A 57,671-nucleotide genomic window follows, 5' to 3' on the forward strand; every position below is an offset into this window, starting at 1 on the left:
CGCGCTCGGTGATTTGTTTAACCGCTTCGATTTTGAATGTTTCTGGATAACGCTGACGGGTCATAACACCTCCAATAGTTGCCTCATTTTAAGGCTGCGAGGTGTCTAGGGAACTGGGGGCGATTCATTAAGCTATCGCCCTGAGTGACAACCCGTGGGGTCGAATAGCGAAACCTGTTCGGACGATGGGGGGTTAGTATTCCACAGCCACAGCCACAGCCACAGCCATAGCCAGAATTGAATAGCTCAAGATTGTCACGCTGCTGCAACTAAGGTGTCCAATACTGTTGCGCTGGTGGATCAATCCTGCCGCCGCTTGGGAAAGCTAGCTAACCACGCTGGTTGCCAATGCCCCTCCGATTTGGATTAAAGGGCCAAGCCGAAGCGGGTGAACTTCCGGCCATTGGCCCTTGCGCAGCTTTCCTCCCTATCAGCTCTGGCTATCACTCCCCGAAGTCAAAATGCCGACCCAAAGGTCGGCATTTTGCTTTTACAAGGTACCGGGCTGGCGGCATATGCGCTTAGCTCGCCGCTGACGAAATGCTCACACTCGCCATATCGCCTGAGCCCTATTGGCTAAAGACCGTCTGCCCGCGAAAGACGGTGCGGGTGACGTTGGTGTCAGCGATCTGCTCCGGCTTACCAGTGTCAACCAGCTGGTAGAGATCCTGGTCGAGCACGATAAAGTCGGCCGATTTGCCCGCTTCGATGGAGCCGCTGATAGCCTGCTGGCGCACCGCGCGGGCGCCGTTGATGGTATAGGCATCCAGCATCTGGTCGAGGGTGATGCGCTGGCTCGCCCGAAAGTCATCGCCGCTCTGGGGGGCATGGTTGACCCCGGCGGCCATATTGGCGAAGGGGCGTGGATCGCGGCTGTCGACCGGCGCATCGCTGCCGGCCACCAGAATGGCGCCCGCCTTGCGCGAGCTGGCCACCGGATAGAGCGCCTGCTTGAGATACCCCTTGGGATCGTACATCGCCTCGTGCAGGGATTGCCCCTTGCGGGTCGGCTGGATAAAGGGGGTGACCAGCATGTCATATTCGGGCTGGGGGTTGGTCCAGGCGTAGGTGAAGGTGAGGTAGAGGCCAAGCTGGCCGAGCCGCTGCTGATCGTCCGGATGCACCACCTGCAGATGGGCGAGGGTATGAGGAGTGCCGTGATCGCCGTTGCTGGCGCGGGCCGCCTCCAGCGCATCGAGGGCCATGCGGGTGGTGCGATCGCCGATGCTGTGCATATGGATGCTAAAGCCCGCCTTGTCGAGCGCCCGCACGTAGCGGTTCAGATCGGCGGCGCGGTAGTTGACCAGCCCCTTGCTGCCGGCATCCTCGCTGTTGGCGGTGATGGTGACCTGCTCGCCATCCTGATCCGCAGCGAGGTGGGGGGTCTGGTAGTTGGTCAGCATGCCAGCGTTGGGCAGGAAGGGGGGCGTGCTGAAGGGATCCCCTTCCAGTACCCCGTCGAGGAAGATCTTGACCGCATCGGCCTTGATCAGCGGATCGCTGGCGAACTGGTCGCGCACCCGGTTCGCCTTGGCCAGATGGCCGCCGATATCGAGCTTGCCGCTGTAGTCATCCTCGTGAAAACAGGTGGCGGCGGTGACCCGCATATTGAGCAGCCCCTTATCTTCCATCTCCCGCAGGCGATCGCGGATAGAGTCGGTGGCGCAGGCATCCTGAATGCTGGTGATGCCGCGCGAGGCCATCAGGGTCGAGACGGCGGGCAGGATCTGGCGATACTGGTTCGCTGCCTGTTCGTCGTGGGCGCTGAGCAGGCCGCTATCGGGGGAGGGGATGGCGCTGCGAGCCCCCTCGCGAATAACGCCGCTATCGAGATCCACATAGGGTTTGAAGGGGGCAAAGAGGCCGCCCGGCGCCAGGGTGGCGGCGGTGAAGCCAACCTGTTTGCCGCTCTGGTCGGTGGCCTGTGCCAGTGCCCGCGAGTTGTAGGCGCTGGCGTGGCCATCGACCCCGGCCAGCACCACCGGGTTGTCGGGGGCGGCGGCATCGAGGGCCGCCAGCACGGTTTTATAAGCGGCGGTGGGGGCGTTGCCCTCGTAGGGAGACCACTGGTTGATCACCAGCCAGTCGCCAGCCTTGGGGGCGTAGCGGGGCAGGCAGCGCTTCACCTTGGCTGCCAGCTCGCCGAGATCGACCGGCTTGCCGTCGAGATCGCACATATCGAGCGCCACCGTGCCCAGCAGGTGGATATGGTTGTCGTGCAGCCCCGGCAGCACCATCTTGCCCTGCAAGTCGACCACCTGGGTGTCGGGGGTGCTGAGCGCCTCGGCCCCCTGCCGGTTGCCGACATAGAGGAACTGGTCGCCGCTCACCACCATGGCCTCTGCCACCTGCCGCTGACCATCCTGGGTGTGGATCTTGCCGTTGAGATAAAGAGTGCGTGCAGCGGTGGGCGGCTGCCCCTGTTGGCAACCCGCCAGCGTGGCGGCCAGCAGCGGGACGAGCAGCAAACATGTGCGGGAACGGGCGTGATGTGGTGCCTTGCAATCCATGCGGTGATCTCCTTGAGAGTCGTATTTAGTGCAGTGTTTACTGCACATTGCGCGATCTCTTTATGGTTGCTTGGTCAAAAAATGCCAGCAATCGCTGCAAATATTTAACGTTTTGTTTACCATGTCACATCAGTCGGTGGCGAGCGGGGCGCAGTGCCCGCTTTGCTGATGCACAAGGATGCACAACCAGACCGCCTGCCGATGGGCCAACAACAGGGAGGAGTGATGTCAGAGGAGTCAGTGACCGAGGGGCCGTTACCTCAAGGGGTTGCCATGCGCCGCCAACCCAAACAGCAGCGCAGTCAGGCGGTGGCCAGCCGCATCGAGGAGGCGACCCTGAGCCTGTTGCAGGAGCAGGGTTTTGCCGCCCTCAATACCAATGCCATCGCCGATCGGGCGGGGGTGGGGATCAAGTCGCTCTATCACCTCTATCCCAACAAGGAGGCGATCATCGGCCGCCTCGCCATGGGGTGGCTGGCGGCAGTCTGCGAGGCGCAGCAGGCGATCCGGCTGCAGGCGACCAGCTGGCCGCAGGCGCTGGTGCTGCTCGACGAGGCGCTGGAGGAGCTGGAGCGCCGCTTTGTCGGCTATGGAGCCCTCTGGCATGCGATGGATTTGATCCCCGAGCTGCATGCGCTGGAGCAGCAGCACGAGCGGGGTCAGATTGACTTCTGGTCATCCCTGCTGCGCGATTTTGGTTGCCGCTGGCCGGAGCCCGAGCTCACGACTCTGGTGCGCTACTTCTATCGCACCGCCGATGTCACCAAGCAGTGCACCCGGGCCGACGGGGATCTCGGCCAGCAGATGTGGCTGCTGCACCGCCACTGGAGCGAGCAGCTGATCGCCGCCGCCATTGTCGAGCCCGACCCCGAGCGGGTGTGGCAGGCAAGGCCAGCCCTGCTGCTAGGCACAGCGGCGCAGGCCAAGGGGGCGCCATAACAGGCACCGCAAGGTGTGCGGGCAGGCGCTCTTTGCCCTGATCGGCTGGCATCTATCTGGCAAGATATCTCTGCGAGGTGGGAAATCTGGGACACCCATCTTTTTGACAGCAACCCCATCGCGGTGGATGTGCGGCTGGTTGGTTGCCACCAACTGCGATCTGCTCTCCATGATCAAGAACAAGCGCTTTAGAAGCGACCTCTACTACTAAAAGATCGCTGTCCACATTCTTCCGCTATCTGTGCCGTAGCGGCCGGCGGGACTGTGCCATTCTGGTGACCAGCCGCGCCAGCTTCGAGATGGTGCAAAAGTGCGCCAGCGCCAGGGTCGAGATCCTGCTTGCCATCTCTGCTGCCACCGAGCTCGCGGTCGAGCGGGCCGAGCAGACCGGCCTCACCCTGGTGGTTTTTTGCCGCCCCAGGCGTGCCGAGATCTACAGCGGTTGTCAGCGCATTTTGCTTAAGTGACGGCTAGAGAGAGGGCAAGGCCACGGGCCTACTCCACGGGCAAAGAGGGCAGGCAAAATGAAATAAAGAAAAAGGGCGGGGAGTGTGACTCCCCGCCCTTTTTGTATCTGCTTCTGTGGCGGATTAGCGCGCCAGCAGGATACGCAGCATGCGGCGCAGCGGCTCGGCTGCGCCCCACAGCAGCTGGTCACCCACGGTAAAGGCGGCCAGATACTCAGGGCCCATATTGAGCTTGCGCAGACGGCCGACCGGAATGCTGAGGGTGCCGGTAACGGCAGCCGGAGTCAGCTCGCGGGCGGTGATGTCGCGATCGTTGGGGATCACTTTCACCCAGTCGTTGTGGGCAGCCAGCAGCGCTTCGATCTCCGCCAGCGGCACATCCTTTTTCAGCTTGATGGTGAAGGCCTGGCTGTGGCAGCGCAGGGCGCCGATCCGCACACACAGACCATCCACCGGAATGACGGCGTTTTCGATACCCAAAATCTTGTTGGTCTCGGCCTGACCCTTCCACTCCTCGCGGCTCTGGCCGTTGTCGAGCTTGGTGTCGATCCAGGGAATGAGGCCACCGGCCAGCGGTACGCCGAAGTTGTCCACCGGCAGGGTGCCGGAGCGGGTCTTCTCGGTGATCTTGCGCTCGATATCGAGGATGGCGGAGGCTGGGTCTGCCAGCTCGACCGCCACTTCGTCACGCAGCATGCCCATCTGGGTGACCAGCTCGCGCATATGGCGGGCACCGCCACCGGAAGCGGCCTGATAGGTGGCCACGCTGACCCACTCCACCAGATCGGCCTTGAACAGGCCGCCGAGGGCCAGCAGCATCAGGCTGACGGTGCAGTTGCCGCCAACGAAGGTCTTGATGCCATCGTTCAGGGCCTGCTCAATCACGTCGCCGTTGACCGGATCCAGAATGATGACGGCGTCTTTCTCCATCCGCAGGGAGGAGGCGGCGTCAATCCAGTAGCCCTGCCAGCCAGCGGCTTTCAGGCGCGGATAGACATCCTTGGTGTAGTCGCCGCCTTGCGCGGTGATGATGATATCCTGCTTGGCCAGCGCCTCGATATCGAAGGCGTCCTGCAGAGTACCGGCATCGACGCCGAAGTTGGGAGCGGCCTCACCGGCCTGGGAGGTGGTGAAGAATGTGGGTTGAATATGGGCGAAATCCTGCTCTTCCTGCATCCGGCTCATCAGAACCGATCCCACCATGCCACGCCAACCGACCAAACCTACTTTTTTCATATTGTCCTACCCTGGATTGCTGCTAAAGAAACTCGCGATGACACCCGTAACCCCTTGTCTGGCGACGCCTGTTTACAAGCGGTTTACAGGCCATTTAAAAAATATGCGCTGCGAAAAATGCGTCTATCCACATTACGGATTGTGACGGCTTGCGCAAGTCGAATTGCACAATATTCTGTGTCGTTTGCTGCATTAACCGGCAGGGACAGCGTAGCTGCGACAGGCGGGTGGGGGAGAGGTCAACATCAGATGAAAAGGCCACCGGTTATGGCGGTGGCCTGTCAATAAAGCGGCTGGCGTCACTCGTCTCGCGTTTATCCGTAACGGGCGAGGGTCAGCCCCTCATCGCTAATGGCGGGCTCGCTGCCGCTGATGAGATCGCACAACAGCTGACCCGAACCGGCCGCCATGGTCCAGCCCAATGTGCCATGGCCGGTATTGAGCCAGAGGCCGGGAATGGGGCTCGGCCCCACCAGCGGGGTGCCGTCCGGCGTCATGGGGCGCAGCCCGGTCCAGAACTCGGCCTGACTGATATCGCCCCCCTCGGGGAAGAGATCGCTGACCACCATCGCCAGGGTGTCGTGGCGCCTTGGGTTAAGGGCGAGGTTGTAGCCCGACAGTTCCGCCATGCCGCCGACCCGGATCCTCTCGTCAAAACGGGTGATAGCCACCTTGTAGGTTTCATCGAGAACTGTGCTGCGCGGGGCTGCGTCTGCGTTGATCATCGGCAGGGTGAGGGAGTAGCCCTTGACCGGATAGACCGGCAGCTCGAGCCCGAGCGGGCGCAGCAGCGGCCGTAGAAAACCGGTGGCATAGCTGCCGAGCGCACAGACGATGGCATCGGCGCGATAGCGCTGCTCGCCCGCCCGCACCGCCACGGCGCGGCCGCGGACTTGCTCAATCTCGTCGATGTCGCAGTTGAAGACGAACTTGACCCCGAGCTTCTCTGCTTCAAGGGCAAGGGCCTTGGTGAAGCGGAAGCAGTCGCCGGTCTCGTCGCCAGGCAGACGCAAGCCGCCGACGATTTTGCCGCGCACCCGCGCCAGCGCAGGCTCTGCCGCTTCGCAGCCGCTGGCATCGAGGGATTGGTAGGGGACGCCATACGCCTCCAGCACCTCGATATCGCGTTGGCTGGCATCGAGCTGGGATTGGCTGCGAAACAGCTGCAGGGTGCCGAGCTGGCGCCCTTCGTAATCGATGCTCAGCTCGTCGCGCAGCACCTTCATGCAGTCGCGGCTGTATTCGGCGAGGCGCACCATGCGGCCCTTGTTGGTGGCATAGGCGGTCGGGGTGCAGTTGGCGAGCATCCTCAGCATCCAGCGCAGCTGGAAGGGGTCGGCGGTGGGGCGCACCGTGAAGGGGGCATGCTTTTGCAGCATCCACTTGGCGGCCTTGAGGGGGATGCCGGGGGCCGCCCAGGGTGCCGCATAACCCGGGGATATCTGCCCGGCGTTGGCATGGCTGGTTTCAAGGGCGACGCCACCTTGTCGCTCCAGCAGGGTTACTTTGTGACCCGCTTTGGCCAGATACCAGGCGCTGGTTACCCCAATTACGCCGCCACCGAGAACCACTATCTCCATATCGTCTTTCCTTGACTGATGTTCTGATGTGGCCACCACCTTAATCAGACGCCACAGGATATTCAACCGCTCTGCACAGGATTGGGATCTTCATCTGCCGCTATCGAACTGGATGGTGTTTGTGGTGCTAAAAGGGCGATGCCCCAGTTACATGTTGTGTGTGACTTAATCTGGCCAAGGGGCCTGTGGTATGTCATTTGCTGGAGCGTGGGGAAATCACTGCCAGCAGGGCGGGGAGGCAAGTCTGGCAACGGCAGCATAGCGAAGCAAGGTATTGGCAGGCGGGTGTATTTTGATGGTGGTCCCCAAGTCGATTGCAGACTGGTCTTCCAACACGTTGTGGTGACAGTGCCTGCTTTATCGGGGCTATGAGGTAAAAGCGGCTTTTGTTGACTAACTTAATATTTAAGAGCGTGTAAATCGACTCATTCTATTCAGCATAACGTAGAAAATAGCACCGCATGGGATGTGGAACATGAACAATGAGCATGCAGGGACGAGCACAATTTCGTTGCAGGTAGATCTTCGGCAGGTGGTGTATGCCCTGTCGGCGTCACTCGATTTGGTGGGGATCGGTGATGTGGCTCATGGTAAGCGGGTCGGGATCATGGCTGCAGAATGTAGCCGTAACTTGGGAATGGATGATGTTGAACGCTGCTTGTTGTTCGAGCTAGGGGTGCTGCACGACATCGGTGTCTCCTCGACTATTACTCACCATCACCTTGTTAGCGAGTTCGATTGGGAGTCGTCCCAGCGCCACTGTGAGGTGGGATATCAACTACTCAAGGACTTTCGACCGCTGGCACCTCTGGCTCTGCCCATCCGTTATCATCACACCCACTGGCATCAGCTGTGCAAGCTGCGTGAAGTCGATGCCAAGGTCGCTCTTCAGGCGAATCTTATCTTTCTGGTGGATCGCTGTGATGCGCTGGCAGCACCCTATTATGGTGATGGCACACTGTTGCTGCATACCAGTGACATTCGCGCAAAATTGCAGTCATGTAGCGGCGAGTTTTTTGCCCCTGAGCTGGTGGATGCCTTTTTGGACACCTCCCGTGCGGAAGCGTTCTGGCTGCAACTGGAAGCGAGAGCCATCAATGATTACATGTTGGAAATGTTGCGGGAGCGGGAACCTTGCTTGACCTCCAATGGAGAACTGAAAGCGCTGGCGCGGATCTTTTCCGGCATTGTTGATGCCAAGAGCCCCTTTACCATGGCTCACTCCCTAGGGGTTGCCCGTGTGTCACGTTTGCTAGCCGAGGATATGGGGGTCAGTACGACTCATTGCGACATGCTCGAAATCGCGGGGTTATTGCACGATCTGGGCAAGCTCAGGGTGCCGGACGAAATTTTGGATAAACCCGGTCGTCTGACGGGGGCCGAGCGTGCCGTTATCAATACCCACAGCTTCGAAACTTACCAGATCTTGCGCCATATCGAGGGATTTGAAGAGATCGCCTGTTGGGCTGCCTATCACCACGAAGAGCCTGATGGAGAGGGCTACCCATTCCATCTGCCCGCCTCTGCTATGGCATTGGAGGCGCGCATTTTACGGGTAGCGGATATTTTTCAGGCGATGGTGCAGGACCGGCCTTATCGGCGCGGTCTGCCCACCGGTGAGGTGCTTGCCTTTATGATGCAACTGGCAGGTCAGGGGCGAGTCGATCCTGCAGTGGTTGCGGTCCTCGCTGATAATCTGCCAGCCATGATGCAGGCGGCCATTCCGGTTGCCAAAGCGGTTGATTTATATGACCACTAACGTGCAGGTGGCGCACACCTGACCGCGAGCCAACTATGCTTGCAATAAGCTGTGCATAGCGCTTGCCGGAATAAGCGCATGAGGCCAGCGTTACTGACCACAATAGGGGAGTCGATATGGAATCGCTAAAAGCCCAAGATTATATGCAAAGCAGGCCCATTACCTTCACTGCCGACATGATGGTGCAGTCTGCGGTCGAAAAATTTTTGAACAGTCATCAATTGGGCGGCCCGGTGGTGGATGAGAAAGGGCATTTGATCGGCTGGATCTCGGAGCAGGATTGTATTGCTGTGATGCTCAAGGAGGCCTATCACTGCGAGCAAATAGCGCAGGTCAAGGATGTGATGCGCAACGAGGTGCTGACGGTCGGACCTGATACCAGCATTCTGGCGCTGGCAGAGATGATGATGGGGCAAAAGCCGAAGATCTATCCGGTGGTGCAGGATGGACGGCTGATCGGGGTGATCAATCGTCACAACGTGATGCAGGCCATTCACGCCCAGCTTACCAGTTGTTTTGTCCACCATTCCCACGGCTGATCCCCAGATATTCTCTTCCCCAAAGCAGGCTTCGGCCTGCTTTGACTATGTTGGGGCATCAATTAGCGATGATGTATCATCACGCAAAATGTTCCAATTCGTGCGCTGATCATCAGTGGCGCCTCCCGGCTGCTTGGCTTGCATGATGTTAGGGCTTGCACCTGTGTCACTCGCTCTTTAGGATCTGCCGCAGCTCATCGATATGGCCCCTTGTCGGGCTCTCATTTAAGGAATTTGTACCTTGTCTCTCTCTATCGAGGCGCTGCGCCGCCGTCTTTCCGCCTGCATGAACCTCGACGCCCGTCGTCTCTCCAGCCGTCTGCACGGGGTCAAGAAACTGCCGGAGGCTAAGCAGACTGCTGTGCTTGAGACCATTGCCGCTGATCTGGATGCCGCGCAAGCGCGCTATCAGTCGCGTCTGGCCGGTGTACCCAAGGTCACCTATCCAGCCAACCTGCCGGTTAGCCAGAAGCAGGGGGAGATCGCCAAAGCGATCAGTGAACATCAGGTGGTGATCATCGCCGGGGAAACCGGTTCGGGCAAAACCACCCAGATCCCCAAGATTTGTCTGGCCCTCGGGCGCGGGGTGAAGGGCTTTATCGGCCACACTCAGCCGCGACGCCTGGCGGCCCGAACCGTGGCTGCGCGTATTGCCGAGGAGATGGAGTCCGAGCTGGGTCAATATGTGGGTTACAAGGTGCGCTTTACCGATCAGGTGAGCGAGCAGACCCACATCAAGCTGATGACAGACGGTATTTTGCTGGCAGAGATCCAGAATGACCGGATGCTCACCCAGTACGACACCATCATCATCGATGAAGCGCACGAGCGCAGCCTCAACATCGACTTCATTCTGGGTTACCTCAAGCAACTGTTGCCACGGCGCCCCGATCTCAAGGTGATCATCACTTCGGCCACTATCGATCCGCAGCGTTTCTCTCGCCATTTCAACAAGGCGCCGGTGATCGAGGTCTCCGGCAGGACTTATCCCGTTGATGTACGTTATCGCCCCCTTGCCAGTGATAAAAGTGAAGGGTTGGAGGAGCGCGACGAGCTGCAGGGGATCTTCGACGCGGTAGAAGAGCTGGCCCGTGAAGGGCTGGGGGACATCCTGATCTTCATGAACGGCGAGCGGGAGATCCGTGATACCGCCGATGCCTTGCGCAAGCTCAATCTGCGCGATACCGAGGTGTTGCCGCTCTACGCCCGTCTCTCCAACGCCGAGCAGAACAAGGTGTTCCAGCAGCATGCAGGACGGCGTATCGTGCTCGCCACCAACGTGGCAGAGACCTCACTGACAGTGCCGGGCATCCGCTATGTCATCGATCCGGGTACTGCCCGGATCAGCCGCTACTCCTGGCGCACCAAGGTGCAGCGTCTGCCTATCGAGGCGGTCTCTCAGGCCAGTGCCAACCAGCGTAAAGGGCGTTGTGGCCGGGTGGCGGACGGTATCTGTATCCGGCTTTACTCGGAGGAGGATTTCAACGGCCGTCCGGCCTTTACCGATCCCGAGATCCTGCGTACCAACCTGGCGTCGGTCATCTTGCAGATGCTGGCGCTGGGGCTTGGCAATATGGAAGCCTTTCCCTTCGTTGAGCCACCGGAGTCGCGGCACATCAAAGATGGCCTGACGCTGCTCAAAGAGCTGGGGGCGGTACGTGAACTGCCGGCCCGTGAATCACAAGGGCAGGAGCTGGAAGCCAAACTGCAACTGACCGATACCGGTCGTCAGCTGTCGCGCATTCCCCTGGATCCCCGTCTGGCGAAGATGGTGATCACCGCAGCGCAAACCGGTTGTTTGAGTGAGGTGATGGTGATCACCGCCGGTCTCAGTATCCAGGACCCTCGCGAGCGGCCGATGGAGAAAAAGCAGGCCGCCGACGAGCAGCACCGACGCTTTGAAGACAAAGACTCGGATTTTCTCGCCTTCGTCAATCTGTGGAACTACCTCAAAGAGCAGCAGGATCTACTGGGCAGCAACCCGTTCCGCCGGATGTGTCAGAAGGAGTTTCTCTCCTCCCTGCGGGTACGCGAATGGCAGGATATCCACTTCCAGTTGCGCCAGACGGTAAAAGAGCTCGGTTTTAAAGCCAACCATGAACCGGCAGACTTCAAGACGGTGCACTGCGCGCTGTTGACCGGGTTGCTCAGCCATATCGGTAACAAGGATCTGGAAAAACCAGAGTTTCTCGGCGCGCGCAACGGCCGTTTCCACCTCTTCCCGGCGTCGGGTCTGTTCAAGAAGCCGCCCAAGTGGGTGATGGCCGCAGAATTGGTGGAGACCTCACGGCTCTACGCCCGGGTCAACGCCAAGATCGAACCCGAATGGGTGGAGCCGCTGGCAGCGCATCTGATTAAATTGCACCACAGTGACCCCCATTGGTCGAAGAAAAATGGTGCCGTGATGGCCAAAGAGAAGGTCACCCTCTACGGTCTGACCCTGGTCAATGAGCGGACCATCAACTTCAGCACCCTGGATCCTGCCCTGTGCCGTGAGCTGTTTATCCGCCGCGCGCTGGTGGAGGGAGATTTCGAGACCCGTCACCGCTTCTTTGGCGAAAACCGCAAGTTGCTGGCCGAGGTGGAAGCGCTGGAGCACAAATCCCGTCGCCGCGACATTCTGGTGGATGATGAGGACCTGTTCCGCTTCTATGATGCCCGTTTGCCCGAGGAGGTGATATCAAGTCGCCACTTCGACAAATGGTGGAAGGAGGCCCACAAGCAGGATCCCGAACTGCTCAACTTTGAAAAAGAGATGTTGATGAAGGGGGATGCGGCCCACATCAGTGATCTTGATTATCCCAACTTCTGGCAGCAGGGGCGGCTCAAGCTCAAGTTGAGCTATCAGTTTGAACCGGGGGAGGCGGCCGATGGCGTCACCCTGCATATTCCGTTGCCGCTACTGAATCAGGTAGACGTGCAGGGGTTCGAGTGGCTTATTCCGGGCTTGCGTCATGAGCTGTTGGTCGCGCTGATCAAGTCGATGCCAAAGCCGATGCGCAAAAACTTCGTACCGGCGCCCAACTATGCCGATGCGCTGCTGGCCAGCCTTAATCCCGAGCAGGGGCCGCTGTTGGACGAGATGGAGCGCCAGCTGCGGCGGATGACAGGTGTCACAGTGCCTCGCGAATCCTGGGACTGGGCTGCGGTGCCCGATCACCTGAAGCTCACCTTCCGGGTAGTGGATGACAAGCACAAGCAGGTGGCGGAAGGGAAAGATCTGGACGCGCTGAAAGAATCCCTGCGTGGCAAGGTGCAGGAGACCTTGTCGCAAGTGGCGGATGACGATATCGAACAATCCGGCCTGACCCTTTGGAGCTTTGGCGAGTTGCCGCAGGAGTACAGCCAGAAGCGGGGCGGTTTCGAAGTGAAGGCTTATCCGGCGCTGGTGGATGAGAAAGACTCGGTCTCCATTCAGCTGGTGGAAAGTCCGGTGGCCCAGCAGCAGCTGATGTGGGCGGGTCAGCGCCGGCTGGTGCTGCTCAACGTGCCTTCTCCCATCAAGTACCTGCAAGAGAAGCTGCCCAACAAGGCCAAGCTGGGGCTCTACTTCAATCCGTTTGGCAAGGTGGCCGAACTGATCGATGACTGTATTGCCTGTGGTTGCGACAAGCTGATCGCCCAGCATGGTGGATTGGCATGGGATGAGGCCGGTTTTGAGGGGCTCAAAGAGTTTGTCCGGGCCGAGCTCAACGATGCGGTGGTGGAGGTGGCCAAGCAGGTAGAGGCGGTGCTGACACTCTCCCATGAGATCAAGAAGCGGCTCAAGGGCAAGATGCAGCTCGATACCGCGTTCGCCATGTCAGATATTCAGCTCCAGCTCGACAAACTGATCCATAAAGGCTTTGTGACCGAGACCGGCTGGCAGCGGCTGCCGGACTTGTTGCGTTACTTGCGTGCCATTGAGCGGCGCATGGAGAAGTTGGCTATCGACCCCAACCGGGATCGGGTCTACATGCTCAAGGTGCAGAGCGTGGAAAGCGATTACAAGGGGCTGTTGGCCAAGATCCCCAAATCCCAGCTGGTACCGACCGAGGTGGCCAATATCCGCTGGATGATCGAGGAGCTGCGGGTGTCATTTTTTGCCCAGAATCTGGGGACCCCCTATCCGGTGTCAGATAAACGGGTGCTTAACGCCATCGCCCAGTGCTAAGCTGCTATCTGTCTGTTTTAACAGCGTGATATAGAGAATGAGAAGGGGCTGCTGTGTAGCGGTTCCCTTCCTCTGGGGGTCAGGAGGCAAGGATGCTGGGGATCTGGTTAGGGGTCGCACAGGTGATGATCAGCGGCTATCAACCCATTGCGGAACATACATGGGTGCAATTAAACCCGGAATACTACCCATTGGCGCGTACCCCGCCTGCGATGTTTGTTGCCTGGCGGGGCAATCAGTTTCCGCCTTTGGCTCAAAAGCAGAAACAGGGTCGCTGGCAGATCCTGTTTCCTGCCAGACTAGTGCCCCCCTTTGATCTGTTCGAAGGGGAGGCACAGCTTTCTAAAACCTATCTGGCAAGGCTGCGGCGTATCGATGAGATGGCCTATGGGGTCGCGTCTGGCCAGGCCGTTGCCGTGATGCCGCAGGGGAGTCGTTCACCGGTTGATGTTGATACTGCGCAGTCTGTGACCCCTTTTATCGCCGAGTTTCATATCCCCCAAGGGGCGTTTGGCGGCACTGATATGCCCATTCCCGCGGACAACAACGAACCCCTGCTGGCAAAGCTTGGGCTGACGCCGCGTGCAGCGGGAATGCTGTCCAGTAGCGTGGCTGAGTCATCAGTGAGCCGCGATACCATGCTCACCCTCTCTGCTCCGGCAGCGGGTACGCAGCATACGGTGTGCCATCAGGTCGCCGCGGGTGAGACCCTATGGCGCATTGCCAACCAGTTATCCAGTGCCCGGGGGGCGGATACCTATAGCTATTTGCTGGCGCTGGTAGCCGAAAATCAAGGGCGGCTCGGTAACAGCATCAACGTCAGGACGGGGGATGGACTTTATTGCCCTCGCGCCGAGACACTGGCGCAGTTTGATGCTTTGAGTGCGGCCCAGCGCCAGCAGCAATTTGCCCGCCTGGAGCAGGGGCAGCGGAGGTAAGGGGCATCTGCCTTGTATCCCTATTTAGCCCGTGGTAGTATTCGCGCTCGTTTTGCGAGGTGTTGACCGGTCGCAGTCAACACCATAAATTCATCTTAAAAGAGATACACACTATGTCTTTCGTATTCCAAGCTGAAGTCCGTACTGACCTGGGGAAAGGTGCGAGCCGCCGCCTGCGTCACGCTGACCAAGTTCCTGCCATCATCTACGGTGCTGGTAAAGAAGCACTGTCAATTGCTGTTGACCACAAGAAAATTGTTCTGGCTCAAGAGAAGCCGGAATTTTATGAGTCTGTACTGACCATGGTTATCAATGGCGAAGAAGTTAACGTAAAAGTGAAAGCTATCCAGCGTCACCCTGTACGTTACAAGCTGGTTCACCTGGACTTCGTTCGCGTTTAATCGCGAGCTATTCAGTTGAAGAAAAAGCCACTCTCAGGAGTGGCTTTTTGCTATCTGGTATTTCATAAAGCCAGCTAACAGCGACCCGAAGCATGAGGTGCCGGGTGGTGCTAGTTGATCCAGGCTATCTCAATTGACCGAGTGCTTGCTGGCAACGCTGTTCGGCTGCATCCAGTTCCAGCAGTACCATCCTGATATCTTCCATCTGCTGTTGCAGTGTCTCCCGCTTCTCTGCGACCAGCCCCAGCATGGTCTGCAGCTGGCTGCGGCTGCTCTTGTCGGCATCGTAGAGATCAAACAATTCGCGGATCTCCGCCAGACTGAAACCAAGCCGTTTGCCACGCAAGGTGAGCTTGAGACGTACCCGATCCTGCTTGCTGTAGATCCGGGTCTGACCCTCTCTGCCTGGATCCAGCAGACCCTGATCTTCATAGAAGCGAATGCTGCGCGTTGTAATATCAAATTCCCGGGCCAGCTCACTGATGCTGTAGCGCCGTTTATCATCCTTGCTTTTGTTCATACAGGCTTCTTGGCGAACGTTCCTGATGGGCACCTTACCTAAACGTAAACGGCACTGCAACTCTTGTTCCATCGCGCCAGACCGCCTATGTTATTGCCATGTAACAAGGAGGGATTCGCAGATGGATATTGTGATTGTGGCGGCAAAGCGTACCCCCATGGGGGCATTTCAGGGGGCATTGGCAGCGATGACGGCCCCTGAGTTGGGCGCTTGCGCCATTGCGGCGGCACTGACTCAAAGCGGGCTTGATCCTGCACAGATCGATGAAGGGTTCATGGGTAACGTGCTGGCTGCAGGGATGGGCCAAGCACCTGCCAGACAGGCGCTGTTGAAGGCGGGGCTGCCTGATAGTGTACCCGCCACCACGGTCAACAAGGTGTGCGGTTCAGGCATGAAGGCGGTGATGCTGGCGGCAGACTCCATTCGTCTGGGAGATAACCGGGTGGTGGTGGCGGGCGGAATGGAGAGCATGAGCCGAGCCCCCTATCTGCTGGAGAATGCCCGCAGCGGCTTTCGGATGGGTCATCAACAGGTGCTGGACCACCTGTTTCTTGATGGCCTCCAGGATGCCTATGATGGCCAGCTGATGGGCGTACATGCCCAGCACAGTGCGGATCATGCCGGGCTGACCCGCAGTGCCATGGATGCGTTTGCTCTGGCATCGTTGCAACGGGCTCGTCAGGCGCAGCAAGCTGGCTCTTTTGCCATGGAGCTGGCGCCGTGTTATCGCGATGGCCGGCTGTTGCTGGCCGAAGATGAGCAGCCGGGCAAGGGGCGACCGGATAAAATACCTACCCTGAAACCTGCGTTTGGCCAGGGCGGAACCATCACCGCTGCCAATTCAAGCTCGATCTCGGATGGCGCTGCGGCACTGATCTTGATGGATGGCGCCACCGCGCGCGCGTGGCAGATACCGGTGCTGGCACGGATTGTCGGTTATCAGAGCCATGCAGCGTTGCCCGCCGAGTTTACCTCTGCACCTATCGGCGCAATATCACGCTTGCTTGAACGGCTGGCCTGGTCGGTGGACGAGGTGGATCTGTTCGAGATCAACGAGGCCTTTGCCATGGTCACCATGCTGGCCATGAGCGGGTGTGGCATTCCTCATCACAAGGTCAATGTGCATGGCGGGGCTTGTGCGCTGGGTCATCCGCTGGGGGCGAGCGGCGCGCGGATTCTGGTGACGCTGATCACTGCGTTGAGACAAGAGGGCTTGCGCCGGGGGGTGGCTACGCTCTGTATCGGTGGCGGGGAGGCGACCGCCATCGCGGTCGAAGTCATTTAACCGGGGCAGTTATCGCGTGCCACTGTTCATTGACCCAGGCGGTTGCCGTCAGGTAGAGGTGACTCACCTTGTCCTCATTGAGCCCTAACTGTGCTGTCTTGGCGGTGACCCGCGACCAGTTGGCATTTTCATAATCTTCACAAAATGCGAGATAAAAACCGAGGTTGCCTTGGCGTTTCAGCAATGCCAGCCGGATATCTTCGACTAAGGGGATAGTCCCCAGTAGCTTGTCCATGGGTTGTTCCATCAACACATCCAGCAAAGAGAAAAGGCCGGTAATAAAGGCTTGTTGTGACTGCTGGGCCGGGGCATGGGCATGGGCGAGCAGCTCGCAGAAACGAGCTCTGATCAGCGACATCTGGTAGAGCTCGGCGCTCTTGCCCTTACCTGCACTGGTGGTAGCGATCAGCGAAACAAAACGTTTTAGTTGGGTATTGCCGAGGTAGATGGCTGCTTGGCGAAACGAGGAGATAGGGTTGCTCTGTCCTTTGAGGTGGTTGACGTAGCGTAGCAGCTTGAGGGAGAGCGACACATCCTGGCTCAATAACTGCTCAATCCGGTTAAAGTCCAGCTCGGTTTCGTTGACCACATTGAGCAACTGCATTACCACGACCTGGGCTGGTGCCATGGTGGCTTGCTTGACCATTTCTGGGCGGCTAAAGAAAAAGCCCTGGAACAGCTGGATCCCCATATTTTTGACCCGTTCGAACTCGGCCTTATCCTCTACTTTTTCTGCCAGATAGGTCAATCCAAGTGACGTATGACGCTGGATAAACACCTTGATCATCATCAACGACGTGGCACGCAAATCAAACTTGATGATATGGATAAAGGGGAGAAAACGCTCCCAATCTGGCGACATGGTGAAGTCATCGAGCGCCAGCTGATAACCCAGTTTGTGCAGCTGTTTCACCTTTTCCAGCAACGCATCATCCGGCGGCGAGTCTTCCAGAATTTCGATCACTACTTTTTCGGGCGGCAGGCACTCTGCCAAGCCCTCTAACAGCAGTGAGTGAGGGAAGTTGATAAAGCAGGGCAGGCCACCCAGCAGTTGATCGATGTTCTGTTGCAGGAATTGTTCGACCACCAGACGCGAAGTAGCCTGCTGGGAGGAGATACCAGGGAAGACGTTATTCAGGCTATCGCGAAAGAGCAGTTCATAGGCATAGGTATTGAGGTCTCTATCGAGGATTGGCTGTCTTGCTACGTAGGAATACATGCCTTGCTCCAGTATGGGTACTGGGTTGAGTTTATGGTGTAGCAGAACACTATGCCAGTGCTCACCATATGGAGTAAGGCAATAATTGGCATAGTGTTTTTCTGCAGGGAAGGAATTTAGAAGAGATAGCTCAATTGTGCACCAGCCAGCCAGGCATCCCCTTCGGAAGTGCCCTGGAAGGTGGAGGTCGTCAGCGGATTACCCGGTTGCAGCTCCATTTTTTCAGTGACATCCACCTTTTTGCCATCGATCAGGGTCAGCCCCAGATCCACGGTCAGGTTGGGTGTGAACTGATATCCCATCCCCAGGCTGTACCAGAGCCGATCGGCATCAGGTATGGAGATGGTACGACGATCGGCTGGCACCGGACTTGCGTCATAGGCCACACCGGATCGTAGTTGCCACTTGGGCGTGACCTGATAGGTCATACCGACGGCATAGCGCCAGCTATCTTCCCAGTGCTCATCCTTGATGTGCATGCTCTGCAAATTGTTAAGATCAGCTTCTAACTGAACGAATTTGCTCCAGTTGGTCCAGTTCAGACTGCCGTGGAGAGCCAGCTTGTCAGTCAGCTGATGGAAAGCCGCCAATTCTGCCGTCGCGGGCAATGGTAGATCCAGACTGCCGGTATCTCTGAGCTCGGTAACGGAGCCGTCAGCATTGGGCCGGCCTACAATAGCGTTCCCCGAGAGCGTCAAAGTGATATCGTGACGGTAGGAGAGGCCGATCCGGGTCTGCTCGGACAACTCCAGCAAAGTGCTAACATTCCAGCCCCATGCCCAGCCATCCCCTTGCAGATGTTTTGCGATCAGGTTGCGAGAGGGGAAGGTGCCGCCGACTTCGCCTTCGCCCTGAATGGCCGAAATTCCGGCCCCCACCGACCACATCTCATTAATGCGATAGGCGAGTGAGGTACCCAGATCCATGGTCTTGATATCAGAGACATTGCCAAAGTGGCCGGCGCTGTAGTTATCCGGCATCTTGACGCCAAGACCGTAGTAGGACGTGGCAGAGAAGCCTAGGCGCCACTGCTCATTGAGTGGAATGATGAGATAGGCGTTGGGAACCCAGGCCGCGGCGGCGATATCGTGTGCACTTGCATCGGAAGTGACGATGCCGGTTTTTGTCGGCAAGCGGGTGTTGCCTTCAATATTGACGTCAGGACTGACATAGATGGCACCGCCAGACAGCGCCATCTGATCGAAGCGGGTCATGGCAGCCGCATTACGGGAGAGCACGCTGGCGTTATCCGCGATGGCGGCTTCACCGGCAAAGGCGCGTCCCAGACCTGTAGCGGACTGTTCAGCCAGCTGGAACCCGGCGGCATGGGTCTGACCCGCGATCACCAGCAGGGCGATTGCGGACGGTTTGATGATGGGATGCATGGCAAAATCCTTGCTGTTACCCGAAGGTTCAATAGGTCATATGAATGGAGGCAGGATTTTATATGGTATGACCAGTAAGGCAACGGTAATGGCCGGTATCTGGATAAAACAAGATTTAATGCTGGGATGAGGCACTCTAATAGCTTGATTGAAAAAGAAAAATAAACACGTGTGTGCTACATATGTGCGCTGAAATGGGTTTTGCGGATAAAAAAAGAGCGCCTGGCGGCGCTCTTTCCATTCTATCAATAATCAGAACTTCATGTTGAGACCAATGGATGCCAGGTAAGCATCGCCATGGGAAGTTCCCTGCCAGCGTGGATTGTTGACAGTGCCATCATGTGATACCAAGCCTTCGTTGACATCAACGGTTTTTCCATCGATATAGGTCATGCCAAAGTCAACGCTCATGTCCGGGTTGATATGGTAGGTAGCGCCAGCGCTGTACCAGATACGATCCGAGTCCGGAATACTCAAGCTACGATATTCTGCTTCAATCGGAGTCTTGTCATAAGCGAAGCCCAGACGTGCTTCCCAAGAAGGGTTAATAAACCAGGTTCCACCCAGAGAATAACGAGTAGAGTCTTTGAATTTTTCTGGTTTATAGAGGCATACACCTGGCTTACCTGGAGAGTTACAGCCGGCACTTGTTGCATTTAGCTCTTGGAACGCGCTCCAGTCTGTCCAGTTGACAGAGTAGTGAACTGCAAATTGCTGGTTCAAACGGTGATAACCGGCAAATTCAGCTTGTGCAGGAAGGTCGAGCTTCAAGTTGCCATCAACAACTTTGTTATTTGATGTTGTTCCTTGGAAGTCACCATCAAAGCTCATATCAACTTGTGAACGGTAAGTGAGCGCCAAACGGTTGTTTTCGTTTATTTCGTAGAGTGTGCCAACGTTCCAGCCAAAGCCCCAAGTATCGCCTTTAAGATGCGCTATGGATGTGTCCGCTGGAGTACCTGTTGGTTTGCCAAGCACGCCCGCAAAACGATTAAGTTCAGCTGCACCATAAACCGCGTTAATACCTGCACCGATGCTGAATTGCTCATTTACCCGGTAGGCGATATTGGGGTTGATATTGAAGGTAGTGAGAGAGGTATCGCCTGCACCTGAGCCTGCGGCAAAGTTTTTGTCATATTCGGTCGACAAGCCGTAGTTGGAGAAGAGACCTATGCCCCAGGCCCACTGGTCATTTAACGGTTGAATAAAGTAAGAGGCTGGAACAAACGCTGCTGGTGCGATGCCAGAAGCAGAAGCATCACTATTAAAAACGTTTGGAATAGTAGCCCCATTGGGTCGTGTGAGGTTACCGCTGGTTTTGCCTTCAACATCCACATCCGGCTTGATATAGGTGCCGGAGACGGAGACCGCCATCTTGTCGAAGGTGGTCATGGCTGCCGGGTTACGGGCCAGCACGGAGGCGTTATCGGCGATGGCTGCTTCGCCTGCATAGGCGCGACCCAGACCGGAGGCTGAGTGCTCGTTCAACTGGAATGCCGCAGCATGGACTTGACCAGTGGCCAGTGCGATGGTGGCGGCAATCAGGCTCTTCTTGAAAATAGTTGTCGTCATGGAGTTCTCTCTTGTAGGCAGATTTTTTTGCCAATGAAGGCTGCACGTCCGGTGCAGATCACGGCAAAATCCGTTTTTATTTCAGCTTCTTCTTGTCAATTCTGGTTCGATTCTATGGATCTGGTAGGAGGTAAGAAATCAGACCAGTGACAGCAGAATACATAAAAGTGACTACTGTGTTAATCATTTGTTTTAACTTGCTGTTTAATTCATCACTTTCAAGGGGTAACGGGGGATTATTGACCGAGATAACCGATCCGGGTCACAAAAATAATTTTACTGATTTTTCGAAATTTTGAGGCAAATCAGCGGTAAAGGGGCGTAAGGGGAGATAACAGGCAGCGGCTTACCACCGCCACCTGTCATTCATGGGCTGTCAAGCTTTGTTAAATGGCCCAGTGCAGGCGTGACTGCAGTGCCGTGGCAACAGGTTCGAGGGACTCTTTCATCTCGCCAATCAGCACCATGTTGGCCCCTTTGAGTTGGACGATTTCCCCTTTGAGGGTGCCATCTTCAAAGCTGGCCTGTTGCAGGGTGAGGGGCACATGTTTGGGCACCAAAAACAGGGTAATGGGCCCCATCTTCCCCTGGATCACCATGTGTAAGGCTGGTCCTTGATAAAACGAGCAGTGATTGGCATAGGTGACGTTAAGTCCATTCATCTCGCTCAGGGTTGCCCCGTATTTTTCCATCTTGCTGTTGATGCTGTGCAAGTTGACCCTCTCATCCGTTCCCTGGATAAAGGGCGCTTCCTCATAGACATGGGCCATGGCCACTTGTGCGAGGGATTGGGCGGTGGGGGGCGCTTCTGGCAGGCTGATCCAGCGAGTGCTCATCCCCAACAAGAAGGCCACCGATGCAGCCATGGCGATCTGGCGCCAGGGGGACGGCGTCCGATCGCTGGCGAATGTTTTGGCGCTGTTCAGGGGATGAATATTGTCATCGGGCGTATCTTGCAGCATGGCTTGCCTGAGCAGGATCCGCTCGGCCAGTCCAGCGGGCACATCTACCTGCATGGCACCCTTGAGGGTTCTGTCAAACTGCTTCATCTCGTCAAGGTAGTGGCGATTGGCTTGGCTGGCATCGGCAGTCTCGAGAAAGTCTGGTTGCTGATCATTGGGCTGGATCATGGCGTTGCGGCGAAATTCGAGTTCATCCATGTCCGTGTCCTCTTGCTTGTTTTTTCTGTTCCATCGCCTCCTTGATCTGGTTGCGGGCGCGAAACAGTCTGGTCATGACAGTGTTTTTGTTCAGGCCGAGCATCCTGGCGATCTCCTCACCACTGAATCCCCCTACGACTTGCAGCAGGAGTGGTTCTTGATACTCCTCTGGCAGGCGGGTGATGTGACGGCGCAGCCATTCGTTTTCCATCTCCTGTTCGCAGTGTAAGGCGTCAGGATCACTTTGCGGGAAATCATCGAGATCGACCAAATCGAACTGCTTGCGTTCAAAGCGGCGGGCGTTCTCCCGTCTGAGAATGGTGATCAACCACCCCTTGGCCGCCTTGTCATCCTGCAGGGTGTCGATCGCCTTCCAGGCGCGCAGGAAGGTCTCTTGCACCAGATCTTCCGCCACGCTGGGATCCCGGGTCAGCCAGTAGCCATACCGGTAGAGATCCCCGTGCAGCGCATGGACCAGTGCTTCAAATTTGGTTTGTTTGTCAGCCATAGGAGTAGAGACCGGCGCAGTGGCCGGATCATTTCCACCCATATGCTGTTGAGCGCGTTTTTTGCTAAAAAACAGCAGAGCCATGGGGCAATCCTTGTCAAGGGGCGTGGCGGCGGGAGCGGGAACCCCTGTACGCCAGCAGGGAAATCAGGTGCGCAATACCAGCGGTTTCATGAGCCCTGAGGGTATGCGCCAGAGCGCACCACTCGATGGGCTCGCCAGAAGAGGGCGGTGAAAAACAGGCTCGCTCGAGTTCGCCGAGCGCGTTGCTGCTCCGATTATGCCCAGCGCCGGGCAACTGGCCTAATTGATAATAGGGAACCTGCCAGCGCAAGGTAGCCCAGTGGATCAGCGCCTTGCGGCTTGCCTCTGGTTGACGCCGGGCCAGTGCCCGTTGTAGTTGATAGAAGGCGCACCAGCGTGGTCCGTGGCGCTGCACGGCACGAAGGGCTAGCGCTAGCAGCACCCACCAGAGGCTCTCTGGTCTAGGGATCTGTGGCGGCTGACTGTCTGGCTGTGGGCGAGCCGTCGCGAGGACAGTCAGGTCGATAGCGGGCAGACTGGCCTGCTCAATCCGGCCACTTTGGGTGCTGAACCAGGGCACCGCAATGGGGGGGAGCTGATACTTGCCGCTGTTCTCTGCGACCAGAGTTTGACGCCACTCCCGTTCAAACAGCAGTGTTCCCTCGCGATAGCGTTCCTGTTGCTGCTCGCCATCGGGATGGGCCTGCACCCCGGTTGGCAGCTGATGAGCCATCAGCTGGGCAAGCTGGAGTTGGCTGCCATCGCCATTTTCCATGGTCAGGGTCAGGATCCGGATCAGCGGTTCCCCCACCTCTGCGGTGGTGCCGGGTTCCAGTCGTTGTGTCAGGGTGAGGCGGGATGCCACCGCAGTGGCGGGGGCCTTGTCTACCCGTATCGCAAGAGGGGCTGCCCTGGCTGAGAGTCGCTGTGGGTTGCTCCCTTGCTGTATCAGCTGGCCTTGCAAGCGGGGGGAGTCGATATGCCAGAGCCCCGGTGCTTTTGCCTGAACGAGCCAGCTGCGGGTGAGCCTGCCGGGCAAGCCAGCCTGAGCGGGGGCGATCCACTCATCACTGCCGAGGCGACGGATGGTGAAGTGGGTTGAGCTAAGCTCGCTCAGTCCCGGGTTTTGCATGCTGATGGGCAGCCAGAGGGTCAGGCGGTAGATCACCGGCTGGCCGGGATAGAGCGGGCCCTGATGGTCAAGGCTGGCTTGCATCTCGAGGGGCGAGGGGGGGGCGGGCTGCGGCAGTGCCGCTGCACTCGCCTGACGTATGGGCAGGGTGAGCGAAGGGGTGAACTCATTTCCCAGTTTGAGCGGGGCAATCACCACCCCTGTATTCGCAGGTGAACCGCTCTGGTGCAGCGGGATCTGCCAGCGAGTCAGTTGTTGTACCGGGGTGGTGACCCGGCTCATGGTCACTCTGCCCACCGCAAACTGGCGCAGTAGGGGGGTGATCTCCAGCTCGCTGCTCTGGCGCTCGCCATCCGCTTCGATGATCAGCAGCCAATCGCTGGGGTCGGCCCCCGGCAGCAGCTCTGCCCGGGGGGGCAGGGCCCAGCCAAGCGGACTCGCCAGTGCGAGCAACAGTCCCCATCCTGCCCGCGTCACCAGGGCTCCTCCACCTTGATAAGGTCCCGGCGCAGCGCCTCTTTGCGCAGTCGCTGCTCCAGCAGCAATACGGGTGGGGAGGGTGGCAGGGGCATTGCCGTTGCCTGCTGATCAGCTGCTGGCTCGGGTTGCTTGCTGCTGTTGGTATCGGGAGCGGCGGCCGCTACGCCTTGTAACAGCGAGAGGTTATAGAGCGCATCTTCATGGCCGGGCTCCAGCCCCAGGGCTGCCAGATAGGCCTCCTTGGCTGCGGCAAACTCCCCCAGTTGCAGCAGGGCATTGCCGCGGTTGTAGTGGGCGGTGGCGCTCGTCGCTTGCTGATAGGCTGCGATTGCTTGCAGGTAGGCGCCAGCCCGATACCAGGCGTTGCCGCGCCAGATCGGATCATTGAAGGTGCGAGCGGCCTGTTGAAAATTTCCCTGTTGATAATCCTGCATCGCTTGCAGCTCGCTCCTCTCAACTGCTTGCAGATCTTGCGGCGCAAGTAGTTGCCATCCCAGCATCAGCGCCACCATCAGCCGGGCGCCGATTCTGGCCAGCAATGCTAGCGGTAACAAAGGGATTAGCAGCCAGGGGCCAAGATCCAGAGGTGCTGGGGTGATGGCTGAGGTGGTGGTGGGCAGCGGCGCAAAGCGGGGCACTTCGCTGCCAAGCCACTGCAGCTCACCGCCGAGACGATTGGCCAGTGCGGCAATGGCCTGACTATCGGGGGCAGGCAGTTGTGCGGGCACGCGGGTAGCAAAACCCAGCTCATTGGCTGGAACGGCGGGCATGCTGGCCGGTTGCCCGCTGCTGGCGAGCAGGATATCGAGGCGAGCCGGTTGGGTGCCACGGCAAAGCAGGCGCTGTTGGCAGGGCCACAAGGCGCTAATTTGTTCCATCTGGTTCGTGGTGAGGTCATCGGTGATCAGCAGCAGACGCGCCTGCTCACCGGGGGCCAGCTGTTGCATGGCAAGGTCAACGGCCCGTGCCGGGTTGCTGCCCTGCAGCGGCATGATATCGGGGCGCAAGTCGGGCAGCAGCAGCGACAGGGCCTGATGATCCCGGGTTGGCGGCATGGCGAGGTAGGCATCGCCTGCGTAGAGGATCAGCGCGATGCGCTCGCCCTCGGCGCGGCTGAGCAGTTGCTGCAACTGCCATCTGACCCGGGTCGCCCGATCTGGTTTGAGATCGGTGGCGGTCATCGATCGTGACAAGTCCAGCAGCCAGATATCGAGCGGCGCTGCAGGCTGCTGTTGCAGCTCACTGTGCAGTGCCGGTCCGCTCAGAGCCAAAATGACGGGCAGGGTTGCCAGCCAGAGCCAGGGGCGTTGAGGGCGGGATGCTGGCAGCAGATAAGCGTGCATGGCTGGGGCGAGCAGCGGGGGCTGGCGACGACGGCGCCACCCTTGCCAGAGCCAGGGGATGAGAGCGATAAGCCACAGGGGCCGCAATAAGATCAGCTCCATCTGCGCGCGCCTTTAGCCAGCCAGCTACGTACCTTGCGCAACTCCAGCCTGCCACGCCCTGCCGGCAGAAGCAGCAAGCCACCAAGCAGTGCCAGCGGCCAGGGGTAGAGCTCGATCACCGGCTGGTAGTGGGCAACGGGCATGGGGGCAGGTTCAAGGGTATTGAGGGTCGCGTTGATGGCCTCGAGATCGCTCTGGGTGCGTGCCCGAAAGTAATGCCCCTTGCCGATCTGCGCCAGCTCTTTAAGCAGCGGCTCGTCCAGTTCACTGCTGGGATCGGCTTGGCCACTGCCCGCTTCATCGTAGGGCTGGATAAAGGTATCGGGATCAGCACCGACCCCCAGCGTATAGATCCGTATTCCCTGCGCTGCGGCGAGTTTGGCCTCCTGCAACGGGTCAGCGTTGCCTGCAGTGTTGCGGCCATCGGTCACCAGTAGCAGAGCGGTCGGGCGACCAGGGTCCCCATGCTGGCGTGCCAGCAAAATGGCCTCACCAAGGGCGGTGGTGCGGCCGACCAGATCAAAATCGAGCTCGTCGCTCAAGGTCAATAGCGCCGGGATCTCTTGAGTAAGGGGGGAGAGCAGGTAGGCGTGATCGGCAAAAACGATAAGGCCAACCCTGTCTCCGGCCCGCTTGGCGATCAGCGCCTTGATCTGCTGGCGCACCGCCGTCAGCCGCGCTTGCTGCTCGCCGTTGTCGAGCATATCCGGGGTGCGCATGCTGTCGGAGAGATCCACCGCGATCAGCAGATCCCGGCTCCCTTCATATCGGATAACCGGTTCTCCCCACCACTGGGGGCGGCAGAGGGCGAGGATGAGGGCACACCAGAGCAGCATGGCGCGCCAGAGCGGCAATCCGGCGTGAGGGCGCAGCAGGGCAAACCCGGGGTGAGTCAGATAACCACGGCGCAGGGGCGGCAAGCCGAAGCGCACCAGCAAGGGCAGCACCAGTGCCAGTGCGAACCAGGGCCAGGCCAGGATCATGGATGTCTCCGCGCGGCTTTACGCCCTGATCGGGGAGAGCGCTGCAAAAAGAGGGTTTGACCCCAGCGGCGATAATCTTGCAGCAGCTGTTCGCACTGCTCGCGAGTTGGGTTCTGGCTGCCATAGAGCCAACTGCTCCAGTGATGGGAGAATTGGCTGAAATCGCTGCCGCCGTGACGATCGACGAAGGCGAGCCACGCCTCTCCCTGTAGCTGGCGTGCCTCGGGCCAGCGTTGCAGCGCTTCATGGCGCAGGGCCTCCTGTATGTGTGCCACCAGTAGCGCCGGATCTCCCTCCAGCTGGCGGCACCAGCGGCGGTAACGTATTACCCTCTGGGCAATCAGGACGATCAGAAACAGAATAAAACCGGTGATCAGGAGCCACAATAACGCCTGTATTCTGGGGTCCAGACTTTGCTCAATCAGATCCGGCCCCGGGTGAATGTCCCGCATCAGGGCGGCCAACTGCGCGGTCATGGCCTCGGAGGCGGGACTGGCCGTGCCGAGATCCGTTGGCGCTATTACCCCTGATGACATAACCCCTCCTGCCACTGTTGTTGCAGCGTCTGGCTGTTATCGAGCAGATAGAGGCGCTGTACCAGCGGCAATAACTGCTGCTTGCCGTGGGCCAGCTGCTGCTCGGCGGCGTGCTGGTAGCGGCGGGAGAAACCGGCATGGCCCCCATCCAGCCAGCCCTGATAGTGCTGGGCTGGCCGATCGATGGCCACTGGCAGCTGGCCGTCAGGGGGAAGGGCTGCCTCGAGGGGATCGCGGATCTGCCAATAGTGGATATCGTGGCGCCGCGAGAGCAGCTGCAACTGCTGACAGAGCGCCGACTCGCAGGGTCTGTGGTCGGTGATCAGCGTCAGTTTGGCACCATGGGGCAGCTTCACACTGGCCAAGGTATCGGCCAGCGAGTGAGAGAGTATCCGACGTGTCAGCCCTTGCTGGTAGTGATGGCAGAGAGATTCGAGCAGGGGCAGCACGCTGCCGCGTTGGCTCTGGCGATGTGAAACAAGTCCGTTGCAGATCAGGGTGTTGTGCTGTTTCTCCCCTTGCCAGATCAGGGCTGCCGCCAGCTCGCAGGCGAGGCGCGCCTTGAGCTGCAATGTGGAGCCGAAATACATGGCGGGAGAGAGATCGAGCAGCAGCCAGTGCGCCTGATCCAGCTCCTCGCTGTAGAGGCGGGTGTAGGGGCGCCCGAGGCGCGCTGTCACCCGCCAGTCGATATGGCGGACCTCGTCACCCGCCTGATAGGCGCGCAGTTCTCGAAACGTGAGCCCGGGGGAGCGGCCCGGTTTGCCGCGTTCGCTGCTGCTTCGGCCTGTTCTCGGCCTGGCTCTGGCATTGGCCCAGAGCCGGATATTGAGCAGCCGTGGCAGTGACAGACTGATGTCGGGATGCAGACCGAGATCTAGGGGCATGGCACCTGATCCAGCAGTTGGGCGATCAGGATGTCGTTATCCAGATTGTCGGCCAGTGCCTGATAGCTGGGGATAAGGCGGTGGCGCAGCACCGGATAGGCCTGCAGCTGGATATCTTCCGGCAGCACATAGTCACGCCCGGCAAGCCAGGCACGGGCGCGGGCTGAGCGGGCCAGCCCCAGCGTTGCCCGGGGGCTGGCGCCCACGGCAATCAGCGGCTCAAGGGCAGGGCACAGACCACTGCCCGGGCGAGTGGCGCAGACCAGCTCCACCAGATAGTGCTCCAGTCTGCTCTGCATGGTCACCGCCAGCACTTCGCTGCGGGCACCTTGCAAGGTGGCCTGGCTCAGGGTCACCGGCGCAGCGCCAAGCTGTTCACCGCTGGCGTTGAGTTGCAAGATGGCGAGCTCCATGGCGGGGCTGGGGTAATCCACCATCAGTTTGAGCAGAAAACGGTCGAGCTGCGCTTCCGGCAGGGGATAGGTCCCCTCCTGCTCGATGGGGTTCTGGGTGGCGGCCACCATAAAGAGGGGCGGTAGCCGCCAGCTCTTTTTGCCTACGGTGATCTGGTGCTCGGCCATGGCTTCCAGCAGCGCTGATTGTACCTTGGCCGGTGCCCGGTTGATCTCGTCTGCCAGCACCAGATGGTTGAACAGGGGGCCGGGCTGGAATACAAAACTGGCATCTTGCGGGTGAAACACTTCGCTGCCGGTGAGATCGGCGGGGAGTAGGTCGGGGGTAAACTGGATACGGGCAAAGCGCCCCTCGACGGCGCTAGCGAGTGCCTTGACGGCGCGGGTTTTGGCAAGCCCGGGGGCCCCTTCGATTAACACATGTCCTTCACATAACAGGGCGATCAGGAGCCCTTCGATGAGCTCCTCCTGCCCCAGAATCTGACTGCCAAGATAGTCCCTAAGCGCGCTGAATTCTGCCGCTGCCATGCGATAAACCCGTTGTTTTTATGGAAGTTGATCTTTTTATACTCCAGATGTACCCCAAGGGCGAGCAAAGGGGCCTTGCCGCGCTTAATTTAGTTTCAATCAGTCGTATGAAACTTGTGATTGGATTGTTAAGATATGGCGCAATGAGGTCAGACCTCTGCCTTTTAATCTTTGCGTTTAACCAAGGAGCCAGGATGAAACAGCCATTGAAACTGACGACTCGCCAGGGCGAACGGATTGCCGTCGTGGCGGGGCTGCGCACCCCCTTTGCCAAGCAGGCCACCGCCTTTCATGGCGTGCCTGCAGTCGATCTCGGCAAACTGGTGGTGAGCGAGCTGCTCGCCCGCACCGATCTCGATCCCAAGCTTATCGACCAGCTGGTGTTTGGCCAAGTGGTGCAGATGCCGGAAGCCCCCAACATTGCCCGCGAGATCGTGCTCGGCACTGGCATGAGCATTGCAACTGATGCCTATAGCGTCTCCCGTGCCTGTGCCACCAGTTTTCAGGCGGTGGCTAATGTCACCGAATCCATCATGGCAGGCACTGTAGATATCGCCATCGCTGGCGGTGCCGACTCATCTTCTGTGCTCCCGATTGGTGTGAGTAAAAAGCTGGCTCGCGCCCTGGTGGATCTTAACAAGGCGCGCAATCTGCAACAGCGCTTCAATATTCTGCGGACATTGAGGATCAAGGATCTGTTGCCGGTGCCACCGGCGGTGGCGGAATACTCCACCGGCCTCTCCATGGGGCAGACGGCCGAGCAGATGGCCAAGAGCCACCATATCAGCCGTGAGGCGCAAGATGCGCTAGCTCATCGCTCCCATACCCTAGCTGCAGAAGCGTGGGCGCAAGGCAAGCTCAGCGGCGAGGTGTTTACCGCCCATGTACCGCCTTACAAGTCACCGCTGGAGCGGGACAACAATATCCGTGAAAGCTCCGATCTGGCGAGCTACGCCAAGCTCAAGCCGGTGTTTGACCGGGTCCATGGCACCGTCACTGCGGCCAACGCTACGCCGCTGACCGATGGCGCTGCCGCCGTGCTGCTGATGCGGGAAGGGCGGGCGAAAGAGCTTGGCCTCGAACCGCTTGGGTTTATCCGTAGTTTCGCCTTCTCGGCCATCGATGTGTGGCAAGACATGCTGATGGGGCCCTCCTATGCCACGCCGCTGGCGCTGGATAGAGCCGGTATCACGCTCAGCGATCTGACCCTGATCGACATGCACGAAGCTTTTGCCGCCCAGACCCTGGCCAACCTCAAGATGTTTGCCAGCGCCGAGTTTGCCCGCGACAAGTTGGGCCGTGATCAGGCTATCGGTGAAGTGGACATGGACAAGTTCAACGTCCTCGGTGGTTCGCTGGCCTATGGCCACCCCTTTGCCGCGACCGGTGCGCGGATGATCACCCAGACCCTGCACGAGCTGCGTCGTCGCGGCGGGGGATTGGGGCTCAACACCGCCTGTGCGGCGGGTGGATTGGGCGTGGCTATGGTGTTGGAGGTTGAATGATGAGCGCTAAGACTTTTTCCCTGGATGTTCGCCAAGATGGTATCGGCATCCTCACCATGGATGTGCCGGGCGAGAGCATGAATACCCTCAAGGCTGCCTTTGTGGAGGAGATCCGCACCGTGCTGGCCGAGGTGAAACGCAACAAGGATTTGATCGGTCTGGTGATCACCTCCGGCAAGAAGGACTCCTTCATCGCCGGTGCCGACATCACCATGCTGGCCGCTTGCACCAGTGCCAAGGATGCGGAAACCTTGTCGCGTGAAGGTCAGGAGATATTTGCCGAGATCGAGGGGCTGACCATTCCGGTGATCGCCGCCATCCACGGCCCCTGCCTCGGTGGTGGGCTGGAGCTGGCGCTGGCCTGTCATGGCCGGGTGGTGACCGATCACGGTAAAACCGTGTTGGGATTGCCGGAAGTACAGCTTGGTCTGTTGCCGGGCTCTGGCGGTACCCAGCGCTTGCCGCGCCTCATCGGGGTGGCCAAGGCGCTGGATCTGATGCTGACCGGCAAGCAGGTGCGGGCCAAACAAGCCAAAAAGCTGGGGCTGGTGGACGATGTGGTGCCATCCTCCATTCTGTTGGATGCTGCGATCAAACTGGCCAAGAAGGGTAAACCGCGTCATCAATTGAAGCGGGATCTGCAGGGCAAGGTGCTGGAGACTAACAAGCTGGGCCGCAAGGTGCTGTTCGATCAGGCCAGCAAAGGGGTGAAAGCCAAGACCCGTGGCAACTATCCTGCGCCGGAGCGGATCCTCGAGGTGGTGCGGATCGGTGTGGAGGAGGGGATGAAGGCCGGTTTGGCCGCCGAATCCCGTCACTTTGGCGAGTTGGTGATGACTGCTGAGTCCGCCGCCCTGCGCTCCATCTTCTTTGCCACGACCGAGATGAAGAAAGAGGTCACTTATCAAGGGGCCGAGCCGCGCAAGGTGGCCCATGCCGCCGTGCTGGGCGGTGGTCTGATGGGGGGCGGCATTGCGTTCGTCACCGCTACCAAGGCGGGCGTGCCGGTGCGGATCAAGGATGTGGCAAGTGCCGGTATCGGCAATGCCATGCGCTATAGCTATGACATTCTGGCCAAGAAGCTCAAGCGTCGCCAACTGCTGCGCAGCGAGCTGGAAAAACAGATGAGCCTGCTGACCGGTACCGTCGACTACTCCGGTTTCCATCGGATCGATCTGGTGGTGGAGGCGGTATTTGAAGATCTCGCGCTCAAGCACCAGATGGTGAACGATGTGGAGCGCGAGTGCGGTGAGCACACAGTCTTTGCCTCCAACACCTCTTCTCTGCCCATTAACCAGATTGCGGCAGAGGCGGCGCACCCGGAGCGGATCGTGGGGCTGCACTACTTCAGTCCGGTGGACAAGATGCCGCTGGCGGAGATCATCCCCCACGTCGGCACCAGTGCCGAGACGGTCGCCACCACCCTGGCTTTTGCCCGTGCGCAGGGCAAGACGCCCATCGTGGTGAAAGATGAAGCCGGTTTCTACGTCAACCGCATCCTCGCTCCCTACATGAACGAAGCGGCACGACTGGTGCTGGAAGGGGAACCGGTGGAGGTGCTAGACAGCGCGCTGCTGGACTTCGGCTTCCCGGTCGGCCCCATCACATTACTCGATGAGGTGGGGATCGATGTGGGTGCCAAGATCTCCCCGATTCTTGAGAAAGAGCTGGGTGGCGAGCAGTTCCAGGCGCCCAAGGCGTTCGACAAGCTACTGCAAAACGATCGCAAGGGCCGTAAGAACGGCAAGGGCTTCTACCTCTACGGCAAGGCGGCCCCGCGCAATCGCCTGACTGGTAAAGAGGGCAAGAAGAAGGTGGACGAGAGCGTCTATGACGTGCTCGGGATTAAACCTTCCGCCAAGCTTGCCCGCCAAGAAATCGCCGAGCGCTGCGTGCTGCTGATGCTCAATGAAGCCGCCATGGCGCTGGACAGCGGTGTGGTAGCCTCGGCCCGTGATGGCGATATCGGTGCCATCTTCGGCATCGGTTTCCCACCGTTCCTCGGCGGCCCGTTCCGCTATATGGACAAGCTCGGGATCGATCATCTGGTCGGTCGTCTGGAGTATTACCAGAAGCGTCACGGCGACCGGTTCGCCCCCTGTGCCCGCCTCAAGGCGATGGCTGCAGAGCAGCAAACCTTCTACTGATAGCCGCTGCAGATTAACTGCAAGACAAAGAGGCCCGCACACAGTGCGGGCCTTTTCTATTGCATGTGTGGTGTCGGTGGCGGTGATCTGAGCAGAGAAAACACGCAGGTGGTTGAGAGCAGATAAAAAACGGCCCACCGAAGTGAGCCGTTGAGAGATCAGATAACCGGTCAGATCCCCGGTTTTCGCTCCGGACAGCGGCCGATGATATCCGCAGGCAGATCACCGTTATCCTGCTCCAGCACCACATCGAATCCCCACAGTTGATGCAGGTGTTTGAGCACCTCATGGCGCGAGTCGCCAAGGGGGATACGGTTGTGTGGCACGTAGCGCAGGGTGAGGGATCGATCTCCTTTCACGGCCACGTTGTAGACCTGAATATTGGGCTCCAGATTGCTGAGGTTGTACTGGGCCGACAAGGTATTGCGCACCTGACGGTACCCCTCGTCATTGTGGATGGCGGAGACCTTGAGATAGTTTTTGAGGTCATCGTCATCGATGGCGAACAGCTTCAGATCTCGCATTACCTTCGGGCTTAAGAACTGGCTGATAAAGCTCTCGTCCTTGAAGTTCTGCATCGCAAAATGGAGGGTTTCGACCCAGTTGCTGCCGGCATAATCGGGGAACCAGTATCTGTCCTCCTCGGTCGGGTTCTCGCAGATGCGGCGCAGGTCGGTAAACATGGCAAATCCCAGCGCATAGGGGTTGATCCCCGAGTAGTAGCGGCTGTTGTAGGCCGGTTGATAGACCACGTTGGTGTGGCTGTGCAGCACCTCCATCATGAAGCTATCGCTCAGCTTGCCCTCGTCATAGAGGTGGTTGAGGATGGTGTAGTGCCAGAAAGTGGCCCACCCCTCGTTCATTACCTGGGTCTGTTTTTGTGGGTAGAAATACTGGCTGATCTTGCGCACGATGCGCACTACTTCCCGCTGCCAGGGCTCCAGCAAGGGGGCATTCTTCTCGATGAAGTAGAGAATGTTCTCCTGGGGTTCGGCGGGGTAGCGTCTGTCCTCGACCCCCGCCGCTTTATGCTGCTTGGGCAGGGTACGCCATAGCTCGTTGACCTGGGTTTGCAGGTAATCTTCCCGTGCTTTTTGGCGCCGTTTTTCCTCTGCCATCGAGATCTTCTGGGGCCGTTTGTATCGATCCACCCCGTAGTTCATCAGGGCATGACAGGAGTCCAGCAACCGCTCTACTGCGTCAATACCGTGTTTTTCTTCACACTCGGTAATGTATTTTTTGGCGAACAGCAGGTAGTCGATGATCGAGGAGGCATCCGTCCACGCCTTGAACAGATAATTGTTCTTGAAGAAGGAGTTGTGGCCGTAGCAAGCGTGGGCCATCACCAGCGCCTGCATTGGCATGGTGTTCTCCTCCATCAGATAGGCGATGCAGGGATCCGAGTTGATGACGATCTCGTAGGCCAGCCCCATCTGGCCACGCTTATAGTTGCGCTCGGTATGGATAAAGCGTTTGCCAAATGACCAGTGTTGGTAACCCAGCGGCATACCGACACTGGAGTAGGCATCCATCATCTGTTCGGCGGTGATCACCTCGATCTGATTAGGATAGGTGTCGAGCTTGTAAGATCGGGCGACCCGGGCAATCTCCTGGTGGTAGGTTTCCAGCAGTTCAAAGTTCCAGTCTGGTCCGTCATCCAGTGGCGCAACTCTTTTTTCGGTTTCGATCATAGAACCTCCTCACGCCGCTTGTTTCTTGAACAGTTCACGGAACACCGGATAGATATCCTCAACCTTGCGAATGTGTTCCATCGCAAAGTGGGGGAACTGGCTGGCCACCGACTCATACTCGTGCCACAGGGTCTGGTGGGCGCGGGTGGTTATCTCGATGTAGGAGTAGTACCGCACTCGCGGCATGATATCCCGTGCCAGGATCTCCTTGCATTGTGGTGAGTCATCGGCCCAGTTGTCCCCATCGGATGCCTGCGCCGCATAGATGTTCCACTGATTGGCCGGATAACGTTCGTTGATGATGTCGTTCATCATCTTGAGCGCACTGGAGACGATGGTGCCGCCGGTCTCCTGGGAGTAGAAGAACTCGTGTTCGTCCACCTCCTTGGCCTGGGTGTGGTGGCGGATATAGACCACCTCGACGTTCTTGTAGGTCCGGCTCAGGAACAGATAGAGCAGGATATAGAAACGCTTGGCCATCTCCTTGGTGGCCTGATCCATGGAACCCGAGACGTCCATCAGACAGAACATCACCGCTTGGCTGGAGGGAACCGGCCGCTTGACGAAGTTGTTGAACTTCAGATCGAAGGTGTCGATAAACGGCACTGCATTGATCCGCCGTTTCAGCTCTCTGATCTCCTTCTCAAGCTGGGCGATTTCGGCAAAGTGTTCGTTGGGATCGGTGGCCAGCAGGGTCAGCCGATCTTCCAGTTCATGGAGCTGGCGTTTCTTGCCCGCTTGCAACGCCATGCGGCGTGCCAGCGAATTTTGCAGGGAACGCACCACGTTGATGTTGGCGGGTACGCCATTGGAGGTGTAGCCAGCCCGGTAGGTTTTCATCTCCATCAGCTGGTTGAGCTGGGTTTTCTGCAGTCGTGGCAGCTCCAGATCTTCAAACAGCATGTCGAGATACTCATCCTTGGAGATCTGGAACACGAAGTCATCAGCCCCTTCTCCCTGATTGGATGCTTGCCCCTCACCAGAGCCTTGACCACCGCCCCCTCCTTTGGGGCGGTCAATCTTGTCACCAGAGATGAACTGGTCATTACCGGGATGCACCATCTCCCGTTTACCGCCTTGCCCCTGATGGAAATGGGGTTCACCGATATCCTTGGTCGGGATGCTGATGTTCTCGCCTTTGTCTACGTCCTGAATGCTGCGCTTGGAGACAGCATCCGAGACCGCTTGTTTTATCTGCTTCTTGTAGCGGCGAATGAAGCGCTGCCGATTGACAGCGCTTTTGTTTTTGCCGTTGAGCCTGCGGTCGATAAAATGCGCCATAACTCCCCCTTGAACCACGGCAGGGTCAGGATGACTTGCGTACCCTGAGATACCATTCGGAGAGCAGTCGCACCTGTTTGCGGGTGTAGCCTTTCTCCATCATCCGTTCGACAAAGTTATCGTGCTTCTTCTGCTCCTCGGCCGAGGTTTTGCTGTTGAAGGAGATAACCGGCAGCAGCTCTTCCGTGTTGGAGAACATCTTCTTCTCAATCACGGTGCGCAGCTTCTCGTAACTGGTCCAGTTGGGGTTACGGCCTGCATTGTTGGCCCGGGCACGCAGCACGAAGTTGACGATTTCGTTACGGAAATCTTTCGGGTTGCTGATCCCGGCGGGTTTTTCAATTTTTTCCAGCTCGCTGTTGAGCGACGAACGGTCAAACAGCTGGCCGGTTTCGGGGTCACGGTACTCCTGATCCTGGATCCAGAAATCGGCGTAGGTGACATAGCGATCGAAAATGTTCTGACCGTACTCTGAATACGACTCGAGATAGGCGGTCTGGATCTCTTTGCCGATAAATTCCACATAGCGTGGGGTCAGGTAACCCTTGATGAACTCCAGATAGCGATCATGCAGCTCTTGCGGGAACTGCTCACGCTCAATCTGCTGCTCCAGTACATAGAAGAGATGCACCGGGTTGGCCGCTACCTCAGCGTGGTCAAAGTTGAAGACGCGAGAGAGGATCTTGAATGCAAAACGGGTCGACAGACCATGCATCCCTTCATCCACACCGGCGTAGTCACGGTACTCCTGATAGCTCTTGGCCTTGGGATCGGTGTCTTTGAGACTCTCGCCATCATAGACCCGCATCTTGGAGTAGAGGCTGGAGTTTTCTGGCTCTTTCAGGCGAGAGAGAACCGAGAACTGACCCAATAGCTCGAGGGTGCCCGGCGCACATTTGGCCTCGGTCAGCTCGCTGTTGATCAGCAGTTTTTCGTAGATCTTCACCTCTTCCGACACGCGCAGGCAGTAAGGCACCTTGACGATGTAGACCCGGTCGAGGAAGGCTTCGTTGTTCTTGTTGTTGCGGAACTGCTGCCATTCGGACTCGTTGGAGTGTGCCAGCAGAATACCGTCAAAGGGGAGGGCGGAGAGCCCTTCGGTGCCGTTGTAGTTTCCCTCCTGGGTCGCTGTCAGCAGCGGGTGCAGCACCTTGATGGGCGCCTTGAACATCTCGACAAACTCCATCACCCCTTGGTTCGCTTTGCACAGCGCACCGGAGTAAGAGTAAGCATCGGCATCATCCTGGGCGAAGTGCTCCAGCATGCGGATGTCGACCTTACCGACCAGCGAGGAGATATCCTGGTTGTTATCATCACCCGGTTCAGTTTTGGCGATGGCGATCTGATCGAGGATGGAAGGATTGACCTTCTCCACTTTGAATTGGGTAATGTCGCCACCAAACTCGTGCAGCCGTTTGGCTGCCCAGGGGGACATGATGGGGCGCAGGTAGCGGCGTGGGATGCCGTACTCTTTTTCGAGGATCTCGCCATCCTCTTCAATGTCGAACAGGCAGAAGGGATGGTCATTAACCGGTGAGCCCTTGATGCGGTAGATAGGTACCTTTTGCATCAGTGATTTGAGCTTCTCTGCCAGCGAGGATTTACCGCCGCCAACGGGACCCAGCAGATAGAGGATCTGCTTCTTCTCTTCCAGCCCCTGAGCGGAGTGTTTGAGGTAGGAGACAATCTGTTCGATGGCCTCTTCCATCCCGTAAAAATCCTTGAATGCGGGATAGCGTGCCACGACACGGTTGGAGAACAGGCGGCTCAGTCGGTGGTTGGCAGAGGTATCTACCATCTCAGGTTCACCGATGGCGGTCAGCAGACGTTCTGCTGCGGAGGTGTAGCAGGCTTTGTCCTGCTTGCACATATCCAGGAACTCCTGAATTGTGTACTCCTCTTCCCTTGCTTTCTCATATCGCTGTTGGTAATGCTCGAATATGCCCATAACTTTGCCCTCGTTATAGTCGCTTACCCTGAAAAAGTGGAACACTGTTGTTGTGTGGTGCCTAGTTAAAGACTAGTCAACGGCACCCAGTAGTCCATCACGGTGGATTGGTTAAATTCTGAAGAAACCAGCTCGTTCCTTATGCGGGCCGGGTCAGTCAACAACACCGCTATGTTACTGACTGTTAAATTATTTTTGCCACGATAGTGAGGTAAATGTCAAAGACATAAAAAATAAATGTTTATCAGGGAGTGGAAACTTGTTGCGTGAGTGAGACGGCGAGAAGGGAAAATCAGTGGGGACAACGGCTAACGCCATTATGAACAAAATCATCATTACGTGCACGTTAACGTCAATTGATCTGTTTGGTGTTAAAGCTCTATTTTTTACATTGACGCTACATTTTGAGTGCCCTAGATTGGCAACGTGTGATCAGCAAGACGCTTTAGCAAGAGAGTTGACTGTTGCCTCACCAAGCTCTGTTTAAGCACGTTTCCGTTGGCTTGACCCTCGCAACCGCGAGGGTCTTCTTTTTCCGGCGTCTGCAGAAGTAAATTTCTGCTGGTGGGTGTAGAGGGCGTGGGTGAACACCGATCAGGGATAGGCCTGCTGCACTGCCGCCAGGACGCGGGCAAACGGGTGTGCGGCCAACTGGCCAGAGCCCGCCAGCGATTTGGCCTTGACCCGGCTGGTCAGTGGCGTGGCGATACCACACAGGAAACGTGCCAGCACCCGGACATCTACCGAGCCAGTCTTGGCTATCAGTGGATCGCACCAGGCGCGGATCCCCGCCTCGTTTGGCATGGCCAGTTGGGGCAGGGGAGGCAGATGCGCCACCTCGCCGCGACAGACCGAACAGTGGCCACAGTGAACCGGCGCCACCTCATCGGCGAAATAGCGGGCGAGGCGGTGGCTCAGGCACTCCCGGGAGGTGAAAAAGTCGAGCATGGCTTGCAGTCTGGCCAGCTCGCTCTGCTCTTTTTGCAGGAACAGGGCGTGCAGGGCGGTTGCTTCCTGCTCGTTGTCCCACCCTTGACGGGTGATCCGGTAGACCTCGGTCATCTGCTTGCTTTCAAGCTCGATCCAGCCCTGCTGCTGCAGGTAGTCGAGCGCCGCAACGGCCCGCTGCCGCTCCCCCTGATAGCCCTGCCAGAGGGCGTCAAAGTCCATGGTGCACCAGCTGCGTGCTTGCGGGGCGCAGGCGAACAGTTGCTCCAGAAACTGGCGGCGATCCGGATTGAAGCGGCTCAATATGTCGCCTTTATCCAGCACAAACTTGAAGCGATAGTCGGCGTAGTAGCTGTAGGCCGGGGTGATGATGCCCGCCATCTCCAGATAGACCAGCAGGGTCTTCAGTGGCAGTTGGCGAATATTGGTCTCATTGGCGAGGCGTAGCAGGGTGAACTCCCACTCGGCACCGCTTTGTCCGATGATGGCGAGCAGCTGGAGGATGGCACTCAAGTCCGGCGTATCGCCGTAGACGAAGTTCTCCAGCACCGGCAACTGGCTCTGGTTGGCCAGCACGATGCAGCGTGATGGCTGGCCATCCCGCCCGGCACGGCCAATCTCCTGGCTGTAGTTCTCGATGGATTTGGGCAGATCGTAGTGAATGACCCGCCGGATATCCGCTTTGTCGATCCCCATGCCAAAGGCGATGGTGGCGACGATGCAAGCCACCTTGCCTGCCATAAAGTCGTGCTGGATCTGACTGCGCAGCGCCGAGTCGAGTCCGGCATGGTAGGCGCGGGCGTTGATCCCTTGCCTAATGAGTTGCTCGGCGCAGGCTTCGGCGGTGTGCTGCAAGGTGACATAGACGATGGTGGGGGCCGCCGGATCTTGCATCAGCGTTTGCGCGAGCCAGCCATCCCGCGCGTCAGGCGCCAGTGGCATTACCGCCAGATCAAGGTTGGCGCGATAGAAACCGGTGACCACCACTCCCTCCGGCTCGATGCCGAATTTGGCCTGCATATCCTGAATAACCGCCGGGGTGGCGGTGGCGGTCAGCAGCAACACCTGGGGGATCTTCAGGTCATGGCGATAGCTTGGCAGCTTGAGGTAGTCGGGGCGAAAGTTGTGGCCCCACTCAGAGATACAGTGGGCCTCGTCGACGACCAGCAGTGACAGGGGAACTTGCTCGATAAAGCGGCGAAATCGCTCGTTTTTGAGTCGTTCCACCGAGATCATCAGGATCTTGAGCTGACCATCCAGCGCCTGTTGCATCACCCTGCGACTCTCTTCCGGGCTCTGGCTTGAGTCGAGGGTCGCGGCGCTGATCCCCTTGCCTTTAAGGAAGGTGAGCTGATCGTGCATCAGCGCAATCAGTGGTGAAATAACCAGGGTCAGGTGGGGCAGGGCAAGAGCAGGCAGCTGGTAACAGAGGGACTTGCCGGAGCCGGTGGGAAAGATGGCGGCGGCACTCTGGCCAGCTAGCACCCGGCTGATGACCTGTTCCTGACCTGGCCTGAGTTCGGAGAAACCAAAATATTGGTTGAGCAGGGATGGGATCATGGCAGGGCTCCGCAGCAAATGGGGGATGATAGCACAGCCGCTCCCATCCCGGATGAGACGGGGAATGGCTGCCGATGACGCAAGCAGAGAGTGCTGACAAAACGTACAAAAATAGGTGGTTGCGCCATGGTTGAGTTTTTGTTGCGGATTTTTGTGATGAAAGCGGGATATTTTTTGGTGCCTCTCTGGAAAAAAAAGATGGCGAATGGGATATTCCGTCATGCAATCCGGTGACTGGCGGATCGGCCCGACAGAAGGCTGGCCGCAGGCACCACACTCGGGCGACAGGGGTTTCTCGGGTGCAAGATTGCTGACAGGACTCATGATTCATGCACTACGGTGCTTAGGGACTTTTTTGATGACACAACAACACCCCCTCCTTCGGCTGGTCAATAGCACCAGTCTGGTCAGCCAGATCCTGGTTGGTCTGGTATTCGGTATCTTGCTGGCACTGTTTGCCCCCGAGTGGGCGAAAACGGCAGGTCTGCTCGGCAGCCTGTTCGTTGGCGCACTGAAAGCGGTGGCGCCGCTGCTGGTATTCGTACTGGTCATGGCGGCCATCATTGGTCACAAGCAGGGTCAGAAGACCAATATGCGACCGATCTTGCTGCTCTATCTGTTTGGCACCTTCTCTGCGGCCGTGGTCGCGGTGATCGCCAGCTTCCTGTTCCCCTCCAACCTCCATCTGGTGGCCAACACCGCCGAGATCACCCCGCCGGGTGGCATCACCGAGGTGCTGCAGACCCTGCTGTTCAACGTGGTGACCAACCCGGTCAAGGCGCTGATGGATGCCAACTATATCGGTATTCTGGCGTGGGCCATCGGTCTGGGTATCGCGATGCGCCATGCCAATGAGAGCACCAAGGCGCTGATCACTGATCTGTCTCACGGTGTCTCCACCATAGTGAAAGCGGTGATCCGCTGCGCCCCGCTCGGTATTTTGGGTCTGGTTGCCTCGACCCTGGCCGAGACCGGCTTCGGCGCCCTGTTTGGCTATGCCCAACTGTTGATGGTACTGATCGGCTGCATGCTGTTTATCGCCTTCGTGGTCAACCCGCTGATCGTGTTCTGGAAGATCAAGCGCAACCCCTATCCGCTGGTGCTGACCTGCCTAAAAGAGAGCGGTGTGACCGCCTTCTTTACCCGCAGCTCTGCCGCCAACATTCCGGTCAACATGACTCTGTGTGAAAAACTGCGTCTGCCGGAAGATACCTACGCGGTCTCCATCCCGCTGGGTGCCACCATCAATATGGCCGGTGCTGCCATCACCATTACCGTGCTCTCCATGGCGGCGGTACATACCCTGGGGATGGAAGTGGATCTGGCGACGGCTGTGCTGCTCTCCGTGGTAGCCACCATCAGTGCCTGTGGTGCGTCCGGCGTAGCTGGTGGCTCCTTGCTGCTGATCCCGCTGGCGTGCAGCCTGTTTGGTATCGGCAACGACATCGCCATGCAGGTGGTGGCCGTCGGCTTTATCATCGGCGTGCTGCAGGATTCTGCCGAGACAGCGCTTAACAGCTCCACCGACGTGCTGTTCACCGCCGCGGCTTGCATGGCCGAAGATGAAACCCTGCTGGAGCCTTCCGCGCTGCCCAGCAGCGAGGCATGATCAGGTAGCTTGCCTATTCGATTCAGCCCCTCTCTGTGAGGGGCTTTTTATATAAGCTGGCCGAGATTTGTTGAGGGGAGGTATGCGCAAGAGAACATCTATTTTGATGAAATGTTTGGTTACAAATGGCAGGCAGACGGGGGTGATCCTCCCCCGCTAAAATAGCCCCGGTAGTTATAAGATTCAGGCTAAAAAAGAGATTCAATAATGAAGAAAACAACACTTTGGTTGGCAATGGTAGGGGCATTGGGGTTGGCCGGTTGTGGCGGCGGTGGTGGGGATAGTGGCGGCGGCGGTACCACGCCACCGGAGCCACAACCAAGGGCGCTGCCGGAGGCCGGCGTCTATCTCCCCGTCCTGATGGACGCTCAGGGTCAGTTAATCAATCGACCAGTAGACAACAGCTATCATGCTGTAGGTTTTGTATACCCAACGACAAGCGAGGGTACGCAATGGGTGAACCGAATTGATGAAAATAACAGTTCTGTAAATACATACGCTTTTCTGTACGGATCTTCATCTTCTGATAAAGCAAAAGGATACCCCGTAGAACTGGAAGGTTACGTCATTAAGAATGGTGCGGGACGAGGCGCAAATTCAAGTGAGCCAGATAGCAATGTAAAGTTGAGTAAGCGTAACTTTTCAAATCAATCATTGTGGGTACTGGATTATCGCAAGGCCCCAATCGTTATTGATCAAGCAGCCTTCCAGAACTGGGGAGGCCAAATTGCATTACAACCTATGGCGACAGATAAGATCACGGCTGGCGTACACTGGTATTATCGTGGCGTTAACTCAAATTCTCAGGACTTGTTCGACTACTTGACCACACAAACAAGCAGTAATGGTCAGGGAGTCAAGCTGCATATCCACTTTGTTGGCGAATCCTGTGTTGTCACTGGTGAAACAGAAAGCAACAGCAAAGGGATGAACAAGCTGACGCTAACGGGCTGGGACCGTTGTGTTTTCGCACCGACTCAACCTATTGATGGCAAGGTGTATGAGAAAAGCTGGAAAAAAGATATGGCCAAGTTTGCCGCTCGTAACGCCAGTGTCACTGCATATCTGACCATGAAGCCGGGTAGCAATGGCCAGAAAGACACCCTGGTGCTCGGTATTCCTGAAATCACAGGTGAAATGCCGTTCTTGTTGGAAGCGCAGCCACTCTAATCAGCCAGAGATAGTGCGTGCTTTGCAAGAGATGCCAGTCGTTCACCCGACTGGCATTTTTGTTGGCTGAGGTTTGAATTGGGTCGCTGACGGTATCATTGTGCCGCTACGGGATAAGGGCGCGGCCCCTGATGGTTGCGTGAGTTCGGATTACGTAACCGCAATAACCGCATGATGAGGTGTCAAACATATTCAGGGCAGGACAAACGCAATACAAAAAGCCAGCCGGTTAACCGGCTGGCTTTTTGCTATCTGCGGCAGGTGGGGGGATTAACCAACCAGCTGGAACAGGATGGCGGAGATAGCGATCATCCCCATCACAGCGACAAATACGTTGCTGATATGGCCCTGATATTTCGCCATGGCCGGTACACGTTTGATGGCGTACATCGGCATGATGAACAGGATAGTGGCGATGATCGGGCCGCCCAAGGATTCAATCATGCCCAGAATAGAGGGGTTGGCAATGGCGGTGCCCCACAGGGTCAGGATGAAGAAGGCGATGATGAACATCTCGACTTTCTTGGCATTCGGCTCTTTGCCGGATTTGCGCATGTTCTGCACGATCATCCCTTTCAGACCTTCACGGGCACCCAGATAGTGACCGAAGAAGGAGGAGACGATGGCCACAAAGGCAACCAGCGGACCGAAGTAGGAGATGATGGGGCTCGCATGCTGGTTGGCCAGATAGGAGAGCACTGCGATGTTCTGGGACTTGGCTTCAGCCAGCTGGGCAGGCGTCAGGCTCATCACACAGGAGAACACGAAGAACATCACGAAGCAGAGCAGTACGCCAGCGGTGCGCTTGAGGATGGCATCAGATTTCTGGACCGCCTGATCACCGTAGTCGCGGCGCTGGGCCACAGCAAAGCTGGAAATAGCCGGGCTGTGGTTGAAAGAGAACACCAGTACCGGAATGGTCAGCCACAGGGTAGAGGCGAAATCCTTGGCAGAGGGCACTTGCGCCAGCGCGGCACCGGTCCAGTCCGGGATCAGATACAAAGAGATACCGGCCAGAATGGCAATGAGCGGATAGACCAGCAGCTCGGTCACTTTCAGCATCAGCTTCTCACCGGCCAGCATCACCGACATCATGCCCAGGATCAGCACGATAGAGAGGATCCAGCGCGGTGGTGCACTCATCTGCAGCTGGTTGACCATAAAGCTTTCGACTGTGTTGGTAATACCAACGCCGTAGATCAGCACGATGGGATAGATGGCGAAGAAGTAGAGCAGGGTGATTAATTTACCGGCACCCACGCCAAAGTGCTCTTCTACCACTTCAGTGATGTCAGCATTGGGCTTGTTGGAGGAGAGTACGAAGCGAGCCAGACCACGGTGGGCCAGATAGGTCATGGGGCCAACCAGCAGCGCCATCACTACCAGCGGCCAGAAACCGCCCATGCCCGCGTTGATCGGCAGAAACAGGATACCCGCGCCGACCGCGGTGCCGAACAGGCTGATGACCCAGGTAGAGTCACGTTTTTGCCAACCAGTGGATTGAGTGAAGCCGGTTTGTGGCTTCGTTGCAGTCGCAGCATCTTGCGTGCCAGTGACAGTATTAGACATCTATCTCACCCCGAATGTGTGGTTCTTATTAAGTCGGCGCAAGGATACGGTTTTTTTAATCAAAAATGTTGATCAGATTCATTATTTAAAGGCCAAAAACCCTACTTTTTTATGGAAATGTGAGCGAAATACTAAAAATTCAATTTTTGTTTACCATCTGGCACGTTAGTTTAGTGTTAATGATTAAATTCCACCCAGTCAAATGTGTGTAAATTGTTATTTTGTCAGGTGCCGGGCAAGTTGGCAGATCATGCTGGCGGTGGCCCCCCAGATAAAGTGCTGTTGCCAGGGGATCCAGTAGAGGGTGTGCTGTTTCCCCCCTCTGGCAATGGTCAGGGGGATGTGGTTGCGCCGATCCAGCAGATGGGTCAGCGGCACTTCGAAGGCGTGATCCACTTCATCTGGACTCAGGATGAGGGGGTAGTTGCCATCGAGCAGCCCCAGCACCGGCAGCACTTCGAATCGTGACACCGTGTTGAGCGGGTTGAGGGTGCCGATCACCTCAATCAGCCGCGCCGGAATGCCGAGCTCCTCTTCGGTTTCCCGCAGTGCCGTGGCAATCAGGTTCTCATCGCCGGGATCCTGCCGCCCGCCGGGGAAGCTGATCTGCCCCCCATGATGACGCAGCTGGGGGCTGCGCCGGGTCAATAACACGCTGAGCCCCTCGTCGCGCATCACCACCGGGATCAACACGGCAGCCGGACTGAGTCCGCCAATGGCGAGGCGATGGGCCGGCGCAGGTTGCTGCAACTGGAAGCGGGTCAACAGTTCGTGGCGATCCATGGCGGGTGCTCTCTCCTGTGCGGTGGCCTGACAATGGGGACGGTTACAGCGCCGAGAGGGGCGGCAGGATGCGGGCGACCTTGTCATAGGTCTCCTGATATTCGCTGTCGGCATCGGAGTCGGCAATGATACCGCCACCGGCCCAGCAGTGCAGGCGACCCGCTTCGGCGATCAGGGTGCGAATGCAGATGCTGGTGTCTATCCGGCCGTGTTGGCTGAGATAGCCGATGCTGCCGCAATAGGCATTGCGCCGCTGGGGCTCCAGCTCCTCGATGATCGCCATGGCGCGGATCTTGGGGGCGCCGGTGATCGAGCCGCCCGGGAAACAGGCGCGCAGCAGATCGACCCCTTGCCAGCGCGCATCCAGCTCCCCATGGATGGTGGAGACCAGATGATGCACCGCTGGAAACGACTCCACCATAAAGAGATGAGGCACGCTGACCGAGCCCGGCCGGCTGACCCGGCCGATGTCGTTGCGCAGCAGATCAACGATCATCAGATTTTCTGATCTGTCCTTGTCGGCTTGTGCCAGCTCCCGCGCTACTTGCTGATCGGTGGCCGGATCCGGGTGGCGAGGGCGAGTCCCCTTGATGGGCTTGGTTTCGATATGGCGGCCATCGAGCAGCAGGAACCGCTCGGGGGAGAGGCTGAGCAGCGCGCTCTCCGGCAGGCGGATAAAGGCAGAGAAGGGAGCCTTGTTGGCGGCCGCCAGCAGGCAATAGGCCTGCCACTCATCCCCCTGATAGGGGGCGCTGAAACGCTGGGTCAGGTTGATCTGGTAGCAATCCCCCGCAGCGAGGTATGCCTGAATGAGAGCAAACTTCTCGCCATACTCAGCGCGACTCATATTGCTCTGCCAGGGCCCCAGCAAGGCGAAGGCGGGCGCCGGTTTGGCCTGTTGCTGTTCGAGCCAGGCCAGCCGTCTGGCAAGGCCCGCTTCATCCCCCCAGTGCACCAGCTGCCAGTCACCGGTCGCCACATTGCGCAGCAGCGCCCAGTCGTAGATCCCCACCGCCATGTCTGGCACCGCGATATCGGCGCTAGCCTGCACCGGCAGCCGTTCGAAGCGGCGGCCCAGATCATAGCCAAACAGACCGAGGGCGCCGCCAATAAAGGGGAGGCGAGTGGCGCACAGATCCAGCGCCCCCAGCAGCTGTTGCTGGGTGCGGGCAAGCAGGGTGAGGGGATCTTCGTTGTGTTCGCTGATATCCGCCCCGGCACGCAGAGTCGTCACCTTGCCGCGGGTTTCGAGGGTCGCCAGCGGATCGGCAGTGATGATATCAAAGCCGTTGTCGGCCCCGAGCGGCCCGGCCGACTCCAGCAACATGGCCCAAGGCTGATGTTGCAGGCGGGCAAAAAGCTGATGGAGTTCAGCGCTATGGTCTAGATGATGGATATGAAGTGTTGGCGTCATTTTATGTTATACAGGCAACAGTTTAGTTCCCGAACCCTAGTCGGTGCTGGTGGGCAAGCGTATCATAGGTGTCGGTGACTTAAGAAAAAACTGCCGTGTTGTTCGTTTTTTGCTGGTTGATAGTTTTTAGCCAGCGCGTCAGCACGGCCCATCATATGGAAGCCCTTGCTCTGCTCTGTGGCAGAGATAAGGACCAGTGAGGATGATATGAGCATTATAAAAAAACAGGATTTCATCGATTCTATCGCAGATGCCCTCCAGTACATCTCCTATTACCACCCGTTGGATTTTGTTCAGGCAGCCAAAGCGGCGTATGACCGCGAGGCCAACCCGGCGGCAAAAGATGCGCTGGCCCAAATCCTGATCAACTCCCGCATGTCCGCCGAAGGGCATCGTCCGCTCTGCCAGGACACCGGTATCGTTACCTGTTTCGTCAAGATCGGCATGCAAGTCCAGTGGGACAGCGACATGACCGTGCAGGAGATGGTGGACGAAGGCACCCGCCGTGCCTACACCAATCCTGACAACCCGTTGCGCGCCTCCGTGCTGGCCGATCCGGCTGGCAGTCGCAAAAACACCAAAGATAACGCCCCGGCGGTCGTGCATATCGACATGATCCCCGGCAACAAGGTGGAAGTGAGCATCGCGGCCAAAGGCGGCGGCTCCGAGAACAAATCCAAGATGGTGATGCTCAACCCCTCTGACGATATCGTCGAGTGGGTGTTGAAAACCGTGCCGACCATGGGCGCAGGCTGGTGCCCGCCCGGCATGCTGGGCATCGGTATCGGCGGTACTGCCGAGAAAGCGGCGGTGCTGGCCAAAGAGGCCCTGATGGAGCACATCGACATTCAGGAGTTGATCGCCCGTGGTCCCAAGACCACTGAAGAGAAGCTGCGGGTCGAGCTTTACGACAAGGTCAACAAGCTGGGGATCGGTGCCCAGGGTCTGGGCGGCCTCACTACCGTGCTGGATGTGAAGGTCAAATCCGCCCCGACTCACGCCGCCTCCAAGCCGGTGGTGATGATCCCCAACTGCGCCGCCACCCGTCACGTTCACTTCGAACTGGATGGTTCAGGCCCCGCTGAACTGACCCCGCCGAAGCTGAGCGACTGGCCGGAGATCACCCGTGAAGCGGGCGCTAACGTGCGCCGCGTCAACGTCGATGGCATCACCAAGGCAGAGCTGGCCAGCTGGAAGAGCGGTGATACCGTGCTGCTCTCCGGCAAGATCCTCACCGGTCGTGATGCGGCCCACAAGCGCATCGCCGACATGCTGAAAAATGGCGAAGGGCTGCCGGAAGGGGTCGATTTCACCAACCGCTTCATCTATTACGTTGGCCCGGTCGATGCGGTGCGTGACGAAGTAGTTGGCCCGGCGGGCCCCACCACCTCCACCCGGATGGACAAGTTCACCGACATGATGCTGGGTGACACCGGCCTTATCGGCATGATCGGCAAATCCGAGCGTGGCCCGAAAACCGTCGAGAGCATCAAGCAGCACAAAGCCGTCTATCTGATGGCGGTGGGCGGCGCCGCCTATCTGGTGGCAAAAGCCATCAAGAAGGCGCGGGTCGTGGCCTTTGCCGATCTCGGCATGGAAGCGATCTACGAGTTTGAAGTGGAAGATATGCCGGTGACCGTTGCGGTCGACTCCGAAGGCAACAATATCCACGAAACCGGCCCGGCCTACTGGTCTGCGAAAATTGCAGAGCTGGACGGCAAACTCTCCTCCTGAGTGACCATCCCAGCTGCCGGTTAACGGCAGTGGCAATGTAAAAAAGGCGCATCCATCCGGATGCGCCTTTTTGCTGATCTGCTGTTGGCCGATGGTTGGCTTAGCTTGGCCGAGAGCGGCAAGCAGGCATAAAAAAGGATGGCTCGACGCCATCCTTTCTCGTTGTGCTCATGCTGTTGCCAGCAGAGCGGTCACGCCTGGCTTAGGCCTTTTTCAGGTAGGCAGCGACCAGTACGATCTGCACGCCGTTGACCTTGCCTTCGATATGGAGCGGGTTGTTGGTCAGACGGATGCCCTTGACCAGGGTGCCGCGCTTGGCGGTGAAACCGCCGCCTTTTACTTCCAGATCCTTGATCAGGGTGACGGAATCGCCCTCTTGCAGCACGGCGCCGTTGGAGTCAACGGTCGGTACGCTGTCGTCATCTTCGTCAGCCAGTCCGGCTTCGGCCCAGGCTTTGGCCTCGTCTTCCATGTACATCATGTCCAGCAGATCCTGAGCCCACACCTCACCCTTGCCGGAGAGTGCTTTCAGCTGACGCCATGCCATCACCTGCACCGCAGGCACCTGGCTCCACATGCTGTCACTCAGGCCACGCCAGTGGTTGACCACCAGGGTATCCGGTTGTTCCAGCTGACCACGGCAGGTGTCACAGATAGCAACGCTGTGATCATCGTCGCTGGCGGGGGAGTGAGGTACCACGAAGGCGGTCAGCGCCTGCTCGGCGCTGCACAGTTCACACTTGGCGCCCGCGCGCGCTTGCAGGATGGCGTTGATGGTCATGTTGTTGGTCCCATAGCTAGTGGTAAAGCGACCCGCGAGGGGCGGGGCGCGTGAAAGAGGGGGCGGAATATAGCATAAAACCCCCTACTTTGTCAGGTCACCCAGGTTGATGGCTGCGAGTGAAAGCTGCGCCGCTTGCTTTTAACGGTGGATTTACCGGGTATTGAGGGTGCATTTTGAAGCGGGATCGCTAGAATGAGCCTCTTTTTTGACTGCAAGGCAGGGGCGCGCGTGCTGGCTCAACGTTTTCAACAACTGGATCGACTGCTCACCCGCTACCGGCGCTGGTGGCAATATCAGCCATACCATCATTTGGCGATGGCCTTTGCTGATGAGGCCCCTGATCTGGCAGCCCTGCTCAATGGGTTGACCCTGGCCCAGCTGGCCGAGTTTGATGCGGATATGGGGGCCCTCAGTTGCTTGCTGGCTCCCTGGATTACCGAGGGAGCCGAGCTGCAACAACTTAGCCAGCTTGCCCTGTTTCCCCCTGAACCCATCACCTGCAGCAAGGCAATGGCATTGAACATGCCGGGGCGCAAACAGGCCCAGATCGAGTCATTCACTGCCTGCTTGCCCGCCCATCAGGGCCCCTATCTGGAGTGGTGTGCTGGCAAGGGCCACCTTGGGCGGCTGGTGTCGCTCCACCGACAGGCTCCTATCCTGAGTCTGGAGCTGCAACCGCAGCTCTGCGACGAAGGGCGGCTGCTGGCCGAGCGCGATGGTGCCAATATGGCCTTTACCTGCGCCGATGCCTTTGCTCCCGAGTCGGCGGCGCTGATTGCCCCCGAGCACCACGCCATGGCACTTCATGCCTGCGGCGAGCTGCATACCCATCTGCTGGAGCGGGTAGCCGAGCGCAGAGCCAGCGGGGTGACTATTTCTCCCTGTTGTTACCACCTGATCCGCACCAGCCACTATCGCCCGCTGTCAGCGGCGGCAAAGGCCAGCGAGCTGATGTTGAGCAAGGCAGATCTCAAGCTACCGTTGCAGGAGACGGTGACCGGCGGCGCGCGGATCGCCCGCTTGCGGGAGCTGGAGGTGATATGGCGGCTCGGATTTGACTGCTTGCAGCGGCAGGTGCGCGGGGTGGATGAGTATCTGCCGGTGCCCAATATGCAAAAGAGCCTGCTGACCGGCAGTTTCGAGGCATTTTGCGTGTGGGCGGCAGAGCGCAAGGGCATTACCTTGCCCGCCGGACTCGACTATCCCCCATTGCTGGCGCAAGGGGAGCGACGCTTTGGTGATGTTGCCCGCATGGAGCTGGTGCGCCACCTGTTTCGCCGTCCCCTCGAGATCTGGCTGGCACTGGATCGCGCGCTCTTTTTGCAAGAGCAGGGCTATCGAGTCGAAGTGGGGGAGTTCTGTGCCAAACCCATGACCCCGCGTAATATTCTGATCCGTGCCGTGCGCGCCTGACGCCGGGCTCTCTTGAGCATTCTTCTTGAGCATTGATGATGGCTGACAGGCTGAGCGTGTCAGCCATTTTTTTGCATCTCGAATAATGAGCCGGTAACCGTTCATCTGACCGTCTCACCCTTCCAAAAACTGGCGATAGATCACGCTTTTGTGTTTTCGTTTGAGTTCTTTTTCTTTGTTTTAGTTGCGCTGAATATCACAAGGTGAAATGGCTCACAAATTCCGCTTATTTCTTAATTCTCATCGTGAATTTAGTGGTTGAAACACCTACTCTTGGAGCGCGTTATTCCCAAACAAGGACGGTACACATGTTCAAACCCAAGCGTTGCGCCTGGCTGATCGCTGCTGCCTGCGCATTGCCAAGCTATGCCGCAATGAGTGCAGCCATGAATATTCAACCCGATCCGCAAAATGCGGGAGGATATGTGATTGCGGCACCGGATCTGGCCGCCGTGGAAAAAGCCAAGACGGCCAATCCCATGTATGCAATATGGGCCAAGGCATTAGCCACCCGGTCAAATAAAATAGTCGATGCCATTGAACCGGGTCTGGCAAGCAATCCTGACAACGTAAAACGGGTTGAACGGGTGTTTCCCCAATCTGAATGGGAATATTTAACCCAGATGGCGGCGCCGGAATATACCTATGTCCGCTTCTTGCGAGCCATCGGTAAATTTCCGGCGTTCTGCGGGGAATATACCGACGGGCGTGATGCCGATGCCATCTGTAAAAAATCCATTGTGACCACATTTGCTCATTTTTCGCAGGAGACCGGCGGCCATATCGCCAAGGAGAACGTCTCTGATAACCCGCAGGGGTTGGAAGAGTGGCAGCAGGCGCTGGTGCATGTTCGGGAGATGGGCTGGTCAGAAGGACAGACCGGCTACACCACCGGCTGCGGCCAGAACGACTGGCAGAACAAGAAGTGGCCCTGCAGCACCGGCCAGGGATACTTCGGTCGCGGTGCCAAGCAGCTCTCCTACCACTTTAACTACGGCGCCTTCTCCGAGGCGATGTTTGATGGCGATGCCTCGGTGCTGCTCAACAACCCGGGGTTGGTGGCAGACTCCTGGCTTAACCTCGCTTCGGCCATCTGGTTCTTCCTGACCCCGCAGGCTCCGAAACCGGCCATGCTGCACGTGATTGACCGCACCTGGGTACCCTCCACGCGGGAAACTGACGCTGGTATCGGTTATGGCTTTGGCACCACCATTAACGTCATCAACGGCGGCATAGAGTGTGGCGAGCAGAACAAGGACAAGGGGCAACCGGTCAATCGCATCCGCTACTGGGAAGGGCTGGCCAAGCACTACCAGATCCCGGTCAAGGGGGATGAGAAGAACACCTGCTGGCAGCAGACCCCTTATGGCAGCCTTAATCTCAACGGTGCCACCGATGTGCTCTACACCAACTGGGATGGTAACTGGAAATACTATCCGGATCGCCCAGGCGGTTACTCCTTTGAGTGCGAGCTGGTGGGTTTCCAGACCGCTTACTCCGCGCTGGTGCCGGGTGATTACGAGAAGTGCGTGACCAATTTTTATGGATCTCACGCCAGTTGGCCTAAAGTGCGGATCGTCGCCAAGCTTGATCCTGCACCGATAGATCCGGTCGATCCGCCCATTAATGGCAATGCGGCCTGGGATGCCAGCAAGGTCTATACCGCTGGCAGCAAGGTGAGCTACAAGGGCGCTGTTTATCAGGCCAAATGGTGGACGCAGGGGGATGATCCCGCCAAAGGTGGTCCATGGGCGTTGGTGACAACCAAATAAAGAGATAGTCCATTGACTGGTCGATAAGGAGAGGGGGCTTGGCCCCCTTTTTTACATATTTGTTCTATGGGAGATAATATTCGGCAGTGTTGATGCAGGTATTCATCTATCAATGTGATGAGTCAGCTGGGAGCGTAGCTGTATTTATTGAGCATCTTTATTATTCGCATCGTAATTTTCGTAGGGTTACGAGTACAAATCAACCTGAATGGTTAAGAGCCGAGCTTTGTGTTAATACCTGCCATCCATGTAGCGTAGTTGGCTTGTTCGCAATCACTATTTAAAAATAGCCCCTCGAAATATTGGGTGTAAAGATTTCATGTATCCATGTATTAGCAGGCGATGGGGTGTAGTTAAGCGTATTTTATTTTGACTGCGAGCGGGGTAATCAATGTGATATGCAGCGAGGGTCAGCAGAGAAGGCGTGCGACATGGGGCTTCCATCCAAAAAAAGCAGCGCCACCGAAGAGGTAACACTGCTGTTGGTTATTGCTATTCGGACAATGGTGGCGGAGCCACCAAGGGGTAATAGTGCCGGAGCCACCAAAAGGCAGGGGAGTGAGCCATCAGGTCGGTTCCTGCTCCTCTTTGCGGCAGCAGTTACGTCCCTGTTTTTTGGCCAGATAGAGGGCGGTATCGGCCCGGGTGATCATCTGTTCGACGCTGTCGAGGGGACCCTTGCTGGTGCTGATCCCGATACTGATGGTGAGGGTTACCTCGAGGGAGCCCGCCAGTGGATGAATAGTCGATTCGACCGCTAACCTGATCCGCTCGGCGCTGGCCCAGGCCAGTTCCAGTGAGGTTTCCGGCAATAATACGATAAATTCCTCACCGCCCCAGCGGCCCAGCATGTCCACCTCCCGCAGTTGTTTGCCGATCCGGTTAACCAGACTTAACAACGCTTGATCCCCCTGCTGGTGGCCATAGGTGTCGTTGATCTGTTTGAAGTGGTCGATGTCGATCATCAGCAGACTCATCGGATGGTCAAAGCGTTGGCAGCGCTGCATTTCGGCATTGACCAGTTCACCGAAACGGCGCCGGTTGGCAATACCGGTAAGCGGATCCGTGGTGGCGGCCACTTTTAACTCTTCCACCAACCGGGCTCGTTCGGAGATATCCCGCAAGGTGGCGGTCATTTCGGTAGATTGTCCCAGGTGGATCTTTGCAATGGTCACTTCAAGCGGGAATTCGCTGCCATCGCGGCGTAGCCCCATGACCGAGGCGCGGGCATGCATGGGGCGAGAAGTGATAGGGGAGTTGCTGAAGGCTTTGAAATAGCTCTCATGGTTCGCCCGAAAACGTTGTGGCAACAGGGTTTCCAACCGTTTGCCAAGATAACTTTGATCGACGCCAAACATCTCGCAGGCGGCGGTATTAATCAGCTCGATGCGCGATTCGCTGCTGACGCTGATGATGCCGTCATAGGCGGAGTTGACCACCGCCTCGAAGCGACTGCGACTGGTTTTGAGCGCCTCTTCCAGCTGCTTTTTGGCGGTGATGTCGATGGCGGTGACGATTATGCGGGTGATCCTGGCTTGCTCGGGCATGATGGGAGAGAGCACAAAGCGCCACCAACTGGTGCGAGAGCGGGTATCGATGGGCAGCTCGCTCTCGATCCCCGTCTGTTGACTGACGCACTCGTGCATTGGCTGTTCGATGGTATTGGTGATGTAGCGGGGGAACAGCTCGCTTAGCCGCTTGCCAATGCAGCCAAGCACATCCAGATCGAAGGCATTGGCGAAGGTATCGTTGGCCGAGACCAGCACAAAGTGGTCATCTTTATCGAGACTGAACACTGCCACGGCGGCGCCAATGGCATCGAGGGATGCCTTGATGTCGGCATGGGAGCCTTGTGTAAACATGCGACCTCCACTGTCAATAACCTATTGATAGTCAGTATAGGGCGCATGGATGGCCAACTACTCTTCGATATCGAGTAATACCAGAATGGCGCTGTCGCCACCCCATTCACGGGGGGATTGATGGAAGGCGCGGACATTGGGGTGCTGGGCCAGCCAGCTGGGAATACGCTGTTTGAGAATATGTTTGCCGATGCCGTGCATCACAGATGCAACGTGAATGTTCTCTTTTTGGCAGAGAGTGAGCAGGGCGGCCAGCTCCTGTTTCGCTTGTTGCTGGTTCATGCCGTGCAGATCGAGATAGATCTCCGGCGGATAAATACCCCGTTTGAGCTTTTTCAGCTCAAATTTTGACACATCCTCCCGCACGTAACGGGTCGGCCCATCCTCGTCGAGATGAGGCTGATACTCATCGCTGAAATAGTGGTCAACCCCAAGCTTTTCGCGGGTTTCACGCAATTCGCGTTTCTGCTTGACCGGGCGTAACTCGGCCCTTATGGTATCTTGCTTGATTTTCCGGGTACCTTTTATCGCATCGCGGAACAGCAGGGTTTCCTCTTCTGTCTGTGAGGGCGTTTTTTTCATCAGATGCTCAATTTTTTATTAGGTATGCGTCGTGCCCGCTATGCAGTGGGTGCTCGGGCCGGATATTACTCGACTTGGAGGTGGATTTGGACAAGATATTTATCGATGAGGTGGTTGCCGAGATGCACACCATCCAGGACATGTTGCGTTGGGCCATGAGTCGTTTCAACGACGCCGGGATTTTCTACGGACACGGAACCGACAACGCCTGGGATGAGGCTGTGCAATTGGTACTGCCCGCGTTACATCTGCCACCGGATGTAGACCCGGCCATGCGCCACTCCCGTTTGACCAGCAGCGAGCGCCATCGTTTGGCAGAGCTGATCATTCGTCGGGTACAGGAGCGGGTGCCTGCCGCTTACCTGACCAACAAGGCCTGGTACGCCGGCTGGGAGTTTTATGTCGATGAACGGGTGCTGATCCCGCGCTCGCCGATTTCCGAAATGGTGGCTAACCGTTTCGCGCCGTTCCTCAAGCATGAGCCGACCCGCATCATGGACTTGTGCACCGGCTCCGGTTGCATTGCCATCATCATGGCCCACGAGTTCCCGGAAGCCGAAGTAGATGCCATCGACATCAGCATTGATGCGTTGAACGTGGCCGAGCGCAATATTGACGATCATGGGGTGGAGCAGCAGGTTATTCCTATCCGCTCCGATCTGTTCCGCGATCTGCCGGCCGGTGACAAGTACGATTTGATTGTCTCCAACCCGCCTTATGTGGACTCCGAAGATATGTCGGATCTGCCGGAAGAGTTCCGTCACGAGCCTGAATTGGCACTGGCGTCGGGCTCCGATGGCCTGAAACTGACCAAGCGCATGCTGGCCCATGCCGCCGACTTCCTCAAGGATAACGGCGTGCTGGTGGTCGAAGTGGGCAACAGCATGATCCATCTGGAAGCCCAGTTCCCCGAGATCCCCTTTACCTGGGTTGAATTCGAGAACGGCGGCCACGGGGTGTTTGTGATGACCCGTGAAGAGCTGGTGCAGTATCAGGATCATTTCGCCATCTACAAGAACTAAGCAGGAGCACGCATGGCAGGGAACAGTTTTGGTCTTCTCTTTCGGGTCACCACCTTTGGCGAGAGCCACGGTCTGGCGCTGGGCGCCGTGGTCGATGGCTGCCCACCGGGGCTGGAGATAAGCGAAGCGGATCTGCAGGGGGACTTGGATCGGCGCAAGCCGGGCACCTCCCGCTACACCACGCCGCGGCGCGAGCCGGACGAGGTGAAGATCCTCTCCGGGGTATTCGAGGGCAAGACTACCGGCACCTCCATCGGGCTGCTCATCGAAAACACCGATCAGCGCTCCAAGGATTACTCCGACATCAAGGATCTGTTCCGGCCCGGCCATGCGGACTACACCTACCACCAGAAGTATGGTCAGCGCGACTATCGCGGCGGTGGTCGCTCCTCGGCACGCGAGACCGCGATGCGGGTGGCGGCGGGGGCCATTGCCAAGAAGTACCTCAAACAGGTGCATGGCATCGAGATCACCGGTTTTCTCTCCCAGCTCGGCCCCATCAAGGCTGAGGCGTTTGACGCGGCGCAAATTGAGCAGAATCCCTTCTTCTTCCCCGATGCGGGCAAGCTGGAGGAACTCGATCAATACATGCGCGATCTGAAAAAAGAGGGCAACAGCATAGGTGCCAAGGTGCAGGTCATTGCGCGCCATGTGCCGGTGGGCCTCGGTGAGCCGGTGTTCGATCGTCTCGACGCCGATATCGCCCACGCCATGATGGGCATCAATGCGGTGAAAGGGGTGGAGATCGGTGACGGCTTCGCGGTGGTCGAGCAAAAAGGCTCCGAGCACCGCGACGAGATGACCCCGGCGGGCTTTGCCAGCAACCATGCGGGCGGCATTCTGGGGGGGATCTCCTCTGGTCAGGATATCGTGGTAAGCATGGCGCTCAAGCCCACCTCCAGCATCACAGTGCCGGGCAAGACCATCAATACCGAAGGCGAGGCTATCGAGATGATCACCAAGGGTCGCCATGATCCTTGTGTCGGCATCCGCGCGGTGCCCATCGCCGAAGCCATGCTGGCGCTGGTGTTGATGGATCATCTGCTGCGCCATCGCGCCCAGAATCAGGGGGTGTTGACTCAGACCCCGCAGCTGCGCTGATTGGTGCTGCTGCCTATCGGCTGATCACCCTATGCTCAGGGGTCAGGTGCGATAACTAAACACAAAGGCGACCTTCGGGTCGCCTTTGCTATTTCAGGAGGATGGCTTACCCCGTCAATGTTTGCGGAGGGTGCGGGTCAGCAGATCCGCAGCCCCCGGATCGGCATTGAGGCGACAGGTGGGGGGCGAGAACTTGCTGTGGGGTTTGGGCAAGGCGTGAATGGCCTCGTTGACCTTGAGGATCTGCGCTTCGCTCACGCTGTTTTTGGCAAACATCAGGCTGACCGGTTGGTGGTGCAGCAACAACTGGCAGCTGATAAACCGGTCGGCCCCCAGTTGGGAGAGCCGATAGTGGGCATATTGCCACTCCATGATGACGCCATCGAGGCGGCGGGCCAGCAGCAGATCGATCAGCCGGTCATCGGCATTGTATTCGGTCGCCATTTTAAGCGCCGGGCAGCTCTCCATCTGATGCATGGGGCGGGTACCCCGCAACTTGCCGATCTTGAGCCCTTTCTCGTTGCACAACGCGGCCAGATTATCGAGCTTGTCCCAGCGATCCTGATGGCCGGGAATAGGGTCATTGCTCAGCAGCACATAAGCGCTCTGGCGGTAGGGTGCCGAGAAGCGGGCATAGCTCTGGCGCTCCGGCAGTGGCAGGGCGGCCATCGCCACATCCAGCTGGCTGTGCTCCACCATATGCAGGGCTCGCGCCCAGGGGAGTTCACGAAATTTGGGGGTAAAGCCCGCCCGTTGCAAAATCTGGCGGGTCAGGCTGACATCCAGGCCATCGAGCTGCCCTTTGTCATCTATCTGGCTGAAGGGGGGCCAGTGACTCCAGGCCACCGTCAGGGACGGATCGGCCTGCAGCGTCGGGGCCAGTAGTAGTAACAGGCTCATCAGGGTAAGCCTGCGACCATGGGGAAGACATCGCGTGGTCATCGCTAAACCTCGTTATTTTGTTTTGTTATCCCGAGCCTCTGCCTGCCGCTCACCATGCCAGCGGGGGCAGATATTAAGTTGTCAGTTAATAGTGTGGTGCTTGTGCCACTGGTTAACGGGATTATTCGGGGGGCAGGAGGAGGCTTTTCTGTTCGTGCTGGGAGGAATGTCACATTTTTCTCGTTTATCCCGGACAACTCCGTTAGACTGCGCCTCTATTCTTTCCCCTTTGCTC

General features: G+C 57.9%; 42 protein-coding genes and 1 pseudogene. 17 read left to right on the forward strand and 26 right to left on the reverse strand.

From position 1 onward, the window contains the following. Positions 1-569: 569 nt before the first annotated feature. A complete protein-coding gene (locus tag BN4575_RS14945; RefSeq protein WP_068978786.1) occupies positions 570-2,510 on the reverse strand; it encodes an amidohydrolase in 1,941 nt (646 codons plus the stop codon). A gap of 225 nt (positions 2,511-2,735) precedes the next feature. On the opposite strand from BN4575_RS14945, the gene BN4575_RS14950 reads away from it, so the two are divergent. Then, positions 2,736-3,449 (forward strand): TetR/AcrR family transcriptional regulator, encoded by a 714-nt coding sequence (locus BN4575_RS14950; RefSeq protein WP_176716442.1) that lies wholly within the window; start codon positions 2,736-2,738, stop codon positions 3,447-3,449. A 236-nt stretch (positions 3,450-3,685) separates the two neighbouring features. Further along, a pseudogene (locus BN4575_RS14955) lies at positions 3,686-3,916 on the forward strand (formate dehydrogenase accessory sulfurtransferase FdhD); the annotation flags it as partial. A gap of 123 nt (positions 3,917-4,039) precedes the next feature. On the opposite strand, the gene asd reads toward BN4575_RS14955, so the two are convergent. Further along, positions 4,040-5,152 (reverse strand): aspartate-semialdehyde dehydrogenase, encoded by a 1,113-nt coding sequence (asd, locus tag BN4575_RS14960; protein ID WP_005345266.1) that lies wholly within the window; start codon positions 5,150-5,152, stop codon positions 4,040-4,042. A gap of 314 nt (positions 5,153-5,466) precedes the next feature. Further along, positions 5,467-6,768, reverse strand: coding sequence for a D-amino acid dehydrogenase (locus BN4575_RS14965; RefSeq protein ID WP_368664540.1), 1,302 nt, complete (start codon positions 6,766-6,768; stop codon positions 5,467-5,469). A 439-nt stretch (positions 6,769-7,207) separates the two neighbouring features. On the opposite strand from BN4575_RS14965, the gene BN4575_RS14970 reads away from it, so the two are divergent. From BN4575_RS14970 to rplY, 5 genes are all read left to right on the forward strand, one after another. After that, positions 7,208-8,491, forward strand: coding sequence for an HD-GYP domain-containing protein (locus BN4575_RS14970; protein ID WP_256028981.1), 1,284 nt, complete (start codon positions 7,208-7,210; stop codon positions 8,489-8,491). A gap of 116 nt (positions 8,492-8,607) precedes the next feature. Beyond that, complete coding sequence (locus tag BN4575_RS14975; protein ID WP_068978790.1) at positions 8,608-9,030, forward strand: CBS domain-containing protein; 423 nt, start codon at positions 8,608-8,610, stop codon at positions 9,028-9,030. 241 nt (positions 9,031-9,271) lie between these two features. Continuing rightward, positions 9,272-13,183: an ATP-dependent RNA helicase HrpA gene (gene hrpA / locus BN4575_RS14980; protein ID WP_068978791.1), complete on the forward strand. Its 3,912-nt coding sequence runs from the start codon at positions 9,272-9,274 to the stop codon at positions 13,181-13,183. A 92-nt stretch (positions 13,184-13,275) separates the two neighbouring features. Continuing rightward, the gene (locus BN4575_RS14985; protein ID WP_068978792.1) at positions 13,276-14,121 is read left to right on the forward strand and encodes a hypothetical protein; all 846 of its coding nucleotides are present in this window, start codon (positions 13,276-13,278) and stop codon (positions 14,119-14,121) included. Between the two features lie 113 nt (positions 14,122-14,234). Then, entirely contained in the window at positions 14,235-14,522 is a 288-nt protein-coding gene (gene rplY, locus BN4575_RS14990; RefSeq protein WP_042023867.1) for a 50S ribosomal protein L25, read from the forward strand. 124 nt (positions 14,523-14,646) lie between these two features. On the opposite strand, the gene BN4575_RS14995 is transcribed toward rplY, so the two are convergent. After that, complete coding sequence (locus BN4575_RS14995; RefSeq protein WP_042023864.1) at positions 14,647-15,042, reverse strand: MerR family transcriptional regulator; 396 nt, start codon at positions 15,040-15,042, stop codon at positions 14,647-14,649. A 121-nt stretch (positions 15,043-15,163) separates the two neighbouring features. Here BN4575_RS14995 and BN4575_RS15000 point away from each other — a divergent pair, with 121 nt between their 5' ends. Next, positions 15,164-16,327 (forward strand): thiolase family protein, encoded by a 1,164-nt coding sequence (locus BN4575_RS15000; protein ID WP_068978793.1) that lies wholly within the window; start codon positions 15,164-15,166, stop codon positions 16,325-16,327. Here BN4575_RS15000 and BN4575_RS15005 read toward each other — a convergent pair. The 11 genes from BN4575_RS15005 to BN4575_RS15055 form a co-directional block, all read right to left on the reverse strand. After that, positions 16,320-17,546, reverse strand: a complete 1,227-nt coding sequence (locus BN4575_RS15005) for an EAL and HDOD domain-containing protein (protein WP_042023860.1) — start codon at positions 17,544-17,546, stop codon at positions 16,320-16,322. The genes BN4575_RS15000 and BN4575_RS15005 overlap by 8 nt on opposite strands. A gap of 116 nt (positions 17,547-17,662) precedes the next feature. Continuing rightward, positions 17,663-18,931 carry an OmpP1/FadL family transporter gene (locus BN4575_RS15010; protein ID WP_068978794.1) on the reverse strand — a complete coding sequence of 423 codons (1,269 nt, stop codon included), beginning with the start codon at positions 18,929-18,931 and terminating at the stop codon, positions 17,663-17,665. A 252-nt stretch (positions 18,932-19,183) separates the two neighbouring features. Continuing rightward, positions 19,184-20,503, reverse strand: a complete 1,320-nt coding sequence (locus tag BN4575_RS15015; protein ID WP_068978795.1) for an outer membrane protein transport protein — start codon at positions 20,501-20,503, stop codon at positions 19,184-19,186. 386 nt (positions 20,504-20,889) lie between these two features. Further along, positions 20,890-21,663 carry a DUF3379 family protein gene (locus tag BN4575_RS15020; protein WP_068978796.1) on the reverse strand — a complete coding sequence of 258 codons (774 nt, stop codon included), beginning with the start codon at positions 21,661-21,663 and terminating at the stop codon, positions 20,890-20,892. After that, complete coding sequence (locus BN4575_RS15025; RefSeq protein ID WP_068978797.1) at positions 21,656-22,255, reverse strand: sigma-70 family RNA polymerase sigma factor; 600 nt, start codon at positions 22,253-22,255, stop codon at positions 21,656-21,658. Before BN4575_RS15025 ends, BN4575_RS15020 begins: the two co-directional genes overlap by 8 nt. Before the next feature lie 13 nt (positions 22,256-22,268). Next, complete coding sequence (locus tag BN4575_RS15030) at positions 22,269-23,780, reverse strand: BatD family protein (protein ID WP_068978798.1); 1,512 nt, start codon at positions 23,778-23,780, stop codon at positions 22,269-22,271. A gap of 20 nt (positions 23,781-23,800) precedes the next feature. After that, entirely contained in the window at positions 23,801-25,252 is a 1,452-nt protein-coding gene (locus BN4575_RS15035) for a VWA domain-containing protein (protein ID WP_068978799.1), read from the reverse strand. Further along, a complete protein-coding gene (locus BN4575_RS15040; RefSeq protein WP_068978800.1) occupies positions 25,243-26,235 on the reverse strand; it encodes a VWA domain-containing protein in 993 nt (330 codons plus the stop codon). Before BN4575_RS15040 ends, BN4575_RS15035 begins: the two co-directional genes overlap by 10 nt. Next, complete coding sequence (locus tag BN4575_RS15045) at positions 26,232-26,771, reverse strand: DUF4381 domain-containing protein (RefSeq protein ID WP_068978801.1); 540 nt, start codon at positions 26,769-26,771, stop codon at positions 26,232-26,234. The genes BN4575_RS15040 and BN4575_RS15045 overlap by 4 nt, the downstream gene beginning before the upstream one ends. Beyond that, positions 26,756-27,658, reverse strand: a complete 903-nt coding sequence (locus tag BN4575_RS15050) for a DUF58 domain-containing protein (RefSeq protein ID WP_068978802.1) — start codon at positions 27,656-27,658, stop codon at positions 26,756-26,758. Before BN4575_RS15050 ends, BN4575_RS15045 begins: the two co-directional genes overlap by 16 nt. Further along, the gene (locus BN4575_RS15055) at positions 27,649-28,599 is read right to left on the reverse strand and encodes an AAA family ATPase (protein WP_068978803.1); all 951 of its coding nucleotides are present in this window, start codon (positions 28,597-28,599) and stop codon (positions 27,649-27,651) included. The genes BN4575_RS15050 and BN4575_RS15055 overlap by 10 nt, the downstream gene beginning before the upstream one ends. A 194-nt stretch (positions 28,600-28,793) precedes the next feature. Between BN4575_RS15055 and fadI the strand changes: the two genes are divergently transcribed. Both fadI and fadJ read left to right on the forward strand, forming a co-directional pair. Next, entirely contained in the window at positions 28,794-30,104 is a 1,311-nt protein-coding gene (fadI, locus tag BN4575_RS15060) for an acetyl-CoA C-acyltransferase FadI (protein WP_068978804.1), read from the forward strand. Then, entirely contained in the window at positions 30,104-32,251 is a 2,148-nt protein-coding gene (gene fadJ, locus BN4575_RS15065) for a fatty acid oxidation complex subunit alpha FadJ (protein ID WP_068978847.1), read from the forward strand. The genes fadI and fadJ overlap by 1 nt, the downstream gene beginning before the upstream one ends. A 170-nt stretch (positions 32,252-32,421) precedes the next feature. Here the strand turns inward: fadJ and BN4575_RS15070 are convergent, their stop codons facing one another. The 4 genes from BN4575_RS15070 to BN4575_RS15085 form a co-directional block, all read right to left on the reverse strand. Further along, positions 32,422-33,942 (reverse strand): SpoVR family protein, encoded by a 1,521-nt coding sequence (locus BN4575_RS15070; protein WP_068978805.1) that lies wholly within the window; start codon positions 33,940-33,942, stop codon positions 32,422-32,424. A gap of 9 nt (positions 33,943-33,951) precedes the next feature. Next, complete coding sequence (locus BN4575_RS15075) at positions 33,952-35,223, reverse strand: YeaH/YhbH family protein (protein ID WP_068978806.1); 1,272 nt, start codon at positions 35,221-35,223, stop codon at positions 33,952-33,954. A gap of 25 nt (positions 35,224-35,248) precedes the next feature. Next, positions 35,249-37,171, reverse strand: a complete 1,923-nt coding sequence (locus BN4575_RS15080) for a PrkA family serine protein kinase (protein ID WP_042023831.1) — start codon at positions 37,169-37,171, stop codon at positions 35,249-35,251. Between the two features lie 594 nt (positions 37,172-37,765). Further along, positions 37,766-39,679: a RecQ family ATP-dependent DNA helicase gene (locus BN4575_RS15085; protein ID WP_068978807.1), complete on the reverse strand. Its 1,914-nt coding sequence runs from the start codon at positions 39,677-39,679 to the stop codon at positions 37,766-37,768. A gap of 358 nt (positions 39,680-40,037) precedes the next feature. Here BN4575_RS15085 and sstT point away from each other — a divergent pair, with 358 nt between their 5' ends. Together sstT and BN4575_RS15095 are read left to right on the forward strand one after the other, a co-directional pair. Next, positions 40,038-41,288, forward strand: coding sequence for a serine/threonine transporter SstT (sstT, locus tag BN4575_RS15090; protein WP_068978808.1), 1,251 nt, complete (start codon positions 40,038-40,040; stop codon positions 41,286-41,288). A gap of 207 nt (positions 41,289-41,495) precedes the next feature. Further along, positions 41,496-42,458, forward strand: coding sequence for a hypothetical protein (locus tag BN4575_RS15095; RefSeq protein ID WP_068978809.1), 963 nt, complete (start codon positions 41,496-41,498; stop codon positions 42,456-42,458). Between the two features lie 270 nt (positions 42,459-42,728). Here the strand turns inward: BN4575_RS15095 and BN4575_RS15100 are convergent, their stop codons facing one another. From BN4575_RS15100 to pabB, 3 genes are all read right to left on the reverse strand, one after another. After that, entirely contained in the window at positions 42,729-44,027 is a 1,299-nt protein-coding gene (locus BN4575_RS15100) for a serine/threonine transporter (protein WP_042023823.1), read from the reverse strand. Positions 44,028-44,243: 216 nt separating this feature from the next. Beyond that, the gene (locus tag BN4575_RS15105) at positions 44,244-44,810 is read right to left on the reverse strand and encodes a CoA pyrophosphatase (protein WP_068978810.1); all 567 of its coding nucleotides are present in this window, start codon (positions 44,808-44,810) and stop codon (positions 44,244-44,246) included. Between the two features lie 43 nt (positions 44,811-44,853). Next, the gene (gene pabB, locus BN4575_RS15110) at positions 44,854-46,137 is read right to left on the reverse strand and encodes an aminodeoxychorismate synthase component I (protein ID WP_068978811.1); all 1,284 of its coding nucleotides are present in this window, start codon (positions 46,135-46,137) and stop codon (positions 44,854-44,856) included. Between the two features lie 294 nt (positions 46,138-46,431). On the opposite strand from pabB, the gene BN4575_RS15115 reads away from it, so the two are divergent. Continuing rightward, positions 46,432-47,958, forward strand: a complete 1,527-nt coding sequence (locus BN4575_RS15115; protein ID WP_033136975.1) for a fumarate hydratase — start codon at positions 46,432-46,434, stop codon at positions 47,956-47,958. A gap of 202 nt (positions 47,959-48,160) precedes the next feature. Here the strand turns inward: BN4575_RS15115 and BN4575_RS15120 are convergent, their stop codons facing one another. Continuing rightward, on the reverse strand, positions 48,161-48,739 hold the full coding sequence (locus BN4575_RS15120; protein ID WP_042023815.1) for a PhnA domain-containing protein: 579 nt from the start codon (positions 48,737-48,739) through the stop codon (positions 48,161-48,163). 195 nt (positions 48,740-48,934) lie between these two features. Here BN4575_RS15120 and BN4575_RS15125 point away from each other — a divergent pair, with 195 nt between their 5' ends. Both BN4575_RS15125 and BN4575_RS15130 read left to right on the forward strand, forming a co-directional pair. Next, positions 48,935-50,155 carry a methyltransferase gene (locus BN4575_RS15125; RefSeq protein WP_068978812.1) on the forward strand — a complete coding sequence of 407 codons (1,221 nt, stop codon included), beginning with the start codon at positions 48,935-48,937 and terminating at the stop codon, positions 50,153-50,155. Positions 50,156-50,463: 308 nt separating this feature from the next. Continuing rightward, positions 50,464-51,927, forward strand: coding sequence for a chitinase (locus tag BN4575_RS15130; RefSeq protein WP_083221057.1), 1,464 nt, complete (start codon positions 50,464-50,466; stop codon positions 51,925-51,927). 566 nt (positions 51,928-52,493) lie between these two features. On the opposite strand, the gene BN4575_RS15135 is transcribed toward BN4575_RS15130, so the two are convergent. Both BN4575_RS15135 and smrB read right to left on the reverse strand, forming a co-directional pair. After that, positions 52,494-53,789 (reverse strand): sensor domain-containing diguanylate cyclase, encoded by a 1,296-nt coding sequence (locus tag BN4575_RS15135; protein ID WP_068978813.1) that lies wholly within the window; start codon positions 53,787-53,789, stop codon positions 52,494-52,496. Positions 53,790-53,846: 57 nt separating this feature from the next. After that, positions 53,847-54,371 (reverse strand): endonuclease SmrB, encoded by a 525-nt coding sequence (smrB, locus tag BN4575_RS15140; protein ID WP_042023811.1) that lies wholly within the window; start codon positions 54,369-54,371, stop codon positions 53,847-53,849. Between the two features lie 86 nt (positions 54,372-54,457). Between smrB and prmB the strand changes: the two genes are divergently transcribed. Then, positions 54,458-55,393, forward strand: coding sequence for a 50S ribosomal protein L3 N(5)-glutamine methyltransferase (gene prmB, locus BN4575_RS15145; RefSeq protein ID WP_042024068.1), 936 nt, complete (start codon positions 54,458-54,460; stop codon positions 55,391-55,393). Between the two features lie 12 nt (positions 55,394-55,405). Next, complete coding sequence (aroC, locus tag BN4575_RS15150) at positions 55,406-56,494, forward strand: chorismate synthase (protein WP_068978814.1); 1,089 nt, start codon at positions 55,406-55,408, stop codon at positions 56,492-56,494. A gap of 114 nt (positions 56,495-56,608) precedes the next feature. Here aroC and BN4575_RS15155 read toward each other — a convergent pair whose 3' ends face one another. Further along, positions 56,609-57,394: a substrate-binding periplasmic protein gene (locus BN4575_RS15155; protein WP_256028983.1), complete on the reverse strand. Its 786-nt coding sequence runs from the start codon at positions 57,392-57,394 to the stop codon at positions 56,609-56,611. Positions 57,395-57,671: the final 277 nt, after the last annotated feature.

It is taken from the genome of Aeromonas sp. EERV15, assembly GCF_900079845.1.
Lineage (GTDB): Bacteria > Pseudomonadota > Gammaproteobacteria > Enterobacterales > Aeromonadaceae > Aeromonas > Aeromonas sobria.

Excerpts from the sequence above, each read along its gene's own strand:
- BN4575_RS14945 (WP_068978786.1), bottom strand. The coding sequence starts at position 2,510 with ATGGATTGCAAGGCACCACATCACGCCCGTTCCCGCACATGTTTGCTG.
- BN4575_RS14950 (WP_176716442.1), top strand. The coding sequence starts at position 2,736 with ATGTCAGAGGAGTCAGTGACCGAGGGGCCGTTACCTCAAGGGGTTGCC.
- asd (WP_005345266.1), bottom strand. The coding sequence starts at position 5,152 with ATGAAAAAAGTAGGTTTGGTCGGTTGGCGTGGCATGGTGGGATCGGTT.
- BN4575_RS14970 (WP_256028981.1), top strand. The coding sequence starts at position 7,208 with ATGAACAATGAGCATGCAGGGACGAGCACAATTTCGTTGCAGGTAGAT.
- BN4575_RS14975 (WP_068978790.1), top strand. The coding sequence starts at position 8,608 with ATGGAATCGCTAAAAGCCCAAGATTATATGCAAAGCAGGCCCATTACC.
- BN4575_RS14985 (WP_068978792.1), top strand. The coding sequence starts at position 13,276 with ATGCTGGGGATCTGGTTAGGGGTCGCACAGGTGATGATCAGCGGCTAT.
- rplY (WP_042023867.1), top strand. The coding sequence starts at position 14,235 with ATGTCTTTCGTATTCCAAGCTGAAGTCCGTACTGACCTGGGGAAAGGT.
- BN4575_RS14995 (WP_042023864.1), bottom strand. The coding sequence starts at position 15,042 with ATGAACAAAAGCAAGGATGATAAACGGCGCTACAGCATCAGTGAGCTG.
- BN4575_RS15000 (WP_068978793.1), top strand. The coding sequence starts at position 15,164 with ATGGATATTGTGATTGTGGCGGCAAAGCGTACCCCCATGGGGGCATTT.
- BN4575_RS15005 (WP_042023860.1), bottom strand. The coding sequence starts at position 17,546 with ATGTATTCCTACGTAGCAAGACAGCCAATCCTCGATAGAGACCTCAAT.
- BN4575_RS15010 (WP_068978794.1), bottom strand. The coding sequence starts at position 18,931 with ATGCATCCCATCATCAAACCGTCCGCAATCGCCCTGCTGGTGATCGCG.
- BN4575_RS15015 (WP_068978795.1), bottom strand. The coding sequence starts at position 20,503 with ATGACGACAACTATTTTCAAGAAGAGCCTGATTGCCGCCACCATCGCA.
- BN4575_RS15020 (WP_068978796.1), bottom strand. The coding sequence starts at position 21,663 with ATGGATGAACTCGAATTTCGCCGCAACGCCATGATCCAGCCCAATGAT.
- BN4575_RS15025 (WP_068978797.1), bottom strand. The coding sequence starts at position 22,255 with ATGGCTCTGCTGTTTTTTAGCAAAAAACGCGCTCAACAGCATATGGGT.
- BN4575_RS15035 (WP_068978799.1), bottom strand. The coding sequence starts at position 25,252 with ATGGAGCTGATCTTATTGCGGCCCCTGTGGCTTATCGCTCTCATCCCC.
- BN4575_RS15040 (WP_068978800.1), bottom strand. The coding sequence starts at position 26,235 with ATGATCCTGGCCTGGCCCTGGTTCGCACTGGCACTGGTGCTGCCCTTG.
- BN4575_RS15045 (WP_068978801.1), bottom strand. The coding sequence starts at position 26,771 with ATGTCATCAGGGGTAATAGCGCCAACGGATCTCGGCACGGCCAGTCCC.
- BN4575_RS15050 (WP_068978802.1), bottom strand. The coding sequence starts at position 27,658 with ATGCCCCTAGATCTCGGTCTGCATCCCGACATCAGTCTGTCACTGCCA.
- BN4575_RS15055 (WP_068978803.1), bottom strand. The coding sequence starts at position 28,599 with ATGGCAGCGGCAGAATTCAGCGCGCTTAGGGACTATCTTGGCAGTCAG.
- fadI (WP_068978804.1), top strand. The coding sequence starts at position 28,794 with ATGAAACAGCCATTGAAACTGACGACTCGCCAGGGCGAACGGATTGCC.
- fadJ (WP_068978847.1), top strand. The coding sequence starts at position 30,104 with ATGAGCGCTAAGACTTTTTCCCTGGATGTTCGCCAAGATGGTATCGGC.
- BN4575_RS15070 (WP_068978805.1), bottom strand. The coding sequence starts at position 33,942 with ATGATCGAAACCGAAAAAAGAGTTGCGCCACTGGATGACGGACCAGAC.
- BN4575_RS15075 (WP_068978806.1), bottom strand. The coding sequence starts at position 35,223 with ATGGCGCATTTTATCGACCGCAGGCTCAACGGCAAAAACAAAAGCGCT.
- BN4575_RS15080 (WP_042023831.1), bottom strand. The coding sequence starts at position 37,171 with ATGGGCATATTCGAGCATTACCAACAGCGATATGAGAAAGCAAGGGAA.
- BN4575_RS15085 (WP_068978807.1), bottom strand. The coding sequence starts at position 39,679 with ATGATCCCATCCCTGCTCAACCAATATTTTGGTTTCTCCGAACTCAGG.
- sstT (WP_068978808.1), top strand. The coding sequence starts at position 40,038 with ATGACACAACAACACCCCCTCCTTCGGCTGGTCAATAGCACCAGTCTG.
- BN4575_RS15095 (WP_068978809.1), top strand. The coding sequence starts at position 41,496 with ATGAAGAAAACAACACTTTGGTTGGCAATGGTAGGGGCATTGGGGTTG.
- BN4575_RS15100 (WP_042023823.1), bottom strand. The coding sequence starts at position 44,027 with ATGTCTAATACTGTCACTGGCACGCAAGATGCTGCGACTGCAACGAAG.
- BN4575_RS15105 (WP_068978810.1), bottom strand. The coding sequence starts at position 44,810 with ATGGATCGCCACGAACTGTTGACCCGCTTCCAGTTGCAGCAACCTGCG.
- pabB (WP_068978811.1), bottom strand. The coding sequence starts at position 46,137 with ATGTTGCTGGAGTCGGCCGGGCCGCTCGGGGCCGACAACGGCTTTGAT.
- BN4575_RS15115 (WP_033136975.1), top strand. The coding sequence starts at position 46,432 with ATGAGCATTATAAAAAAACAGGATTTCATCGATTCTATCGCAGATGCC.
- BN4575_RS15120 (WP_042023815.1), bottom strand. The coding sequence starts at position 48,739 with ATGACCATCAACGCCATCCTGCAAGCGCGCGCGGGCGCCAAGTGTGAA.
- BN4575_RS15125 (WP_068978812.1), top strand. The coding sequence starts at position 48,935 with ATGAGCCTCTTTTTTGACTGCAAGGCAGGGGCGCGCGTGCTGGCTCAA.
- BN4575_RS15130 (WP_083221057.1), top strand. The coding sequence starts at position 50,464 with ATGTTCAAACCCAAGCGTTGCGCCTGGCTGATCGCTGCTGCCTGCGCA.
- BN4575_RS15135 (WP_068978813.1), bottom strand. The coding sequence starts at position 53,789 with ATGTTTACACAAGGCTCCCATGCCGACATCAAGGCATCCCTCGATGCC.
- smrB (WP_042023811.1), bottom strand. The coding sequence starts at position 54,371 with ATGAAAAAAACGCCCTCACAGACAGAAGAGGAAACCCTGCTGTTCCGC.
- aroC (WP_068978814.1), top strand. The coding sequence starts at position 55,406 with ATGGCAGGGAACAGTTTTGGTCTTCTCTTTCGGGTCACCACCTTTGGC.
- BN4575_RS15155 (WP_256028983.1), bottom strand. The coding sequence starts at position 57,394 with ATGAGCCTGTTACTACTACTGGCCCCGACGCTGCAGGCCGATCCGTCC.